The organism is Desulfomarina sp. (genome assembly GCF_054039375.1).
The window spans coordinates 1-44,453 of record NZ_JBPLBA010000020.1 but is presented as its reverse complement, the minus strand read 5'-3'; the positions used below and the strand labels follow the sequence as shown (position 1 = coordinate 44,453).

Annotated in this window: 37 protein-coding genes, 1 tRNA gene and 1 pseudogene; 25 read left to right on the top strand and 14 right to left on the bottom strand. The window is 45.4% G+C overall.

The annotated features are described in order from the left end of the window. On the top strand, positions 1–190 hold a 190-nt coding region (locus tag ACXLDX_RS01415), incomplete at its 5' end, for a hypothetical protein (protein ID WP_457575403.1). 131 nt (positions 191–321) lie between these two features. Here ACXLDX_RS01415 and ACXLDX_RS01410 read toward each other — a convergent pair. Then, positions 322–1,092 (bottom strand): DeoR/GlpR family DNA-binding transcription regulator, encoded by a 771-nt coding sequence (locus ACXLDX_RS01410; RefSeq protein WP_457575402.1) that lies wholly within the window; start codon positions 1,090–1,092, stop codon positions 322–324. A gap of 167 nt (positions 1,093–1,259) precedes the next feature. Between ACXLDX_RS01410 and ACXLDX_RS01405 the strand changes: the two genes are divergently transcribed. Next, positions 1,260–2,063 (top strand): phosphodiesterase, encoded by an 804-nt coding sequence (locus ACXLDX_RS01405; protein ID WP_457575401.1) that lies wholly within the window; start codon positions 1,260–1,262, stop codon positions 2,061–2,063. A gap of 249 nt (positions 2,064–2,312) precedes the next feature. Here ACXLDX_RS01405 and ACXLDX_RS01400 read toward each other — a convergent pair whose 3' ends face one another. The 4 genes from ACXLDX_RS01400 to ACXLDX_RS01385 form a co-directional block, all read right to left on the bottom strand. After that, a complete protein-coding gene (locus ACXLDX_RS01400; RefSeq protein ID WP_457575400.1) occupies positions 2,313–3,635 on the bottom strand; it encodes a TRAP transporter large permease in 1,323 nt (440 codons plus the stop codon). Positions 3,636–3,817: 182 nt separating this feature from the next. Next, positions 3,818–4,357 (bottom strand): TRAP transporter small permease subunit, encoded by a 540-nt coding sequence (locus ACXLDX_RS01395; protein WP_457575399.1) that lies wholly within the window; start codon positions 4,355–4,357, stop codon positions 3,818–3,820. A gap of 99 nt (positions 4,358–4,456) precedes the next feature. After that, positions 4,457–5,542: a TRAP transporter substrate-binding protein DctP gene (gene dctP / locus ACXLDX_RS01390; protein ID WP_457575398.1), complete on the bottom strand. Its 1,086-nt coding sequence runs from the start codon at positions 5,540–5,542 to the stop codon at positions 4,457–4,459. 51 nt (positions 5,543–5,593) lie between these two features. After that, positions 5,594–7,084: an FGGY family carbohydrate kinase gene (locus ACXLDX_RS01385; protein WP_457575397.1), complete on the bottom strand. Its 1,491-nt coding sequence runs from the start codon at positions 7,082–7,084 to the stop codon at positions 5,594–5,596. A 480-nt stretch (positions 7,085–7,564) separates the two neighbouring features. Between ACXLDX_RS01385 and ACXLDX_RS01380 the strand changes: the two are divergent. Next, positions 7,565–7,666 (top strand): annotated as a pseudogene (locus ACXLDX_RS01380) (IS200/IS605 family transposase); the annotation flags it as partial. Between the two features lie 799 nt (positions 7,667–8,465). Continuing rightward, complete coding sequence (gene tnpA, locus ACXLDX_RS01375) at positions 8,466–8,693, top strand: IS200/IS605 family transposase (protein ID WP_457575404.1); 228 nt, start codon at positions 8,466–8,468, stop codon at positions 8,691–8,693. A gap of 415 nt (positions 8,694–9,108) precedes the next feature. On the opposite strand, the gene ACXLDX_RS01370 is transcribed toward tnpA, so the two are convergent. Both ACXLDX_RS01370 and ACXLDX_RS01365 read right to left on the bottom strand, forming a co-directional pair. Next, positions 9,109–10,083, bottom strand: coding sequence for an NAD(P)/FAD-dependent oxidoreductase (locus tag ACXLDX_RS01370; RefSeq protein WP_457575396.1), 975 nt, complete (start codon positions 10,081–10,083; stop codon positions 9,109–9,111). After that, positions 10,076–11,488 carry an NAD(P)/FAD-dependent oxidoreductase gene (locus tag ACXLDX_RS01365; RefSeq protein ID WP_457575395.1) on the bottom strand — a complete coding sequence of 471 codons (1,413 nt, stop codon included), beginning with the start codon at positions 11,486–11,488 and terminating at the stop codon, positions 10,076–10,078. Before ACXLDX_RS01365 ends, ACXLDX_RS01370 begins: the two co-directional genes overlap by 8 nt. Before the next feature lie 408 nt (positions 11,489–11,896). On the opposite strand from ACXLDX_RS01365, the gene ACXLDX_RS01360 reads away from it, so the two are divergent. The 6 genes from ACXLDX_RS01360 to ACXLDX_RS01335 all read left to right on the top strand — a co-directional run bounded on the left by ACXLDX_RS01360 (position 11,897) and on the right by ACXLDX_RS01335 (position 17,668). Continuing rightward, on the top strand, positions 11,897–12,958 hold the full coding sequence (locus ACXLDX_RS01360; protein ID WP_457575394.1) for an extracellular solute-binding protein: 1,062 nt from the start codon (positions 11,897–11,899) through the stop codon (positions 12,956–12,958). A gap of 318 nt (positions 12,959–13,276) precedes the next feature. Beyond that, positions 13,277–14,335 (top strand): ABC transporter ATP-binding protein, encoded by a 1,059-nt coding sequence (locus tag ACXLDX_RS01355; RefSeq protein ID WP_457575393.1) that lies wholly within the window; start codon positions 13,277–13,279, stop codon positions 14,333–14,335. A gap of 4 nt (positions 14,336–14,339) precedes the next feature. Beyond that, a complete protein-coding gene (locus tag ACXLDX_RS01350; RefSeq protein WP_457575392.1) occupies positions 14,340–15,194 on the top strand; it encodes an ABC transporter permease in 855 nt (284 codons plus the stop codon). After that, on the top strand, positions 15,191–16,045 hold the full coding sequence (locus ACXLDX_RS01345) for an ABC transporter permease (RefSeq protein WP_457575391.1): 855 nt from the start codon (positions 15,191–15,193) through the stop codon (positions 16,043–16,045). The genes ACXLDX_RS01350 and ACXLDX_RS01345 overlap by 4 nt, the downstream gene beginning before the upstream one ends. 196 nt (positions 16,046–16,241) lie before the next feature. Beyond that, positions 16,242–17,018, top strand: a complete 777-nt coding sequence (gene trpC / locus ACXLDX_RS01340; RefSeq protein WP_457575389.1) for an indole-3-glycerol phosphate synthase TrpC — start codon at positions 16,242–16,244, stop codon at positions 17,016–17,018. Beyond that, positions 17,015–17,668 carry a phosphoribosylanthranilate isomerase gene (locus ACXLDX_RS01335; RefSeq protein ID WP_457575388.1) on the top strand — a complete coding sequence of 218 codons (654 nt, stop codon included), beginning with the start codon at positions 17,015–17,017 and terminating at the stop codon, positions 17,666–17,668. The genes trpC and ACXLDX_RS01335 overlap by 4 nt, the downstream gene beginning before the upstream one ends. Positions 17,669–17,755: 87 nt before the next feature. Here ACXLDX_RS01335 and ACXLDX_RS01330 read toward each other — a convergent pair whose 3' ends face one another. Continuing rightward, positions 17,756–18,487 carry a septal ring lytic transglycosylase RlpA family protein gene (locus tag ACXLDX_RS01330; protein WP_457575387.1) on the bottom strand — a complete coding sequence of 244 codons (732 nt, stop codon included), beginning with the start codon at positions 18,485–18,487 and terminating at the stop codon, positions 17,756–17,758. Next, a complete protein-coding gene (locus ACXLDX_RS01325; protein WP_457575386.1) occupies positions 18,468–19,997 on the bottom strand; it encodes a cytochrome c3 family protein in 1,530 nt (509 codons plus the stop codon). Before ACXLDX_RS01325 ends, ACXLDX_RS01330 begins: the two co-directional genes overlap by 20 nt. A 221-nt stretch (positions 19,998–20,218) precedes the next feature. Here ACXLDX_RS01325 and ACXLDX_RS01320 point away from each other — a divergent pair. Next, a tRNA-Thr gene (locus tag ACXLDX_RS01320) sits at positions 20,219–20,294 on the top strand. Between the two features lie 118 nt (positions 20,295–20,412). Here ACXLDX_RS01320 and ACXLDX_RS01315 read toward each other — a convergent pair. Both ACXLDX_RS01315 and ACXLDX_RS01310 read right to left on the bottom strand, forming a co-directional pair. Next, positions 20,413–20,613 (bottom strand): cold-shock protein, encoded by a 201-nt coding sequence (locus ACXLDX_RS01315; RefSeq protein WP_457575385.1) that lies wholly within the window; start codon positions 20,611–20,613, stop codon positions 20,413–20,415. A gap of 365 nt (positions 20,614–20,978) precedes the next feature. After that, the gene (locus ACXLDX_RS01310; RefSeq protein ID WP_457575384.1) at positions 20,979–21,242 is read right to left on the bottom strand and encodes an RNA recognition motif domain-containing protein; all 264 of its coding nucleotides are present in this window, start codon (positions 21,240–21,242) and stop codon (positions 20,979–20,981) included. A gap of 427 nt (positions 21,243–21,669) precedes the next feature. Here ACXLDX_RS01310 and ACXLDX_RS01305 point away from each other — a divergent pair, with 427 nt between their 5' ends. The 10 genes from ACXLDX_RS01305 (at position 21,670) to ACXLDX_RS01260 (ending at position 33,506) form a co-directional block, all read left to right on the top strand. Next, complete coding sequence (locus tag ACXLDX_RS01305; RefSeq protein WP_457575383.1) at positions 21,670–23,301, top strand: YeiH family protein; 1,632 nt, start codon at positions 21,670–21,672, stop codon at positions 23,299–23,301. A gap of 14 nt (positions 23,302–23,315) precedes the next feature. After that, a complete protein-coding gene (locus ACXLDX_RS01300) occupies positions 23,316–23,468 on the top strand; it encodes a hypothetical protein (protein WP_457575382.1) in 153 nt (50 codons plus the stop codon). Between the two features lie 29 nt (positions 23,469–23,497). After that, positions 23,498–24,043, top strand: a complete 546-nt coding sequence (locus ACXLDX_RS01295; protein WP_457575381.1) for a universal stress protein — start codon at positions 23,498–23,500, stop codon at positions 24,041–24,043. A gap of 42 nt (positions 24,044–24,085) precedes the next feature. Further along, positions 24,086–24,628, top strand: coding sequence for a hypothetical protein (locus ACXLDX_RS01290; protein ID WP_457575380.1), 543 nt, complete (start codon positions 24,086–24,088; stop codon positions 24,626–24,628). A 33-nt stretch (positions 24,629–24,661) separates the two neighbouring features. Next, positions 24,662–26,650 carry a c-type heme family protein gene (locus ACXLDX_RS01285; protein WP_457575379.1) on the top strand — a complete coding sequence of 663 codons (1,989 nt, stop codon included), beginning with the start codon at positions 24,662–24,664 and terminating at the stop codon, positions 26,648–26,650. Positions 26,651–26,670: 20 nt separating this feature from the next. Then, entirely contained in the window at positions 26,671–28,110 is a 1,440-nt protein-coding gene (locus tag ACXLDX_RS01280; protein ID WP_457575378.1) for a sigma-54-dependent transcriptional regulator, read from the top strand. Positions 28,111–28,492: 382 nt separating this feature from the next. Further along, entirely contained in the window at positions 28,493–29,722 is a 1,230-nt protein-coding gene (locus ACXLDX_RS01275) for a hypothetical protein (protein ID WP_457575377.1), read from the top strand. Between the two features lie 407 nt (positions 29,723–30,129). Continuing rightward, on the top strand, positions 30,130–32,301 hold the full coding sequence (locus ACXLDX_RS01270) for an adenosylcobalamin-dependent ribonucleoside-diphosphate reductase (RefSeq protein ID WP_457575376.1): 2,172 nt from the start codon (positions 30,130–30,132) through the stop codon (positions 32,299–32,301). 219 nt (positions 32,302–32,520) lie between these two features. Then, positions 32,521–33,036: an SEC-C metal-binding domain-containing protein gene (locus ACXLDX_RS01265; RefSeq protein ID WP_457575375.1), complete on the top strand. Its 516-nt coding sequence runs from the start codon at positions 32,521–32,523 to the stop codon at positions 33,034–33,036. Positions 33,037–33,122: 86 nt separating this feature from the next. After that, a complete protein-coding gene (locus ACXLDX_RS01260) occupies positions 33,123–33,506 on the top strand; it encodes a VanZ family protein (RefSeq protein WP_457575374.1) in 384 nt (127 codons plus the stop codon). 116 nt (positions 33,507–33,622) lie between these two features. Here the strand turns inward: ACXLDX_RS01260 and hemB are convergent, their stop codons facing one another. After that, a complete protein-coding gene (gene hemB, locus ACXLDX_RS01255; RefSeq protein WP_457575373.1) occupies positions 33,623–34,597 on the bottom strand; it encodes a porphobilinogen synthase in 975 nt (324 codons plus the stop codon). A gap of 491 nt (positions 34,598–35,088) precedes the next feature. Between hemB and ACXLDX_RS01250 the strand changes: the two genes are divergently transcribed. From ACXLDX_RS01250 to ACXLDX_RS01235, 4 genes are all read left to right on the top strand, one after another. Beyond that, a complete protein-coding gene (locus tag ACXLDX_RS01250; RefSeq protein WP_457575372.1) occupies positions 35,089–35,706 on the top strand; it encodes a nucleotide exchange factor GrpE in 618 nt (205 codons plus the stop codon). 158 nt (positions 35,707–35,864) lie between these two features. Then, on the top strand, positions 35,865–37,787 hold the full coding sequence (dnaK, locus tag ACXLDX_RS01245; RefSeq protein ID WP_457575371.1) for a molecular chaperone DnaK: 1,923 nt from the start codon (positions 35,865–35,867) through the stop codon (positions 37,785–37,787). A gap of 302 nt (positions 37,788–38,089) precedes the next feature. Beyond that, entirely contained in the window at positions 38,090–39,055 is a 966-nt protein-coding gene (trpS, locus tag ACXLDX_RS01240; RefSeq protein ID WP_457575370.1) for a tryptophan--tRNA ligase, read from the top strand. Positions 39,056–39,069: 14 nt separating this feature from the next. Beyond that, positions 39,070–39,636, top strand: coding sequence for an HDIG domain-containing metalloprotein (locus tag ACXLDX_RS01235; RefSeq protein WP_457575369.1), 567 nt, complete (start codon positions 39,070–39,072; stop codon positions 39,634–39,636). A 1-nt stretch (position 39,637) separates the two neighbouring features. Here the strand turns inward: ACXLDX_RS01235 and ACXLDX_RS01230 are convergent, their stop codons facing one another. Both ACXLDX_RS01230 and ACXLDX_RS01225 read right to left on the bottom strand, forming a co-directional pair. Beyond that, positions 39,638–40,606, bottom strand: a complete 969-nt coding sequence (locus ACXLDX_RS01230; RefSeq protein ID WP_457575368.1) for a peptidylprolyl isomerase — start codon at positions 40,604–40,606, stop codon at positions 39,638–39,640. Between the two features lie 479 nt (positions 40,607–41,085). Beyond that, complete coding sequence (locus ACXLDX_RS01225) at positions 41,086–44,160, bottom strand: ChaN family lipoprotein (RefSeq protein ID WP_457575367.1); 3,075 nt, start codon at positions 44,158–44,160, stop codon at positions 41,086–41,088. Positions 44,161–44,453 lie beyond the last annotated feature (293 nt).

Below are 44,453 nucleotides of genomic sequence, written 5' to 3'. Positions count from 1 at the left end.
GTTCCAAAGAGGCTACAGAACTTTTTACAGCGATATCCATACCGAGCTGCCTTGCAGTTTCACGGATGCGTCGTGTGCAAACCGGGCCGGTAAGGATGCGACCAAATTCCCGGAAGCCGGAGGACGTTCGCAGAGGTGGGGAACACTTCCGGCTTCATTTGATTGGGTTGGTGTTTTTCAGTATCCATGACTGTCTGTTGATAAATAGCTGCCGATCAGTCAAGGTGAAGGCGCTGAAAAGGGAAAATTCGATTGAAAAGGTGGGGTTTCCAGTTTCCAACGGGATATCATTCGAAATGACGAATGTGGAGGACCAGAATTTTACAGGGGTGGGACCGGAATGACGTTAACCCCCGCCTTATTGAGGGCAGTTTTGATCTTTCCTTCCGGAGGGCAGTCGCAGATGAGATTGGTGACTTGATTGAAACTGCACACTTCAAAAGAAGCTATGCGGCCAAACTTGGAGCTGTCTGCAAGAATTGTCACAGACTCGGACTGTTCGATCATGGCCCTGGCTATCTGGGCCTCGTTGATACAGAAATCCATGACACCGGTTTTATGGTCAAGGGCGCCGACGGTCAGGATGGCATGATGTGCCCGGAAGGAGCGGATATGTGCGATAGTCATGCTGCCCACGGTCTGTCGGTTGTCTCCATTGAATTCGCCGCCGAGAAGAAAGGTTTTGATTTGTGATCCTGAAAGACTCATGGTCCTGGCAATTTCAGCCGAATTGGTTACAACGGTCAGATTGCCGATATTTGCAAGTTGTTCGGCAAAATAAAGCGTGGTGGAGCCGGTATCAATAAAGAGCGTGTCCCTTGCTGAAACCAGTTTGACTGCGTGGGAAGCTATGGCTACCTTGGCTGCCACGTTTTCGCTCATTCTGTCACGGAAGGGACCTTCACCGCTGATGGTCGGAATTGACGCACCTCCATGGAATTTCTGTACCTTGCCGGTACGGGCCAGTTCAGTCAAATCACGTCTGATTGTTTCCCTTGAGATATGCAGGGCATGGGCCAGTTCTTCAACGGTAACCTGTTTCTGGCGGCGAATGATGTTGACAATTTCGGATCTTCTTTTATCTGGATTCATAGGTGATTTGGCAGACAACCATGGAGAAAAGATTTAAAATCTGCAAGAAAAATGTACAATTACCTCTTTTTATTCCGGTTGTCAAGATTATGGAGAAAGCTTATAATTATGCTTGTTTGGTCAAGTTAAATGTGGTAATGGTCAATAAAAAGAAAAAGGATTGTAAAATGCTGATTGCGCAAATAAGTGACAGTCATATCGCCGGGTATGGCGACAAAGCATACACGATTGCACCTACTGCTGAGAATCTGGCCCGTTGTGTCGATCATATCAACCAGATTGAACCAGGGGTGGATTTCGTTCTAGTAACAGGGGATATCACTTACAGTGGCAGGGAGGAAGAAGCTGAGCGTGCAGCTCTGCTGCTTGATCGCCTGGATTATCCATTTTATATCGTTCCCGGCAATCATGATTTTCGCAAAACTCTCTGGTCAGTTTTTGGTGGAAGGGCGTGCCCTGAAATGAACAATGGTTTCATTAATTATGTCATCGAAGGCAGGGAACTCCGCCTGATTGCTGTTGATTCAACAGTTCCCGGTGAGCCGGGTGGCGAGATATGTTCCCAGCGGGCAAAATGGCTTGATGAAAGACTGGCTGAAAATCGTGAGCAGCCGACACTTCTTTTTATGCATCATCCGCCGATGAAATTCGGTGTGCTGGAAACAGATGAGGATGGATTTTCCGGAAGCGACCTGCTGGGAGATGTTGTTGAAAAATATCCAAATATTCTTCGTATTCTCTGTGGTCATATACACCTCTCTTCCCATGGGGGATGGCGGGGGAAATTGATCACCACAGCACCAAGCATGGGACTTCAACTTGGACTTGACCTCACTTTGACCCGGCCTTCGGAATTTTACCTGGAATCGCCGGGGTATCTTCTCCACTATTATACACCTGAGAGCAATCTTATCACTCATCTGGTGAATGTCAGAGATATGGACGGCCCATATCTGTTTGAGGATAATTGATCAGTAGCACCTCGTCTTTTTTTGCTTTGAATGGGACATTTGCAAACGATGATCATAACAGGGGTGAGTAGTTACAAATAAATTTTGTTATTTGATTTAATAAAGATCGGCAAAACCTATGATGGAATTGTTTTTGTCGATCAAGAAAAATTTCATAAACAAGGCATGGAACGAAACCTGAAAAAACAAGCTAATTCATTGGGATTCCAATTCGTTCCGTGCCAGTAAAAGACTTTTGTTATTTAGAAGTTAGAATTTTCCAAAATGAGCATCAGGTAACCATAGAACAATCTCAGGAAAGATGATCAGTATGGCTATAGTTCCACACATAATCAGAACAAAAGGCACAATCGATTTATATATATCTCCAATTGTAATTTCTTTGGGAGCCATGGCCTTCATAAGAAATAAATTATATCCAAAAGGAGGTGTTAAATAAGCAATTTGGCATGTAATTGTATAAAGTACACCATACCAGACAGGGTTGAATCCTAAGCTGACTACCAGGGGAATATAAAGGGGTGCCACTATTATTAACATGGCTGTATCATCCAGGAAAGTTCCCAGCAATAAAAAAGAAAGCTGCATGGAAATAATAGTTCCTACCGGTCCAAACCCGTGACTTAAAAACAAATCTTTAATTGCATGAACAGCTCCGAGCCCATCAAAAATTGCAGCAAAAGCCATAGCAGACATTACAACCCACATAAACATTGCACTTACACTTAATGTCTGATCCAATACCCTGTTTAAAATTCTCCAATTTAATCTTCCCTTTATTGCAGCTGCAATAATAGTAGCCACTGCTCCGGTAGCTGCACTTTCAACAAGACTTGTTATACCGAGGAAAAATAGTCCTGACATTGTGAAAACAATAAAAAGAGGCAAGATACCTCCCCTCAGAGCTTTGATTTTATCTCCAAGGGGTATATCAATCTCTTCCTTTGATAAGGCTGGCCCCATCTCTGGTTGTATTTTGCATCTGACAATTATATAAAGAATAAACAATAAAGCCATTAAAAGACCTGGAATTACTCCAGCCAACCAAAGTCGCCCCACCGGTTGCCTTGCTATCATCCCATAAAGTACCAAAACTACACTTGGAGGTATTAATATTCCTAGGGAACTTCCAGCTTGAATGACTCCCGTCACCATTTTTTTATCATATTTTTTCTTAAGCATTTCCGGTAATGCAACACTACTTCCAACGGCCATTCCAGCTACACTCAAACCATTAATTGCCGAAATAATTGCCATTAGAATTATTGTACCGACTGCCAGCCCTCCTTTGACAGAACCCATAACAACATATATAAGCTCATATAAATCTTCAGATATTTTAGATTCTGAGAAAAGATATCCTATAAATACAAAAATAGGTAATGTTACCAAGGGATACCAGTTAATAAGAGTAAAGGCAGAATGAAAGGCCATATCAATACCACCAGCCCCCCAGAGAATAAATGCAAATATAGAAGCTACACCTCCAAGAACCGCGTAAATATGCCGTCCTGTAAGAAGAACGACAAACATTGTAAGAAACATTAACAGGGCTATAAAAGAATGACTCATCACCATCTCCCAAAATATTGTTCCATGATGTAAATTAAAGAAAAAAACGACACATGAATCAACTCAAATATTAACTGGAAAAAACGTTAAGAAGAACAGATTAAGAGTGAAACAGGATCACAGACTACTGCCTAAAATTCAACCTATCGGGAACAATTATAGGACACCAAATAAATTGGATATTATTCTCTATCTTTCAATCTATTGATCCATGAAGTATCCTCACCTGAAGCTATTGCAATGTCCTTTATCAATTCTGAAATCACCTGCAACAACATCAACGAGATACCAATTGTAGCGATAATTTTCATTGGTGCTAAAGGAGGTCCCCAGGCAGAATAGTTTTTTTGCCCATATTTCAAAGCAAATAAAGTGCTATTGATTCCTCCGATAAGCAATCCAGTAAGATATCCAAAGCTGAACACAAAAGTTATGATATCAAAAATAACTTTTTTCTTTTGTGACCACCTTTCGTAGAAAACATCCATTCGAACATGACCACCAATCAAAAGGACAAATCCCCCACCTAGGAGATAATATGCGCCATTTATAAACTCTGTGATTTCCAAAGCCCATTTGTCAGGGTGATTGAAAACAGTTCTCGAAATAGCTTCATACGCTAATATACCGATAATTACGAGAATTAGGAATTTTACTATCTGAGCTATTACCGTGTTTAATGAATCTACAGATTGTACATAAATCTTTAATGGCTTAATCATAAAATCTATCTCTCCTCTGCAAATCAATAACAATTTCTGCCATATCATTTTTCAAACGAAATATGATATGGCAGAAGAACGGAAGAAAATACCAAATGATTATTCTCCGCAAGTATACGGCGAACCTGCTTTTTTTCTGACTTCAGAATATTTTTTAAATGCATCAATAACTTTTGCAGCCCTGGGGCTCTTTTTTGAGAGAGTATCCCAATACTTTGCTGCTTGTTGCTCAACCCCTACCCATTCATTTTCAGGAATAGAGGTAAGCTCCAACTTGGTTCCTTCTACCCGGTATTTTGCTTCTCCCCACCAATACCAGTTGAGCCTATAATAATTTGAGCTTTGAATCATCATTCTAACCAGTCTCTGAAGATGGTCTGGAAGAGCTTCCCATGATTTCGTGTTTACAAAAAAGCCACCTGACCAGGCGCCAGAAATAGGGTTTGTCAACAGATACTTACAGACATCAGCGATTCCTGTTGTATAGAGCTCCGTGGCTCCGGACCAAGAAACACCATCCAACATACCGGTCTGAAGTGCCATTTGTACGTCTTCCACAGGCATCACTACTGGAACTATTCCATACTGTTCTTCAAGGAACTTACCATTAAAAAGAGAAGTAAAAATTCTTAATCCCTTGAGATCCTTTATATGTCTGATAGGTTTGTTGCTGGCAATGAGACATGGGTCCCAACTCCCCTGCGCTAACCAGGTAACGCCATCGATTTCATCATATGCTTCTTTCCATATCTCATTTAAACCATAACGATTCCATAAAACGTCAATATCAAGGCCGATCTTTCCCGCTGCCGGAAAGTATGCAGAAAAGATCGCTACATCAGCGGGCGACCCCATGGATTGATCATCACTGACAACCATGTCCAAAGTCCCTTTTTGTAGTGCATTAAACAGTTCTCCCTGGGGGACCAGTTGGTCAGCAGCGTACAATTCAATTACCATTTCACCATTGGCAATTTTATTAAATTCCTTAATTTTATTGCCAATAATTTCGTCATTCATTGAAGGTCCAGCATAAGTCTGCAATCGCCACTTTATTGTTTTTTTCTTTGCAGTACCACTAAACGCCTCTTTTGGCCCTAAGCCGAAAAAGACGAATGAAGCAGCCAACAGCAAAACAGTAAAGCAATGAATGAATGATTTTTGCTCTGAGAAACGTTCTTTCATTTTCCCCTCCTTGGTGAAGTATTATTGTGACAGACTCATATTTGAATCTGCTTATGCCATATCAATAACTTTGTCGAATAGACGCCTCCACTGGATGAACCGCGCCGAAACGGTTTTATTTAATGGTTCGTTATAAACGATGGAATCAATCTTAACGTCCCTTATATCTTTGAAATTCTCGAAGACTCCAAGCTTTGACCCCGCAAGAAAGAGACACCCTAGAGATGTTAAATCTTCATTCTTGGATTGAATGATTTTCATGCCAGTTAATCCAGCAATGGTTTTCAGAATGGAATCGAATTGATTGACTCTTCCATCTACAGAGAGACTTTTGATGGTGATATCTGTTTCTTTTTGAATGAGCTCAATACTTTGCACTACGCTGAAAGCTATCGCTTCCATGACTGATCCTACCAAATCCAACCTAGTTGTCTGGAGTCCCATACCAATAAATGCTGCAAGGGGTCCACCTCTCCAGTAGGGAGCAGAAACACCGGATAATGCAGGAATAAAATACGGAGATGAGATCAACGGTGAGGTGTTGATCTGTTTGAGTTCAGAATAATCTTTCAGGATTTCATTTCTCCTGAGCCATTCTATCGCTGATCCCACAGAATAAATCTGCCCTTCATACAAGTACGATGTTTTATCGAAAATTTCGGGGAGTATGGATTTGATAATAAGCCTACTCCTGTTCTCAGGATCTTTACCGCTATTAACCTGCAAAAAACCACCGGTACCAAGGGTCAGCTTTGCCTGTCCTTCCCTAAAACAACGATGACCAACCAGCGCCGCTTGTTGATCAACAACTGAGACCAGTATTGGGGCAGTAACACCATGACATTTCGATGGATCTGTTATTCCATAGTCACTTATGGAAGAAGCTAAAGTGGGCATACAGTCCATATTGAGTTGAAAAAAAGACAGAATTTTGTCATCCCACTTCAATCCTTGAAGATCAAAGAGCATGGTTCTTGAGGCTGTGGTAAAATCTGTTTTGAATTTTTTACTCTGAATCAGTTTGTTTATCAGCCATACTTCAGACGTGGCCATCATAAGATTGTTGTCTTCCATTTCCTCCCGTATTTCTCTCACATTCTTTACAAGCCATTCCATTTTAGCTGCCGAGAAATACGAACTGGCTAACAACCCCGTTTTGTTCTCAATGTATCTGTTAAGAGGTTTGTCCTTTTTTAACTGTTTGATTTTCTCTTCACCACGGTTATCCTGCCAACTTATTGCATTATATAATGGTGTAAGGTCATTTTTTCTGAAAGGGATGATGGTTTCACCCTGATTGTCGATGGCAACTGCAGAAATTTCTTTTGGTTCTATACCGGAATAGTCAATGATATCTTTAATTGCGTCCTGGATGCTCTGAAGAATATCGAACGGTTTTTGTTCTATGAAATTATCCTCATGCTCTACGAATTGTATAAAACGAGTCGATTCTGCTTTTGTTTTGCCTTCAAAATCATATAGGATAACTTTAGTAGAGCTCGTACCTTGATCTATCGTCAATACGTAGTCATGCTGTATCATTTAATTCCCTTCCTTTTTTCCTTAAAGAACAAATGCCGTTCAAAATATTACATGTTTTCTCGTATGGTACCCCATTATCATTTAAAGCTATTTAACTAGTGTCCCGTCAACACTGCTCTGACGTATCTTGCTTGTCATTTTTCGCGCCATCCCGCCTGCGGCTTATGTTACATAGCTCACTATGCGCTCAAAGCCGCAGACAGAATGGCACAAAAAATTACAGCGCAATATTACGTCATTTCATCGTTGACGTGACACTAGTCTCAGTTAAGGTTTAAGCCCCCGCCTTGAGGCGGGAAGATTTATCACTTCAAATAGATGTTGTATAGTATAGCGTTTCGTTAAAATCTTTACATGAAAATAGAAGATTAACAATATATAAATAGAAAATTAACAATACATATTTAGTAATTAAATGTACTCCTATATGTAACAAATTATTAAAACGGAGTAATAGTACCTCCAAACGTGGAGGGTTTTATGGAATACAGATATGCAAGTCATACAGTTTTTAATATTGAATACCATTTAGTATGAGTAACAAAGTACCGTTATATGGTTCTTGTCGGTGATGCAGCCTTGTGAGCACGAGAACTTGTCCGGCAAACTTGTGAATCGTTTGAAATCACTACTGTCCGGTTAAATATTTTTTAGTATAACGTAACTATCTGTATACACATATCATAAACGACAATATGACCGTAATCGACTTGAAATCACATCCCTTTCAGAGGAAGATCTTCGGCAAAACCCTGTGGGGGGGTACACAGATGTTTGCTGGACGATTGATTTTCAAGCAGATGGGGTCACAAACAACCGATGAGATGATAAAGACTTATACTGAGCATCATTTTGAACCTAAAAGGGACGACAATAATTTCAAGGCTGAATAAAACGGATCTTTTTTAACCCGTATCCTGACTTTCAGTCGTTAATCCAACCCACCGGTTTTAACCGGTGGGTGTTGAGTTACTGCTTGATCACCTAATGGCAAATATTTACCCAGGAATTTACCCAGGAAATTGATTTTTACATTTACGTCAGCAGTCGAATGCTGCATAACGTCATGAAATTGGCACAAAGAGGGTATTTGAAAGAAACAACTGTGTTATTTGTTCAGCTTCGATTCCTAATCGGAATGACTAATTGTTAACATAGCACGCCCGAATAGTCAACAGAAATATTGATATTCGTTTTTGTTTGATGTCCCTTTCGGGGAATGTGAAAAAATCCCACGCTTTCAAACGAAGATTTTAGTAAGTTTGCGGTATTATAAACATTATCGCAATAGGTCCCTTTCCTTTTATGATCTGAAGATCCATGTTGTGTGGATTACCAAGTACCGCAAACCGGTTCTCTTTAGAGACGTGGCCGTGTCCGGATTCGTGATCTGATCCGAGAGATTTGCAAAGCTCTTGATGTGGAAATTTTGGAAATGAATGTTCAAGAGAATCATGTCCATTTGGTGCTGTCGATTTCCCCCAAATTATCAGTGTCCAGTGTGGTAGGATTTTTGGAAGGAAAGTGTGCGATCAAAATATTCGATAAGCATCTTGATCTTAAGAGGCTTTATTGGGCAGACATTTCTGGGCCAAAGATTATTGCGTGAGTACCGTTGGGCTCGACGAAGAGAAGATTCGCCAATATGTCCGATGGCAACAGGTCAAAAATCAGCGGATGGAACAACAGATGAAACTTTGGAATAACTTACCTTTTCAGGGTCACCTTTTACTTCACCTTTTTAGGGGTAGTTGTTAAATGCAATACGCTATTGCATCGTTTGACTCCTATCCGGGAATTGCTGATTCTTCATGGATCTCTCATAAGCAATAGTTGTTGTTTCTGGTCAGCAGGTTATGAGCAAACACCAGTTCAGCACCCTGCTGCCGACTTTACAGCCACTGTGAGCAATTATGATTTTGAGATTTTAAAACCATAGAGTTGTTATCCCTGAGAGGAATTTCGACGAAAGGAGCTGGATCGCAGTCCAGGAAGGTAAAAATGAATAAACGAAGAGTGGTCGGTCATATCAGTTGTCCGGCCAGGTCCCTGTATATATTCATAGCAACAGTCTTTCCGGCTTGCCAGCATTTACCTGCTACTTCCGCCTTGTGGTGGGCGATATTTCCGGCTGCATAGTAGGACCGGTCGGAACATCTGCCGTATTTATCAGTTACGGGAATTCCTGTGGCAGGTTCAATGTTGAGATGACCCATGCGTGCCAGACTGGATTCAGGAACAAATTTGCCGGTAAAAAGAATGCCGTCACAGGAAATTTCTTCTGCGGAACCCTTCATATCTTCAATACGGACCGCGGAGACTCTGTCATGGCCTATGATTCTGGTGACTTTTGTATTGAGATGCAGGGGGACATTAAAAAACCGGGCAGCGAGGGGTATCGGCCATTTAACTGTTGGCCTGACATTCTCCTCCACCATGGCAACAGGTCGAATACCTGATTTTTTACAGGTGAACAATGCGGAAAAACTGACTATTTCTGTTCCGATAATGATCGGTTTTCTGAAGGGGATCGTGTTTTTCAGGTAGACCATGGACTGCAGGGCACCAGTATTGTAAATACCCAGTGGCCGGCCACCTGATACGAACCTGGCGGATCGTGGTGTTTCTCGGGCCCCCGTGGCTATCAGGACACGTCTGGCCTTGAGCTCGACCGCACCTTCCGGACATACAATTGAAAGGAGTCCTTCGGGTCCGATCGAAATCACAGTTGTTCGCAGTGCAATTTCAATTCCTTTTGCCAGGCTGTCATCAACTATCTTTTCAGCATAGGCAGGACCGGTGAGTATCCGCTTATATTCACGAATACCAAAAGGTGGATGCCCGCAATGGCGCGGAATGCCCCCGGCCATACTTTCTCTTTCGAGAATAATAATCCGGTCAAGGCCTGATTTCTTCAGTGTAATTGCGGCAGAAATCCCGGCCGGTCCGCCACCTATTATGGCCACATCACAGTGGCCGGTTTGAAGTATTTTATTCATGGGCTTCTCCAACTCCTAGGGGATGATCGAATTTATCTTTTGTGAGTTCAGCAAGCCGTGCTGAGCAATAAAAGCCCTGGCATCGGCCCATTGTAGCCCTGGTGCGTCTCTTCAGTCCGGCAAGACTCCCGGCCGGGAGTTTGCCGGTAAGGGCAGCTTCTATTTCTCTCTGGGTAACCATTTCACAATGACAGACAATTTCACCGTACCCCGGTTCATTGCAGTCCCGGGGAAGATGCTCCGCAAGATTTGGAACTGTCGGGATAACAATATTTTTTCTTTTTATGAACGACGCACCCATTGAACGGAGAAGATCGTTGACATGATGGCCAAGTCCCAGGGCCGACGTAAGGCCGGTTGAACGTATTCCGCCAAGGGTGATCCAGTTTCGCTCAGTATCCTGGATGATCCGGTATTCATTTTTCTCTGTTGCTGATCGAATACCGGCGTACGTGGCTGTAACCGGAATACCTGCCAGAGCCGGCAGCATCGTGACGGCTTTTTCAACCAGCATGTTCAGGACATCTTCGGTGACGGATGCATCATCACGGGAATCCTGATCTTCGGCTGTAGGTCCAACCATCATGTTGCCGAATATGGTGGGAAAAAGGACAATTCCCTTTGTCCGTTCTGAAGGAACAGGCAAAATGACGGAATTGATCAGTTTTGAAGCGGCCATATCAAAAACCACAAACTGACCCTTTCTTGGCTTGATCGTGAATTCACTGTTACCCAGAACAGCATGGTCGACTATATCGCCGTAAAGACCTGCACAGTTGATCACATATTGTGCCCGGACAGTTCCACGCCCGGTTTTCAACAACCAGTGACTGCCATCAAATTCTCCACCGGTGACTTCGGCATTAAAAAGTGCCTTGCCTCCGTTTTCTACTGCCTGCAGCAGGTAGGCGAGCGGGGCAGACCAGGGATCAATTACATATTCTCTCGGTACACTGATTGCGGCACGTACATTGCTGTCCAGGTTGGGTTCAATTTTGCGGATTTCTGCTCTGCCGAGAAGTTTCAGGTCCTCGACCCCGTTCTCAAGTCCTTTTTTCAGGACGCCGGCAAGTCTTTCCTCTTCCTCATGGTTCCAGGCTGTGACAAGGGCTCCGGTTTTTCGGATCGGCAGGTTCATGGCTTTGCAGATAGAAAGATATTCCGCATGTCCTTCCTGTACACATTTTAATTCCAGGGATCCTGGAGGTGCATCAAAACCGGTATGGAGGATTGCACTGTTCCCCTTACTGGCACCATCGAGAATATCAGACGCTTTTTCCAGGAGAATCACAGAAGCTCCTTCGAGAGCCATTCGTCGGGCAACTGCACATCCCACAACTCCACCACCGATTATGGCAATATCACCATCTGCCAGGAGTGCGCTGCTGCTGTTGTTACTCTTCATTTTTTCTTCCTGTAAGTTGTTTGTTGAAGTTAGTAGCCGTATGTTAAATAATAATGACCGAACAGTCAATGAAAAAGTGATTCACTTTTTTGCTGAACCCTGCATAAAAAGGTGAAGCAGGAAAAAATGATTGCACTGGGGTGAGACTGTTACAGGGCGCCAGGGAGTGCAAAAATTCTTGTTCGGCCAATAAAATTGTGGTAACAATCAAAGGTGTTTCCTGAAGAAAGTCATAACAGTTTTATAATATAATCATAATACTCGATCATTACAGTGCCCCGGTGTCGAACTTCAGCCGGAGAAAATGAATTGAGTCACATTATCTGAATTTAGGAGTTGTGGAGAGGCGTGTATTGCCGGAAGTGTATACACGTTTTAAAAAAACCTGAATAAAAAGGGGATTAAAAGATGAAAAAACTGGTATTGATCTGTACGGTTGCACTCTTGTTTATTGCCAATGGTGCTGTGGCAAAAAACACCCTGAGGCTTTTGACCTGGAAGGGATATGCACCCGCCAAACTGGTAAAGGATTTTGAAGCGCAGACAGGTATTGATGTCAAGATCACCTATTCCAATAATGAGGAGATGATTGCCAAGCTCAGGGCCACCCGCGGTGGAGGATTTGATCTTGCTCAGCCCAGCCAGGACAGGATCTCTTTTGTTCAGGCAAAATTCCCGGTTTACCAGCCGATCGATTTCAGTCGGGTAAATACTGCTCAGCTGACCGCTTCCATGGTTGAGGCAGTCAAGAAAAACAGTGCATATGACGGGAAGGCTTATGCAGTACCATTCTGTTATGGAACAACCGGTATGATCGTCAACCAGAAAATGGCCCCGGATGCAAAAGACTGGTCGGATCTGTGGAATCCGAAATATGCCGGAAAAATTTCCTACAGGTTGAAAAGACCGCTGCTGATCGCCACGGCCTTCGGTCTCGGGGAAAATCCATTTGCACTGTATAATGATATCAACGCTTATCGAGCCCTGATGAAGAGAGTTGAAAAGACTCTTATTGACGGTAAGAAACTGGTGAAAAATTACTGGACCAGTGGTGATACTCAGGTTGCAATCATTAAGAGTGGCGACGCATGGGTTATTTCCGGTTGGGACGGTAAGGGCTGGAGCCTGCATAAGACCAACCCTGACATAGACTTTATCGCGCCCAAAAGTGGTGCCCTTGGGTGGATAGATACCTTTGCGATTCCTGCAAAATCTAAGAATCTTGATGCGGCATATAAGTGGATTAATTTTATGCTGGAACCTAAAAATGCTGCGTACTTCACAAACAAGGAAGGCTACGGTACGGCTTCCGCCGATGCCATCAAATATCTGAATGAAGATATCAAGGCCAATTTCAGCAGGTCATTTCCCCCAGAGGTGCTAGATAACATCAAATGGCACCCGCCTGTTCCTGAAGGTTTTGAAACAATTGAAGCAAAGGTCCTGGACAGGATCAAGGCTGCCAAATAGCCACAAGGTATTCTGACAGAGGTCTTCTTCCTGAATCCGTGAACTTTGTGTTGCTTTTTCACTGGGCAGCCACGGATTCAGGAGGTGATTTATCCTGTTGCAGGCAGATTTCTTTCCTGTATTGGATAATTCTGGTACTGAAAGTCAAATTACCCCAGTCGGTTTTTTCTTGCCCTGTTGTACCCCAAGGGTAAAAACGACTGAGCTGTTGGGCCAGGCCATGCTGGACTATCCGGAGTAATCCCGATCCATGTTACCGGGGATTGACCCGGGGTTTAAATGGCTTCTATTCAAAAATGATACTTCTCAGGAATAAGCATGAGATATGTTCTGGAAATAAAAAATATCACAAAGAAATTCGGGGATTTTACAGCAGTAGACTCGGTAAGTTTTACTGTGGATGATGGTGGTTTCTTTTCTATTCTCGGTGGTTCCGGTTGTGGAAAAACTACACTGCTGCGGATGATTGCAGGCTTTGAAGAGGAGACAGATGGAGAACTGTTTATCCGCGGAGAGTCCATGAGAGGCATTCCACCTGAAAAACGACCGGTCAATATTGTTTTTCAGAATTTAGCCCTTTTCCCCATGATGAATGTGGAAAAAAATGTTGCCTTTGGTCTGCAGAGACAGAAATTGCCAAAGCAGGAGATCAAACACCGAGTGGCAGAGATGCTTGAGCGGGTCGGTCTTGTTGGATTTGAAACGAAAAAGGTGACCGATCTATCCGGTGGCCAACGTCAACGGGTGGCTATTGCCCGGTCTCTGGTGCTCAGGCCGTCTATTCTTCTTTTGGATGAGCCTCTGGGCGCACTGGATAGAAAACTGCGGGAACATATGAAAATTGAACTCAAAGTCCTTCAGAAAGAGATAGGAACCACTTTTATTTACATTACCCACGATCAATCGGAAGCGCTGGTTATGAGCGATAAAGTTGCCGTGATGAACGAAGGTCGCTTCGAACAGATCGATACGCCGAAAAACCTCTACAAAAACCCTAAAACCTCCTTTGTTGCCGGATTTGTCGGTGAAAGTAATGAGTTTTCGGTTGCCGGCTACAGTGACGGCGTACTTGTTACCGAGAGCGGTTGCAGGTTGAAAAGACCTGGCCTGGATTTTCAACCACGCAAGCTTTTCATGAGACCGGAAGCCTTTATCCTGAACCCGTCCCCCGATCTTGAGGATGTGGAACTCATTGATATGAAGATCAAGGCTATTCTTTTTGACGGTTCCAACACGAAAATATCTGCAAATATCAGCAACGGTAATGATGATGTTCTGATCTCTCTTCCTCAGAATGCACAGTTTGAAGATCTTAAGGAAGGTGATGAACTGCAGGTTGGTATTCATTATGATGATTTAAAATGTTATCGGGACTGAAGATATGAAAAAAAGAAGCGGCACGTTTTATCTCTTGCTGGTACCTGTCCTTTTATGGCTTGTAATGCTGATCGTTGTTCCGCATCTGGATATGTTTTTTCGTTCTTTCCGGTTTGAAACCGATGAAGGGACGATGATTTTTTCCCTGAACAATTATCTTGCTTTTTTTGAGGACCAGATTTACTGGCTCACCTTCGTTGAGACGGCAGTTTATTCCATCGGCGTTACTTTTCTTGCCTTTGTGGTTACCTTTCCGGTGGCATTCTATCTGACCAAGGTTGTGGCAAAAAAATATAGCAGTTTTATGGTGTTGTTGCTTTTGATCCCCATATGGATCGGAGAGCTGGTCACCATTTACGGATGGATGATTCTGCTCAGTGACAGTGGAATTATTAATAATTTTCTGATGCGGATCGGCCTGATAGACACGCCTCTTCCCATGTTGTATAACAGTTTCAGCATGACTATTGGTCTGCTCTATATGTCCATGCTCTTTATGATCGTCCCCATGATGTCCGCTCTTGAAAGTCTCGATGATTCCCTGATTGAGGCTGCAAGCGACCTCGGCGCTTCCAAATGGACAATTTTCTACCGGATTATTATCCCCTATACTACTCCAGGAATTGCTTCCGGGGGAATTATCGTATTTATGCTGGTGATTGGTGACTATGTTGCGCCCAATATTCTGGGTGGAAAAAGTTCTCTCTGGTTTACGGAGCAGATCTACAATAAATTTCTGGCCACCTTCAACTGGAACGAGGGAGCTGCCTTTGGTTTTCTGCTGCTTATGTTGTCATCTACCATTATCTGGATCGCCCTGAAATTGACGGGACAAAAACTTGAGAAGGTTGGATCATGATACGTACATTACCATGCTCACGGCTATATAAGGTTGGGTATTCTTTTTATATTTTACTGTTTTATATCTTTCTTATCATGCCACTGGTTACGATCTGTGTGCTGGCATTTAATGATTCGAATTTCATTGCCCTGCCCTGGAACGGATTTTCCCTGGACTGGTTTTTTGCGGATACGGATGACCGGCTTGGCCTGTTTAAAGATCCCGACCTGATGATGAGTGTCTGGACAAGTGTGGAAACCGGTTTTTTTGTGGCCATGTTTTCTACCATTGTCGGCACCATTGCAGCACTGCTTTTTGAAGAGGAAAAGTTCAGGTTCAAAGGGATGCTCTATTTTCTCGCTCTTGCTCCTCTGGTTATTCCCGGGGTAGTGCTTGGTATTTCGATATTGCTCACTTCAACGTATACCGGGACCTATATGGAGGAGACCTTCGGCTGGAACATGGAATTTCTAAGCCCTGGGTTCTGGCTGGTTGTTATCGGGCAGTTTTCTTTCGGAGCAACCTATGTGATGCTTCTGGTGGGTGCCCGATTGAAGAAATTTGACAAGGTGTTGGAGGAAGCTGCACTCAGCCTGCGGGCAACCCGGCTTGAGGTGATCAGGCTTATAACCATCCCGTTCCTGCGCCCTGCCATTATCGGTGCCTTTGTGGTCACATTTTTGATCAGTTTTTCAAACTTCAATACAACAATTTTTCTTATCGGCTCTGACCCGACCCTGCCGGTTGACCTTTATTCACGCATTAAATTCAGTTCAACGCCTGTTCTGAATGCTGTTTCGTTTATGATTGTCATGTTTATCACCCTTTCCGCGATGATAAGCTTTGTACTTAACCGGAAAAAAATCTGAACCGGTGAAGATTCAAATTACTCAAGTTATCCTGAAATTTATAACAACCCGGGAGAGGTGTGATTCGTTGAAGATTTTTTGAAAAACAGGTAAGGTGCTCTTCCTATGAACCATGCCACATGGTTAAGTCTTGAGGCCACTCTGAAATATTGATGTAACGTTGCCCTTCCGTTAAAAAACAAAAAATCTGCTGACGATGATCCTGGACACCATTGTAGAAACTAAGAAAAAAGAAGTTGCTTCCCTGAAAAAAGAGGGCATTCAATTGCCCCCTTCTTTCAGGAAAAATGAGGTAGAATCCCCTCGTGGATTTCGAAATGCGTTAGTTTCCTCTCCTGCCGTTTCCATTATTGCCGAGGTAAAAAAAGCCTCCCCGTCCAAGGGTGTTATCAGTGAGAATTTTGAGCCCGTCCGTGTTGCTGAAAATTATGAAAAAAATGGTGCGGCCGCCGTTTCAGTGCTCACTGACGTCGATTATTTCCAGGGTTCACTGCTCTATCTCATGCAGGTGCGGCAAAGTGTGAAGCTGCCGGTGTTGAGAAAAGATTTTATGATCGATGAGGTGCAGATCAGGGAGGCTGCTTTACATGGTGCTGATGCTGTTCTGCTGATAGCAGCAATCCTTGACAGATCCAGGTTGCAGGAGTTTCGACTGTGTGCCACGGAATATGGCATGGATTCCCTGGTGGAGGTGCATAATGAAAAAGAAACAGAGCTGGCCATTGAATCCGGAGCTGATCTGATCGGGATAAATAACAGGAACCTGAAAGATTTCTCTATGGATCTGGAAACAACTTTTCGTCTGAAAAAAATGATTCCGGTTGAAATTCCTGTTGTCAGTGAGTCCGGACTTCGAACTGCAGAGGATATTGTCCGTCTCAGGGAAGCCGGGGTAAGTGCTGCCCTGATCGGTGAGACCCTGATGCGGGCGGGGAGTGATTCCGGATTGCTGAGGGAGCTGAGGAGAGGGTGAATTCTGTTGCCAGAACAAGGGTAAAGATGTGTGGTACGACCAGATTGGAAGATGCTGCTGTCGCCGTGAACTATGGTGTTGATGCCCTTGGATTTATTCTATATAAACCCAGTCCCCGGTATATTTCCGCCGAAAAAGCAAAGAAGATCTGTGACAGCCTGTCTCCTTTTGTTGATCGGGTCGGGGTTGTGGTGAATGAAGAACCTGACCGGCTTATATCTCTGGTTGGAACAATCGGATTTTCCCATCTGCAGCTCCATGGCGATGAATCTGTGCCCTATTGTAAGAATCTCAGGGAGAATCTTCCCCATGTGAAACTTCTAAAGGCTTTCCGGGTAAGCGAGCTATCTGTTACGGAAGATTTTACTCCCTATGAAGATTGTGTCGATGGTTTTCTTTTGGATACCTGGGTGAAGGGGGAGAAGGGAGGAACGGGAAAAGCATTTGACTGGTCTATAATCAGAAGACTGGTTTTACGTCTTCCTGTCGTGCTTGCCGGAGGATTGAATGGACAAAATATCGGTGCCGCAATAGCTTCGGTGAATCCCTATGCGGTGGATATCAACTCCGGTGTGGAGAGTGCGCCTGGGATAAAAAATCATAGGCTATTAAAAGAGGTTATGGGGAAAATTTATTGCCAAAACATATAGTTAATCCCTGTCCATGAATGGTTTTCAGGCCCGGTATCTGCGTTGCCCGGTCAGGGGTGCATATGAGCAATAACGTCACATGGATAGTCATCGGGCTATAATAAAAGCTCCTTTGTAACCATAATCATGCAGGGCCTTTTCGGCTCTTCTTGCATTTTTCAGGGTTGTTCCCACATAGACCTGGACCCTGTAGAGTATCGACAGGGGGCCATAGTATTTTTGGATTACTGTTGTATGTCCCGCGTCGGTAAACCGTTTCTGCAGTTTCAACGCGTTGATCTTCCGGGCAAAGGCACCAATCTGTACATAGAATTCTCCGGAATTGAAATCCGGATATGATGATCTTTTTTCAGCCAGAGCCACAATTTTGACCCTGGCAACCCCTTCACTTACCAGGCCTATTTTTTTGGCGGCCCTGTAGCTCAGGTCAATAATTCTTCCCCGGATGAATGGTCCCCGGTCATTGACCCGCACTACGGTTTCCCGACCGTTGTGCAGGTTTTTTACCAGCAGCATGGTATTCATCGGCAGGGTTTTGTGAGCAGCGGTCATGGAATACATATTGTATATTTCACCGTTGGAAGTCCTGCGGCCATGAAAATCACGACCATACCATGATGCAAGGCCCGTCTGGATAAATCCGGAGGCGGAAGGAATGGGATAATACCGTTTTGCATTGATTACATAGGGTTTCTGCGTATGATGGCGTCGGGTGGCGGACTCAACCCGGTCTGTCAGCCAGAGAGAACAGAAGATGATCAGGAGAAATGTAATTCTGAAAGTATGCTGTCTGTTGAAATTATTGCTGCCTGGTTTCATTTTTTAGAAAAGTACTGATACGATTTTTATAGAAGAGTCCGGCTGCACCGGTAGTGTGGGGCGTATAGGGGCGTAGTCCGTTATGTTTTGAGTTGGCTTTTTGAGAGTCAATGCGGACTTTCTCTTCTTCATCAATCCAAGATAAAAAGTAATCAAGTGCAGGTCTTACAGTTGTGAGTGTACCATTTTTATCTCGGTCAAGCAAAACCGGCTGCCAGCGGCGCATACCATATCCTTTGTACCAGAGTCCGATTTTTTTCCTGCCGTTAATCTTGTCTGCCATTTCAGGGGGGAGTTCTTCCCTGTCATAATCTGTATTATTGGTCAGTATATCTTCTATCTCCGAGCTTCCCTGTCTGGTCAGAAAGATCCATGGATCAAAATCGTCGGTATCTGACCTGAGGAAATGTCTGCCGAAATCATTGAAACTCCACCGGGCATGACAGACCTGGCAGGATATTTTTTTTATTAAAGGCCGTTTTGTCGAATTAGGATTGTCATGTGGCTGTGGTGGTCCGTCTATTTGGTTCGGTTCCTCCGTTTTATTCTGAAAATGTGCTTTGTTTTCCAGGAGAGGGATGCGATGGACCTTGCCGGTAGCGGATAACAGGAAATAACCGCTGTCCTTTCTGGTTATTCTGGGCGGCAGTATTTCGTCAAGCTGTGTTTTCCAATGACAGTCTGCACAGGTCGTGATTTTCCGCCCTTCGCCTACGTTCATCAGTGATGAGCCGGAATGGCAGTCAATACAGAGCAGACCGCGCTTCTGGTGAATATCAGGCTGAAGCTGGTGGAATTCGAGACCATAGGGGCGGGGTTGTGGATCATCTGTTCTGTACGGGGTTCGATATTCGTTGTTGAAATCATGTTCAAACCGGCCGTAATAATCGGCACCGACCCTGTTGCCGTAATGACAGGACAGACAGTTTTTATCCCCGGGACTGCTGAAGACATGGGAGAACCTGCCGTCTTCCCGTTTGAGGTGGCAGGCTGCGCATCCTGTTCCCCGGTGGGTGGCTGGATAATTATCACCGGCGGAATAGGGATGACATCTGAAACATCTTCGTCGCAGGAGATCGTCGGCAAGATCAAGGGTTGTTTTTATTTTGTCGTGTTGTGGTGTTTCAAGAAATGAATCAAGTTGAATTTCGGCGCCAAAGGCCTGTCTGAACAGGTTTGTGCTATTTTTCAGGGTGAAATGGAGGGAGTGGCGCACGTCTTTTACAGCGTCTTCATGACATCCGCCACAACGTTTCTCCATATTGTCCGGATGGGAAGGATGGCGAACCATATTGAAATGGGCCACATCTTTTTTCCTGCTCCGGCTGTTACCATCGTGACAGGTTGTACAGCCTGTCTGGTGATCTCTGTCGAGTTTCATGGTGTGGCAACTCCTGCAACTGTTTTCCCTGTTTTGAACCTGTTCCTGACAGGAGGAAAGACAGAACAGGAAAACCGGAAGGGTGAGTGTCAGCAGGATATGGCTATATGGCGGGAATCCGCATTTCATTATTTTCAATTTTCGATATTTGTTTTTGATCCCTATGATGGAGCAGATACATTTCTAAATAAACGGAGGTTTATAGCAGGTTCATTAAAAAAACATATTCTGTAAAGAATATCCACATCTTCGCTGTTGGTTCGGGGGAAAATCAAGGTAACAGTTGAACTTTTTCCGATTACCTGATATATAGGCGTACTGATTTTATCCAGGTTTGGAAAAGGAAAATTGCCAGCATAGCTCAGTTGGTAGAGCGGCGCTCTCGTAAAGCGCAGGCCAGCGGTTCGATCCCGCTTGCTGGCTCCAAATATAAAAAAAAGGATTTACAGCCGATGCTGTAAATCCTTTTTTTCTGAATTCGTGAGCGGCTGCCCGAAAATTCAAAATCAGTCCTGATTGCTCATAAAAATATGAGCAGTTCGGGTTAGAGCTTTATAACGTTTTGTGCGGCGGGGCCTTTCTGTCCGTCGACAACATCAAAACTGACGCGCTCGCCTTCGTCGAGGGATTTAAAACCGTCTGCCTGGATGGCGGAATGATGAACGAAAACATCCTGACCTCCATCCTGCTCGATAAAGCCAAAACCTTTTGCGTCATTAAACCATTTTACTGTTCCATCTGCCATTGCTGATACTCCTGTGTATTTGGGATTCTTTCCCGTTTTGTGAATTGCTGATAACCGACTGAGGTTTATCGGCTTCAACCGTATTGCCGGCTGAGTGTGCTGCCACATCTCTTCATGGTGAAGAGATGTGGCTGAAATATATTTATTTGGTAATTGCTCACAGGTACCCCAGCTTTTCACGGTCTCTTTTGTCCGCATAGGTAGGCTCTAGCAAACAAAAGAGCCTGCAAAAATCTGTGGCACCTGTGAGCAATTACAGTTCAGAGGTAATAAAATCATATAATTGCTACCCCTGTGAGTAGTTACTTTATTTGTAACTATTTATTATCTAATAAGGAAGGGGGGCAGCCTTCTGTATTCGGCGTTTATCTGCGGCGTTTACCTTTTTTCTGAGGCTTGGCCTCATTGCAGACAAGCTGTCTATGTCTGTATTCTTTCTTGTTGAGTGTTTCCATCGCCCGATGACCTTCAGACCTTGTAGCCATTTCCACAAAGGCAAAACCTTTCGAGCGACCTGAGAAGTGATCTGTCACCAGGCTTGCATTAACTACCTCACCATAGGTGCTGAAGAGTTCCAGAACTTCGGGTTCTGTGATGTCATAAGGTAAATTGCCGATAAAAAGTTTCACTCAGCTTCTCCAGAGGTTGTGATCGGCCAGAGTCTTTATCGGCATCAGGACTGCAGGAAAACTGCAGAAGGGGTGACGAGTAATACTTTGTTTGATCTGATTTTCAATGATTAAACAAAGCATAATAATGTATGTCGGCGTGGAAAGCAAGCTTTTATTTTTTTATTCCCCCTGGCGGCAGGGACTTTTCCGATATCAGTGGTTACTCTGGGCGGCAGTGTCTACATTGTGATCCTTTTATATTCCATTTTCACTGTTCCCGGGAAAATGGAATACTACTATTTACCCGAAATAAAACGATAAAAAATTATAATGTCAATTTTTTCTTCTGGCACATGGTTTGCTCTTGTAAGAGAAATGCACGTAATATCCGGAAAAAGCAATGTGCTGTCTAGTCCGGACTAATTCTTACAAAAGGAGGAAATGAATGGCATCCCGTATTAAAGACAATATGCCGCTTTTTGTGATGAGCGGTATCCTGCTGATTTATGGTCTGATAGCAATGACCGGGGCATTACTGCCTACTATGAAATATCTGCATACCCATAAGACCATGGATTTTCAGGTGACGATGTGTTTTATCGTTGCTGCCTTCGGCTTTCTGGGAGCGTTGATAAACACATTTCGTGAGCCTGGAAATACCCTGTTTGACAGGTTCTTTCTTCAGATCGTCGGTGGTATTATTCTTATGCTGGTACTGGCCATGGTTATTCGCTGGTATCTTGAACCGATGGTAAAGATCTGGACCAAGGCGCTGGCGCCGGTGATTGGTTTTAATGCCTATAAAATTCTCAACCTGAATTATGTTGTTCTCGGGTTGCTGGTTGGTGTTTTCGTCACCAATACCATTGGTATCCCGAAATTTGCTGCTCCGGGAGTTAAGTGTGCGAGGTTTGTCCTGAAAATGGGTGTCATTATGCTGGGCGCGCGGTACAGTTTTGCTGAACTTGCGAAACTGGGGATCTACAGTATCTGGTTGATCGGTATTTTTGTCCTTGGCACGGTTTTTCTTGTTCTCTGGCTTGGGAAGATTTTCAATCAACCTAAAACAATGACCGGAGTACTCTCTGCCGGCATGGGTGTCTGCGGTGTTTCGGCCACTGTTGCTGTTGCCCCCGTGGTCAAGGCAAAGAGTGAGGAGATGGCCTATACCATCGGAACCATACTTTCCTTTGGCATTCTCTGCATGTTTATATTTCCCACTGTGGGCAAAATGGTTGGTATGAATCCCGTTCAGTTTGGAGCCTGGGCCGGTACGGGAATCCTTAATTCTGCTCAGGTGGCTGCAGCTGCTCTTGCTTTCGATGCTGTTGATATCAAAACCCTGAAAGTTGCAGAGATATTCAATATTACACGGGTTCTCTTTCTGCCCATCATTGTACTGGTTTTAGCCACATGGTTTGGGAAAGAGAGTGGCCAGAAGCTGAGTTTCAAGACAGTTGTCATTGACAAGTTTCCCATTTTTATTCTTGGTTTTCTCCTGCTCTTTTTCATGTCATCCATGGGGCTTTTTTCTCCACCACAGCATTATAAAGGCAAATTCATTGATGTCAGCTATAACGACAGGAGCCAGATTACGGAGGATGAATGGAATGTTCTTGACAAGGCTCTGGCATCCGGAACTGTTACCGGACTGTCAGCCTCCCAGATGGAAGCGGTTGAAAATCTGCATAAACAGCGTCAGATCGCCGGAAATTTTGATGATCGTGGTGATAAAAAGGTTTTTGACAAGACCGGTCAGGCAAGAATGGTACAGCTGGAATCCATTCTGGCAGCCGCCAAGGCAAAAAAACTGTCTCTGGATAAAAATGTGACCAGTGTTATAAAACATGCTGTCAAGCAGGTTCATAAAAAATCAAAAACAGTTTCAACCCTCACGGACTGCATGATCTGGTTTTTCGCCTTTGGCCTGATAGGACTCGGCATGCAGATTACGAAGAAGGCTATTTTTCAGGCCGGTGGCTGGCCGCTGGTGATTGGCGGTATATCAGGAATCATGAAGGCGACGCTGTCGTTTTTTGTTGTTCTCTGGCTCGTAAAAGATGTTGTTCTGCATTGATGAGGAGATGAAAAATGAGTGAAAAAATAAAAGATGATGAAAATGTTGAGGAGCTGGAGGAGCGGGCACTTTCCGTATTCAACAGTGAGCGGGCGGAAGATTTAACTGCTCTCATATTCTGCCTTATAACCACCTTTGTGGTTTTGGTTTTCACAAAATGGATGTGAGCCGGAAAGGGTACAGGTAGTCATTCCCAATGAAAATGGCGGTGGTTTCCATGGAGGAACCATCGCTTTCTTATCACAGGGCCATGGAGAAGAAAATGTTCAAAAAAATACTGCTCTGCACACACGGCAGTCCCGGAGCAAGGAAAGCTGAGAACCTGGTTTTTGAAAAAATGGTTGATTATTTAAGCCTGGAAAGAATCGTGGTGCTGACCGTGATTGACAGTGACTGGAGTAAAATGTCATCCGATGACTGGCTGAATACCTCGACCACCAGAACGCGTTTCAAGGATTATGTCCAGGAACAGCTCAGTCGTGAAATTGAAGAGGACTGGAACCGTTTGAAAAAAGAACATCCCCTGGCGGAAAAAGTCAGGTTTATGAAAATTGTCGGTCCCATTGAAGAAACAATCTGTGAAGTTGCCGAAAAAACGGGTTGTGATATTATTGTAATGGGTCCGTTCCGTAAAAAGCCCCGGCGGCTGACTTCTCTTGTGATGGAAAAAGGGCTTGCCGATACCATTTCCAACAGGAAGCTCCATCCTCTTCTTCCCTGTCCTGTTTTAATTGCACCATGAGGGCGCCAATTTCCGCTGCTATGTCTGTTGATTGACGATTATATGAAAAAAGAATATGACTTATATCTGCCGTTCAATGGCAGGTCCGGGGCTGAACTTCTGCAAAAGGTTTCTGCGGAACAATTCTTCAGATTGAATCCCCACTGGAATATCAAACAGTTCTCTTTGAAACAAAGGGCATTCTCTCTGGAGGGCGAGGATCATGGAAGCGGCACTCCTTTTGTGTTTTCAGGAACATTTGTTTCGGACAATACAATTGTAATCGAGATCACCGACCATTACTGGCACAGGATTATTATTTCAGGGAAGGGTTCTACAGTTTCGGCTCAGGTTTTTTATTCCCGTGAGCCATCTGAGGATGAGGAGAGACATGTCGTTCTCTGGTTGCGAAGTATAAAGGAGTATTTGCGGCTGTACCTGAAAACCAATCCGGTTACGCTCCTTTTCCGGACTATTATGGATCGGATTATTTTGAAGATGAATCCTTCCCAGCGAAAAATTTCCCTGATGATCATTCGTATTACAATTGTTGAGCTGTTTGTTATTCTCCTCATTATTGTCGGCTATGTCTTTTTTATGAAGTAATCCTCTGCATTTTTTTCTTTCATTTGGTGTATTATGAACGCCATGGAAAACAGACGACAGAAAAGGCAATCCGGTATCCAGACGAAATTCCTGCTGGGTCTTGGGGCCATTCTTGTGTTTTTTTCCGGTCTTGCCTCCATTACGATTTATTTTCAGCAAAAGGAAATACTGGAAGATGAGGCTTACCAGAAGGCTGCTCTGATCATGACTGCCATGGATGCCAGTCGCAGTTATGTCCGGGAAGTTCTGCGCCCCAGGATGTACAGTGTGATCGGGGCCGATGAGTTTATTCTCGAGGCCATGTCTTCCTCCTATATCAGTCGGGCCATTATGGAAAGAGTCAATATGGAGGTGGATGATTTTACCTACCGGCGGGTATCCATCAATGCCAGAAATCCCGACTATGAGGCCAATCCGATTGAGAGGGAAATGATCACCTATTTTGCAGAAAACCCCCATGTTGATGAATGGCAGAAGATTATTGAGAATGAATCGGGGCAAAGGGTATTTATGCGGTTCCAGCCTGTTGTTTTCAAGAAAACCTGCCTCCATTGCCATGGCAAGCCTGAGGACGCCCCCGAAAAATTACTCAGGATTTATGGCGGCAACGGCGGGTTTCACAGAAAGGAGGGGGAGGTCGCCGGAGTGATCAGTGTGGGGTTGCCTGTGGATATTAACCTTCTGAAGATTAAGGAGATTGCCTTTATCGTTTTTTCCGGGGTTATTCCCTCTATTATTTTTCTCTATGCCATCATCAGTCTTTTTTTCAACCGCCTGATTGCCCAGAATCTCCGCCTGTTGCTTAATGTTTTCCGGACAAGTCTCAGGGATGAGAAGGGACTGGCATTGTTGGAAAAATCCCAGACCCTTGACGAGATTGAGGAATTGACAGAGACAGCTCAAACTATTGTGGATCACCTTGAAAAGAGCAGGCAGACAGTGGAACAGTATGCCGCACAGATTCTGAGGTCCAAAGAGCTGCTGCAATCCGTATTCGATGGTATAACCGATCCTGTGGTTCTCCTGAGCCGGAAATCGGGCAGGATCAAGATAGTCAACCGGGCTTTCCTGCAACGATATGGCCTTGAAATGGATGCTGTGCTGGGACGTAATATCTCTGATCTGGCTCTACAGGCTGTCTGTCCCCTGGCCCGATGCACTGAACTGCTGCATGGACTTGCCGATAAGCCAGTCAGCCGGGAGGTACAGATTGAGAGTGGAGAGATATTTCTAATTTATTTTTATCCGGTAACCGATGAATCAAGAGCCGTAAAAAGTATAGTCTGTTATGTCAAGGATATTACGGAGCAGAAAAAACTCGAGTTGAAAATACAACAGACGGAAAAACTGGTTTCCATGGGCCAGCTGGCGGCAGGTGTCGCCCATGAAATTAATAATCCTCTTGGGGTTATTCTTTGTCATATTGACTTGTTAAAGGATGATGAACTTTCTCCTGAATCCCGTGCGGATCTTGAAATTATAGAAAAACATGCCGGGAATTGCAGAAATATTATCTCCGATCTGCTCCGGTTTGCCCGCCATACCAAACCGGCCCTCGCCCTTGCCTCAATCAATGAGCTCGTTCTGGAAGTGGTGTCAATGTCACTGAACCAGCTTGAACTGCAGTCCATCCGTGTGGAAACGGATCTTGATGACGGGGTTCCGGCAATGGAACTCGATATTGACAGGTTCAAGCAGGTTATTCTCAATCTGCTGCTGAACAGTGCCCAGGCTATTGAAAAAGAGGGTAGAATCATCATTTCAACAGGATATGATGAGCAGACTGGAGAAGTAGTGATTATTGTGGCTGATAACGGCTGCGGGATTCCCCCGGAGCTGTACGATAAAATTTTCGATCCGTTTTTTACCACTAAGGCCCCGGGTAAGGGAACCGGCCTCGGGCTTTCTGTGAGTTATGGGATCATTCATGATCACGGGGGGGAAATTCGGGTTGAGAGTAGTGGTGAAATGACCAGGTTTATTATTACCCTGCCTGTACCTGGGATGTCCCTGAATCGGTGAGTGCTACCGGGAGAGTCTGGATGAGTGATGTAAAGATCCTCATTGTGGATGATGAATATGATATGCGGACCGGTCTGCAGCGGGTTCTGGCTCGCAAAATGCCGGAAATTGAAACGGTGATATGCGGGAATGCTGAAGAGGCACTGCACGTGGTTCGGGATATCACCTTTGACCTGGCACTGCTGGATATCAAGATGGAGGGCAAGAGCGGCCTTGAACTGCTGGTTGAGTTGCAGGAGTGCGACCCGTGGATGACCGTAATTATGATGACCGGATACGGGTCCATTGAAATGGCAGTTGAAGCCATTAAGGCGGGGGCTTATGATTTCATTTCAAAACCTTTTGAAAATCAGTTGCTCTGCCGTGTGGTTCAGAAAGGACTTGAGCGGAACTGGCTCATCAGGGAAAATTATGCTCTCAGGCAGAAAGTTAAGCAGGTGTCGGCAGACAATGGTTTTGTCGGTTCTTCTCCGGTGATGCGGGATTTTCTCTATAAGCTTGAGATAATAGCAAAATCAAATTATACGACCCTTGTTCGGGGTGAATCCGGTACCGGCAAAGAGCTCACTGCAAGGGCCATACATACGATCAGTGAAAGGTGTGAAGGACCTCTTGTGATGGTGAACTGTCCCGCGATTCCTGAAAATCTTCTTGAAAGCGAATTGTTCGGTCACACAAAGGGTGCCTTTACCGACGCCCATCAGTCCAAAAAAGGGCTGTTTGCCGAAGCAGACGGGGGAACTATCTGCCTGGACGAGGTGGGAGATCTGCCCCTGTCCATCCAGTCAAAACTGTTGAGGGTTCTTCAGGAGCAGGAGATCAGACCTCTTGGGGATTCCATGGAACAGAAAATAGATGTGCGTATTCTGGCTCTGACTAACCTGGATCTGGAGGAGATGATAGCGGAAAAACGTTTCAGGGAGGACCTGTTTTACCGCTTGAACGTGGTTACACTCAATACTCCGTCCCTGAGAAACATGAGGGAGGATATTCCGGAACTCATCCATCATTTTACGGCCAGGGTCTGTGACGAACTGCAGATTACGCCAAAGACGTTCTGCCAGCGGGCCGTGTCGGCTCTGGTTGGTCGGGACTGGCCCGGCAATGTCCGGGAGCTGCAGAATGTTGTAAGGCGTATTGTCATGTTCTGTCCCGGCCAGGTTATTCAACTGGAAGACCTCAATTTCGTTGAAAACCCCCCCCAGCCTTTTCGTGACAGTACGGATTTGTCGCCATTTGCCTACGCAATAGAGGATATGACCTATAAGCAGGCTAAACAGGGATTGGTCGATTCCTTCACTACCCGCTATATTGCGTCTATTCTTAAAAAAACCGGAGGAAACGTCACGAAGAGTGCTGAAATTTCCGGGCTGTCCCGGGGGGCACTTCAGAAAATCATGAAAAGACTGGACATTAAAGCCTCCGGTTATCGTGCTGAAGACCTCGAACGAAAAATCTGATTTTTCAAAATACCCTGACAAATTAAATAGATATTTACCGAATGTTTACTGGTATATTTATTAATAATAATTTATACTGCAACCGGTGTGGTGATCTTCTCTGAGACCTGTTTTTAAGGTGCCTTCCGGAGACGCGAGGTTCAATGGCGCTAACGTATAATATGCTTCTCATATCATTGATTGTGAAGCGGGTAAGCGAGCCTGCGAGAGCCTGGATTTTCTGAAATGCTGGATTCAGGTTTTGTTTTCTTCCGTATATTCAATCTGATAAGGTTCTCTTTCTTCAGTCGAATCTGAATTAAAACGTAATCGTGTTTTATTTGTCAATGCTGATATATAACTATCGGTAATTATAAAAGAATAATTTGTAATGGAGGTTGTTGTGAAACTGAAACTGTTTATAATCATATCTGTCATGCTGTTCTTGCTGCCGGCCGGTGGTTCTCAAGCTGCCATGACTTTAAAAGTAATCGGCAGAAGCCCTTTTTATCAGCCGCCGCTGACATCGGTGGAAGAATTGAGATCAATGGTTCAAACCAGGGCTGCTGATGTTAGGGACGGCTTTAACCTGACTTCACAGGGGAGCCTCTATTCCGCCTTTATGGAGCAGATTATGACTGTTCCCATAAAAAAGGCGGAATTTTCCCGGGGGACAAAACTTGACTGGATGCTTTTCAAAAAGAAGGGCAAAGGCCGGGTTCGTGTAGTCAGGGATGTGACCTGGGGTGGCGAAAAACCGTTTCCGGGCTATACTTTTTTCATAGATAACAAAGGCAGACGTTATACCTTTGTGGTTCCGGCCGGATGTGGGAATATAGCCCTCGCCGGGACTGCTCTTCTGCCGAAAACTGCTGCCGTTGTATCTGAACCACCGGAGCGGAAAGTAGAGCCGCCGGTTAATCAGGCTCCCCGTTGTACCATGACGGTTGCACCGGTCAAAGCCTTCTGTGGACAGCGTATCAGAATTGATGCCACCGATTCAGAGGACAAGGATGGAACAATTGAGAGAATGGAGATTACGTTTACAGATGAGCAGGGGACTGTTGTGAGCAGGCAGACCCTCAATGGCCTCCAGGGGGATGCGCTTGTTCCCTGTGGCGTGAATACTCTCCATGCAACACTCTTCGATGACAAAACCAGCCAATCAGCAACCGATCAGTGTAATGTCACCGTAACCGGAATCAGCAGGTTTGGTTTTCTGGCTGACGCTGGGTATTTCAGACAATATGATCCTGCCAATCATCTCTTTGCGCGGGTGGGATTGGAATACAGGATCACTGAAGATTTTTCTCTGCTTGGTATGGTCGGTGGTGCACCCCATATCCACGGCCTTGACGGAAAAAGTGCTGTTTTAGTTGATGGTCTTGGTGAATATCACTGGTCGAATTATTTCGTTAATCTCGGTGTGGGGGGCTGGCTCACGGATGGTGACAGTGATAACGATGCGGAGAACAGCCAGCTGGATCTTATTGCCTCAGCCGGAGCCAGAGTATATGGTGAGCCTGACGCATTCAATGCATCTCTTTTTATAGAGGTCCGGTCCGGTGTTGATGAGATTGGAGATTTGATAGACTATGGTCGTTTTGGTTTCGGAGTCAGGTTCCGGTTTTAAAAGAGGTTAAAAACCGAAAAATATTTTTTGGCTGTCCGGCGGATACAGCTTTTCCTTTAAGAAAAGCTGTATCCGTTTTTTTTTGATAATTTTTTAAAAAAAGAGAGGTTGGATACAAAAAAATATTGAAAAATTAAATTCATTCTGCAGGCCCTGGAAAATCAGGGTATCCAGGGAATAGACACTATATGTTGTAGAATGAACTTGAGCACTGTATAAATGTAGTGTATATACGTTTGGGAATGATTCATGATTTTGGTGTATTTCCACCTGATGGTATTAAATTTAACGTAATTACTATAAGGCACCCTGACATTGATTCTTCAAGGCCCTGAATCGGATTGGTCCTCATGATTTCCGGGTTGATATACGTCATACTGTGCCGGTTATAATGTAAGAGGATTTTTATGACACCTGATATGAAGAAACAAGTTTTAACAAGTACCGCGGAAACTGTGCTGGCAAGACGGTATTATTTAAAAGATTCCAGCGGGAAATGTGTTGAGACATGGGAGACTCTTGCCCGTCGGGTGGCCGACAGTGTAGCCGCAGTTGATAAGGATGCCGAATACCATGAGCAGTTGAGGGAGAATTTCTTTGATATGATATATCATATGGATTTTCTGCCTAATTCTCCCTGTCTGATGAATGCCGGAACCGATATCGGTCAGCTTTCCGCCTGTTTTGTCTTGCCGATTGAGGATTCCATGGATGGAATATTCACCGCAATTCGCAATGGTGCGCTGGTGCATAAAACCGGTGGGGGAACAGGCTACTCCTTTTCCCGGCTGCGGTCCAAAAATGCTTCTGTCCAATCCACTCAGGGTGTAGCTTCGGGTCCTCTTTCCTTTGCCGCTGTTTTTGATGCAGCAACGGAAACAATTAAACAGGGAGGTAAGAGGCGTGGGGCCAATATGGGGGTACTGCGTATTGATCATCCGGATATTATGGATTTTATTTCCGCCAAGGAAGATCAGAGCAAATTCAATAACTTCAACTTCAGTGTTGCTGTAACTGATATTTTTATGCAGGCTCTGGAGGATGATGACGAGTATGACCTCATTGAACCATCCAGCGGGAAAGTGGTTCGACAACTCAATGCGCGAGTTGTTTTTGATAAAATTATTGATCTTGCCTACCATAATGGTGAACCTGGTGTTCTTTTTATCGACACGGCAAACAGGGACAACAGTACACCACAGCTTGGAGATTTTGAGGCGACCAACCCATGCGGGGAACAGTGGCTGCTTCCATATGAGAGCTGTAATCTCGGGTCCGTGAATCTGGCAGGATTTGTCAGGGATGGCGGGATTGATTTTGATCGGTTAAGAAAAGTGGTAGAAAATGCAACTGTTTTCCTCGACAATGTCATTGATTGCAATCGCTTTCCCATTCCTGAAATAAAAGAAATGACCATGCAGACCAGGAAGATCGGGCTGGGTATCATGGGTCTTCATGACCTGCTGATTCAACTTGCGATTCCGTATGGCAGTGAAGAGGGTCGACGGGTTTCCGGGGAGTTGATGCGGTTTATCCGCGATGTGGCGGAAGAGCGTTCCATTCGACTGGCTGAAGAGAAAGGGCCTTTTCCTGCTTATGACGGTTCGGTGAATGCTTACCCACCCAGGCGTAACGCTGCATTGACATCGATTCAGCCTACGGGTACGGTTTCCATGATTGCCGACTGTGCATCGGGGTGTGAACCTTATTTCTCAATTGTTATGGTCAAACATGTGATGGATGATGATCGCCTGATCATGGTCAATAAGCATTTTGAGGAAGTTGCGAGAAAAGAGGGTTTTTACTCGGAAGAACTGATGAGTAAGGTCGCCGATTCCGGCACAGTCATGGGTCACGATGAGATACCCGAAAAATGGCAGGCTGTGTTCTGTACAGCTCAGGATATAGCCCCTGAAGATCATATTAGGATGCAGAGTGTTTTACAGAAAAGCGGTGTTGATTCTTCGATTTCCAAAACAATTAATCTGCCGTCTGATGCCACAAGGGATGATGTCGAGTTTGCCTATCTGACCGGATATCGGCTTGGCTGCAAAGGACTGACTGTATACAGGGACGGTTCACGGGATTCCCAGGTCCTCAATACCAAGGCGTCTTCGGAAGAGGAAAACATGGCCATGGTATCCGAACACGGTCCCACCAAACGGATTCTGCCGGATACTCTGGATGCCAAACGGTACCGGGTAAAGGATCAGCACCAGAAATCGGTTTATATCATTGTCTGTTTTGATGAAAATGAGAAACCCATGGAGGTTTTTGCAAAATTCCCCTTTGATAACCGTGTTGATCTGAAAGATAAATCCACCATGTGGACGACCACCTGCCGGCTGGTCTCTCTGGCCCTGCGTTTTAATGTTCCCATGGATGAGATTATCAAACAGCTGGACCGTTCCAGTGGACATATGCTTGATCTTCCCGCCCAGTTGAGTAAACTGTTCAAATCGTTTATGGCCGGGACACAGAAAGGGTTTGCTTCCACCTGTCCGGAATGCACCGGGACTCTTCGTTTTGAGGAGGGATGCGAGACATGCCATGACTGTGGCTACAGTAAATGCTCATAATTTGTGAATGCAGGATTTACGGCAGTTAAAAAAGATTGATGGAATAAAAAAATAATTGCTCACAGGCACCCCAGCTTTTCTCGGTCTCTTTTATCCGCATAGGTAGGCTATGCTATAGCAAAGAAAAGAGGTTGTAAAAATCTGTGGAACCTGCGAGCAATTACAACTCAGAGGTAATAAATTCATAGAGTTGCTACCCCGGTGAGGAATTACATAAAAATGGCAAAAATCGGCAGGAATGAAAAGTGTCCATGTCGCAGCGGAAAAAAATATAAACATTGCTGCGCCCGGAAAGAGAGAATTGCGCAACCCCAGACATCTTCTGAGAAACAGTTAAAAGTTACTCTGATGGACGGAGTAAAAGAGATCCAGCTACAGGCCGTGCTCAAACATAAGACGGAAAGGGAGCTGGGAGTTTTTTTCTTCTATTCAACGGTACAAGGTGATGCCTGGCTCCTGGAAATGACCGATTGTGACTGTGTTCAGGTAGCAGCCGCTGGAAAAGCTCTGGAGCCGCCTATAGATGAAAACTCGGAAACAATCGAAATTAACTGGAGTCATACGTTTTCTTTTCGTGACAGGCAGCTTGAACTGACAGCTTACAGGGACAGGAGTGTGCAGATTCTGGCGGATGCCCCCAGCCACGGGATACGGGCTGCGATTCGCAGGATACGGAAAAAATTCTCCAGGGAGCAACTCAGCAAAGTCCATCTGCCGACTCCTCAATCCAGTTGAAATTATAAAGTTCAGAGGTAATAAGATCACATAATTGCTACCCCTGTGAGAAGTTACTTGAAATATTTATCAGCTGAGCAGTTACGATGAAGGTAAGTGGCGCAGACACAGTTCGCATGGTTCCCGCGTTGATCGTCATGGGAACCATTTTTTTTCTTTCGCATCAACCGGGTGATACCTTGTATATGCCGCCCCTTCCCTGGTTTGACAAAATCGCCCATCTTGCCATATATGCGCTGTTGGCAATTTCCGTTCTCTATGGTTTTTTCCCTTTGTTGAAAGAGAAAAAGTTCCCGGCAGTAACACTTTCGGTCGTGATTTTCTGTGTGTTCTATGGAATCAGTGATGAGTTTCACCAGTCTTTCATTCCGGGACGTTTTGTCAGTATCGGTGATGTCGCGGCTGATGGGGCGGGGGCGTTACTGGCCTGCTGCGGCTGGTTTTTATGGCAGACTTTTCTTCGACGGTAGGGGCAAGTACTGCCACCTGAAGCCGTAATGTAACTGTTTCAGGGGAATAAAATCATAGAGTTGCTACCCCTGTGAAGTTACGCTTCAGGTGGTTCAAGGTGATTTGCCGGTAAGGGTTACTGCTTCAGCATTTTTGCCATATCTTTGGCAAAATAAGTGATAATAATATCCGCTCCGGCCCTCCTGATGGACAGCAGTGTTTCCGCCATGACCCGGTCACCGTCAATCCATCCTTTTTCGGCAGCGGCCTTGATCATGGCGTATTCCCCGCTGACATGATAGGCCGCAACGGGCAGGTCAAATTCTTCTTTCAGTTTTGCAATAATATCCAGATAGGCCACGGCCGGTTTAACCATGAGAATATCAGCCCCTTCATCCACATCAAGGGTTGCTTCCCGCAGGGCCTCTCTGCTGTTTGCGGGATCCATCTGGTAACTGCGGCGGTCTCCGAACTGGGGAGTGCAGTCTGCCGCTTCCCGAAACGGTCCATAAAACGCGGAGGCATATTTAACCGCGTAGGACATGATGGGAACCGATTCAAAATTATTTTCATCCAGTGCGCCCCTGATTTCGGCAATACGTCCATCCATCATATCCGAGGGTGCAACCATGTCAGCTCCGGCCCGAACATGGGAGAGGGCTGTTTTGGCGAGTATTTCCAGGGTGGCGTCATTGTCAACATCCTGATTGATGATACAGCCGCAATGCCCATGATCAGTATATTCGCAGAGACAGACATCAGTAATGACAAGAATCTCAGGCACCTTATTCTTCAGTTCCCTGATGGCACTCTGGATAATACCGTCTTTCTGGTGTGCTCCACTCCCCATGGCGTCTTTTTTTTCGGGCAGGCCGAAGAGGATTACGCTGTTGATCCCCAGGGCCAGGCATTCTTCGGCCTCATTTTTCAACTGGTCAATCGTGACCCTGTATACCCCCGGCATGGAGACAATCTCTTCTTTTCTGTTTTTACCAGGCATAATAAAGAGAGGATAAACAAGTTGTGCCGCAGATAATCTTGTCTCCCTGATAAGGGCACGGAAACTGCTGTTTTTTCGGAGTCGTCTCGGTCTGTATTCTGGAAAAAGCATATTGATTCCTTGTGGGTTTAATAAGTTTTTGTCTGGCTTCTGTGACCAATTTACATCGAGCCGGTTGGTTATTACATACTCACTGATTCAGGTGAATGGGTGAAAAAGAGGTTCACCACCATTAGATAGTGCCTGTCCATAGTTGGTCTTTTTGTCCGATATCTGCGTTGCCCGAAAAATTTTATCCTCGGAGGTAAGCGTAAACTCCGGTATCAATTATATGCCTGCGGTAAAATTTTCCGTGCGCCTTGATCTCGAACAAAAATCCTCATTTCTGGACAGACATTAGATAATATACTGATTTCAGTAATTATTTCCTCTCGTTTTATTGTGTTCTTTCGATACATTTCTTTTTGATTTTCCATCTCTTGACAAGAAAAATACCTCTACTTATTGTTGGCACAGGTTATATACGGGAATAAACCGGAAAATGCTGTCAACAGTGGTATTTCCGGGATTGGAGACAAGTTTTGTTCAGAGAGGAGGAAGCAGTGAGTAAAGATAAAAACGATACACTCCAGGGAAGGGTTGAGGTCACGGATGAGGATCTGTCGCCACCTGCAAAGGAACAGGAGGCGGGAGAAAATGAGACTCATCCGGAAGAGGAGAATGGTCGGGATCTGGAAAAAGAACTCGCTGATGCCCTCAGGGAGATTGAAGAGCTTCGGGACAGGATGTTGCGTGCTGCCGCTGAAAATGAGAATTTCAAGAAACGGATGGAGCGGGAGCGCGTTTCCAGCCTGAAGTATGCCGGAGAACAGATTTTCAGGGAGATGCTGCCGGTGGTCGATAATCTGGAGAGGGCCGTTGAACAGAGCAGTATCGAAGGAAACAGTCCTGAACAGCGGTTGGAATCTCTTGTGGAGGGAGTGAAACTTACGCTCAAGAGTCTGGTGGCGACCCTGGAAAAATTTGAAGTGAAACCAATAGAAAGTGTTGGCGAACCTTTTGATCCGAAACATCAGGATGCCCTGACCATGGAGGCCAGTGATACGGTTCCTGCCAACCATGTGGTCAGTGAATTTGAAAAGGGATACTATTATAAGGATCGACTGTTACGGGCGGCAAAGGTGATAGTTTCTTCCGGAGAAAAGAAAGCCGATTCATAGGGTGTATCATCTCGAAAAAGAATATCCAATCCCTTGACAAATAAGGGAAGATGAACACTTTAGAAGAGGTTGCCACTATCACGGATAGAGCAATTAATAATTTTTGAGGAGTCAAGGGCGGACAGGAAACCGTCCGGAATGATTTAAGGAGAGAAAAGATGGGTAAAATTATCGGAATTGACCTGGGAACCACAAATTCCTGCGTTGCAATTATGGAAGGTGGAGACCCGAAGGTGATCGCCAATGTGGAAGGCAACAGAACAACACCATCGGTTGTTGCATTCGCCGATAATGACGAACGCCTGGTGGGACAGGTTGCCAAGCGTCAGGCTGTAACCAATCCACTGCGTACGTTATATGCAATCAAACGGTTGATTGGGCGGAAGTTCACTGATGCAGAGGTGAAAAAGTCCATAGAGGTCAGCCCGTTCAAGATAGTTGAAGGAACTAATGGCAGTGTGTCCGTTGAGGTAGAAGGAAAGATCTATCGGCCAGCGGAAATTTCAGCCATGATCCTCGCAAAAATGAAGCAGACTGCCGAGGAATATCTCGGTGAAGAGGTGACCGATGCGGTGGTTACCGTGCCGGCCTATTTTAATGATTCACAGCGTCAGGCCACAAAAGATGCCGGTAAGATTGCAGGCTTGAATGTCCAGAGGATTATCAACGAGCCCACGGCAGCCTCACTGGCCTACGGTCTTGACAAGAAGGGTGAGGAAAAGATCGCTGTTTTTGATCTCGGTGGGGGGACTTTTGATGTCTCCATTCTTGAAATCGGTGACGGTGTATTTGAGGTGAAGTCCACCAATGGAGATACTTTTCTTGGTGGTGAAGATTTTGACATGAGGATTGTCAACTGGCTGGCCGATGAATTCAAGCGTGAACAGGGGATTGATCTCAAGGCTGATAAAATGGCCCTTCAGCGCCTGAAGGAAGAGGCGGAAAAGGCCAAGATGGAGCTGTCCACCACCAAGGAAACCGACATTAATCTGCCCTTTATTACAGCCGATGCCTCAGGTCCCAAGCATCTTAATCTGAAGCTCAGCCGGGCAAAACTGGAAAGTCTGGTGGAAGATCTCATTGAACGGACCAAGGGCCCATGCATGACCGCGTTGAAGGATGCCGGTCTCTCCGCGTCCGATATTGATGAAGTTATCCTTGTCGGAGGAATGACCCGTATGCCGAAAGTTCAGGAGATGGTCAAGGAAATCTTCGGCAAAGAGCCCCATAAGGGTGTGAATCCGGATGAGGTTGTGGCCATTGGTGCGGCCATTCAGGGCGGAGTTCTTCAGGGCGATGTGAAAGATGTACTGTTGCTCGATGTTACACCTCTTTCACTGGGTATTGAGACCCTGGGCGGGGTGACTACAAAGCTGATTGAGAAGAACACGACTGTGCCGACCAAGAAGAGTCAGATTTTTTCAACCGCGGCAGACAATCAGCCGGCAGTGTCCATCCATGTTCTCCAGGGAGAGCGGGAGATGGCCCAGGATAACAAGACCATAGGTCGTTTTGAGTTGACTGATATTCCGCCTGCTCCGAGAGGAGTGCCTCAGATCGAGGTGACTTTTGATCTTGATGCGAATGGTATTCTCAGTGTGTCTGCCAAGGATATGGGCACAGGCAAGGAGCAGTCCATCAAGATCACCGCTTCTTCAGGTCTGACAGATGAAGAGATCGAAAAAATGACACGGGACGCAGAGCTCCACGCGGAAGAAGATAAGAAGCGGAAGGAGTTGGTTGAGGCTCGAAATTCAGCCGATGCCCTGGTTCATGCCACTGAAAAGAGCCTGAAGGATCTTGGTGACAAGGTGGATGAGGAAACCAGGAAAAACGTGGAGAAGGAAATCGAAAATGTGAAGTCGGTTATGCAGGGTGATGATACTGCAGCGATTAAAGCGGCAATAGAAGCTCTGACCACTGCTTCCCATAAACTGGCGGAACTCATGTATGCCCAGGCATCCCAGGAGACTCCCGATGGTGCTGCCGGCGCGGCTGGTGCTGCCGGTGCCGGGGCTGGCCCGAAAAAGGATGATGGTGATGATGATGTGGTTGATGCCGACTATGAAGAAGTAAAATAAAGGTAATTTCTCACAGGGGTCACAGATTGTTGCAGGCTCTTCTTCGTGTTTACTTGCCGTCTATGCGGACAAAAAACACCGCTAAACGCTGGGGTGTCTGTGAGCAATTACAAATATAGGCGTTTTTCAGCCAACGTAATCGGCACGGTTCTACCGGGGAGTGGAGAAAATTTTTTCTCCACTCCCCTTTTTTTTGTTTTTGCAGTATGCTGTTTTTCGCTTTCAGAGGTGCCATGTAACTGACCACAAGGTTTTTAACGTCGTGGTTTTATAAATTAAAAAAATTATCCAGTTCTATTGTTATGAAAATCCTATCCGGAATACAGCCTTCGGGCCAGCTTCATATCGGTAATTATTTTGGCATGATGGAGACCATGATTTCCCGTATGGAGGAATCTGAGCTCTATGTCTTTCTCGTTGACCTGCACGCCCTGACCTCAGTCCATGACCGCGAGCGCCTGGCCAGGGGGACACTGGAGGCGGCTGCGGATTTTCTGGCCCTGGGGCTTGATCCCGATAAATGTATTTTCTGGGTCCAGTCCGATGTGCCGGAGGTGTGTGAATTGACGTGGGTCCTTTCAACCCTTGCCCCCATGGGCCTGATTGAGCGGTGTCATTCCTATAAGGATAAGGTGGCGAAAGGGATTGTGCCCAGTCACGGCCTGTTTTCTTATCCCGTACTGATGGCGGCTGATATTCTGCTTTACCAGGCCGAGCAGGTTCCCGTGGGTAAGGATCAGAAGCAGCATCTCGAAGTGGCAAGGGACCTTGCCCAGAAATTTAATAATGAATTTGGTGAAACCTTTGTTATTCCCGAGCCCGCTATCAGTGAGCAGACTGCAACGGTTCCAGGGCTTGACGGTCAGAAGATGTCCAAATCCTATGGCAATACTATCCCCATTTTCCTGGAAGGTAAACAATTGAAAAAAAGGGTCATGTCCATTGAAACCGACGCAACGCCGGTGGATGACCCCAAAGATCCTGATAACTGCAATCTTTATAAGATTATGGAGTTGTTTGCCTCTCCTGAAAGAATGAAGGAGATCCATGATCTGTACGTTAATGGCGGGGCTGCATACGGTTATCTGAAACTTGAACTGCTTGACCTGTTGAATGATAAATTCGGTGAGGCACGCAGGAAAAAGGCCGAATTTCTGAATGATCCCGAAACGCTGCGTTCCATTCTTGCAAAAGGTGCTGAGAAGGCGCGGGAAAAAGCGGCGGTGACCCTTGACCTGGTGCGTGACAGGATCGGCTTGAACTATTGAGAGGAAGGTGAAAAATGGCATATGGTATCAGCAGGGAAGAGGCCCTGGAGCTTGTTTGCAGCCGGATCAGCAACCGGAACATGATCAATCATTGCCTGGCGTCGGAGGCGGTTTTGCGGGCCATGGCGGAACGGCTCGGAGAAGACAGGGAAAAATGGGGACTGGCCGGACTGCTCCATGATCTTGACGCGGAAAGTCAGCCGGATCTTGCAACCCATACAACAGAAACAGTTGAGATTTTGAAAAAAAGAGGTGTTGATGGGGAGATAGTTGAGGCAATACGACTGCATAACCTGGAAGCACATCCGGGAGAAGAGAGAACAACTGTTTTCCAGCATGCTCTTGCGGCAGGAGAGACTATCACGGGTCTGGTGGTAGCCACGGCCCTGGTCTATCCGGATAAAAAACTTGCCTCTGTTAAACCGAAATCGGTAAAAAAACGAATAAAAGAAAAAGCGTTTGCCCGCGGGGCCAATCGCGAGATTATCGCGGAGTGTGAAGAAGCTGGAATTCCATTGCCTGAATTCTGTGAACTGAGCTTGAAAGCTCTCCAGCGGATAGCCGGAGAGCTCGGGTTGTAGATTACTGGAAGTTCACCAGCTCAACATCGAATACCATGGTGGCGTTTGGGGGGATCGGTCCACGGCCGCTTGCACCGTAGCCAAGTTCGGCAGGAATGATAAGCACGCGTTTCTCACCCTTTTTCATGGTGAGAAGCGCTTCTTCCCAACCCTTGATGACCTGACCTTTTCCAACGGGAAAATCAATGGGCTGCCCACGGTCATAGGAGCTGTCAAATTTCTTGCCGTTCAGCAGTTTACCTGTATAGTGGACGGTCACTACCTGGCCGGGTTTCGGTGTTGCGTCACCTTCGCCCTCTTTTACAACGACATATTTGAGTCCCGAAGATGTAGTAACAGCGTCTGGCCACTGTTCATCAATCTGTCGGGCTGCTTCTTCCATTGCCGCCAGCTCTTTTTCACGGCTTCTCTCTTCAATTCCTGCCAGGAGGGAGTCAAAGGCCTTCTGGTCACTTTGAAAACCTTTCGCTTCTTTCCCGATCCGGATGATTTCCACGGAATTGATAATATCACCACCCTCAATTTTATTGACCACATCCTGTCCGGCAACCACGTGACCGAATACCGTGTGCTTTCCGTCAAGCCAGGGGGTTGCCACATGGGTGATGAAAAACTGACTGCCATTCGTGCCCGGTCCGGAATTGGCCATGGAGAGAATGCCGGGACCGGAGTGTTTCAGGCTCGGATCTATTTCGTCGGGAAAAGTATAACCCGGTCCGCCGGTTCCTGTTCCCAGGGGACAGCCGCCCTGGATCATAAAATTGGGGATGACCCTGTGAAAGGTGAGTCCATCATAAAACCTGTCACCCTTGGCTTTGGCTCCTCCGCCAAGATCCTTGGTTCCTTCGGCAAGACCCACGAAGTTTGCAACAGTCAGGGGAGTTTTCTTGAATTCAAGTGCGCAGATGATTTCACCTTTGCTGGTATCAAACTTGGCGTACAGGCCGTCTTTCAGTTTTGATTTAGCCATTCCTGGTTCTCCAGATAGAGTTAAGAGTAAAAAAGTAAGTACAAGTGTCAACGAAGCGGTAATTCTATACATCACGTCTCCTTTGGAAAAAGAGTTTTTTCATTTGCTGGAAAAGCGGTGATCTTACCCCCGAACAGCGATCTTTTCAATGGTAATTGATCACACAGGCACCCCAGCTTTTTACGGTCTCTTTTGTCCGCAGAGGCAGGCTATAGCGAGTGCCTGCCCATAAATGGTCTTTTTTTCCCATATCTGTGTTGCCTGAAAAATTTTATCCTCGGAGGTAAGCGTAGACTCCGATATCAATTATATGCCTGCGGTAAAATTTTCCGTGCGCCTTCATTTCGAACAAAAGAGCCTGCAAAACAATCTGTGGCACCTGTGAATAATTATACTTCAGAGGTCATAAAATCATAGAGTTACTATCCCTGTGGCCAATTATTCTCAATGGAGTAACCGGGTTTTCTGCAATATTTGTTTCATGGGTGATTTGCCATTGTTTCGGCTGGAAGTGTGAGTTCAACCTTAAAAAGCAGCTCCTGTTTCTTTCCGTTAACATCTCTGGATATTTTTACAGGGATAGTATCCCCGTTTTCAGTATTAATCATTGCAATACGTACATCACTCATTTCCGAGACTGGGAAATGATTGATTTCAAGGATCACATCATTTGCCTGGAGTCCGGCTTTTCCAGCATTTCCGTGGGGGCTTATTCCGGTGATTTTCATAAACGATTGTCCTTCTTCTTTAACTGTCTCCAGGATAATGCCGATCCTTGGATTTTCAGGCAGTTCCGGGGCCGTGGAAAGAAAGAAATAGTCAGCAATTGTCCTAAGGTTGCTGGAAGGAGCGGAACTGTAGATATTCAGCAGTGATGCCTGGGAAACATTAATTCGTCTCTTGACTCTGGGGGGGATTCCTGAGTCTTTTCTGGTATGTTGTGTTCCGGCCAGAACCACCAGTTTTTTCCCGGGATTTTTATGCAGCCAGTTCGAAATGTTTTCAGCCATGGTTTCGTCCCACAGTCCCTGTGCCTGGATAAAACCGCTGATACTCCCCCGACTGCCGGTCTGGTCATGGAGAGTGTGCACCCTGTTCAGGCGGGTATAATATCCTTCCATATCGAGGTCTCTGTTTTCGGGCAGTTTTTCCATAACTTTCTGATCCAGACCGTCTGTGTTGCCAGACCTGAAGACCTTCGTGACAATATCTCTTTTCAGGTTCAAACCAAGTACAGGAAGCTTGTTTTTTCTTGCAAACTCGATAATATCTCTGAAAAATCGGTAATCGTAACGCCAGACCTTGAAATATTCTGATTGCTTGAGGAAGGTACGCTCGTCGTCGTGGACCCTGTTGACGATATAGTCATCCAGTGGTTGTTGATTGTCTGCCGGGAACATTTCCATACCAATGGCAAGATTCGGATCTCTGGCAAAAAGCGCTTCGATAACACGGAGCTGGAGGAGATGGTCACTGTTGGCGGTATGGGTTTCCCCTATATAGATAACTCTTACGCTGTCCAGTTGTTCAATAATCCTTTCAAAGGGTGTAAGAGCTGTTGTTTCGCCGCCTTCAGGCAGAGATTCCATTACGGTTTTTATACCCATTTGACCGTAATTGATATGTTTTTCCACTATTTTACCACGGTGGAAACGGAGAAAGGAGTATTTGCCGTAATGGTTCAGGCGTCCTGCCACTTTTTCAGTTGTTTCCCGTGAAGGGGAGGAAAGCAGCATTGCGGCAAAGTGTTGATCCAGGGGATTGAATCTGGCATCGAGGGTAAAATCATCTGTAAAATGGCCGGGAGAGCCGAAAAGTGAACGTGCGGCTTTCTGGTCTGTGCCGAGGAAAAGAAGGTCATTTTTAGCCAGTTCCCTGTTGGTAACCTCCGAGGACAGCTTTACCTTACTGTCCCGGAAAGCTGCAAACGACAGGAGCGGGGCGTAGATGGATCTTTCTCGTTCCGAACCCAGGATCACCAGTTTTTTTTCGCTCCCGAGAAACCTGGACCAGGTGCTGTACTTTTCCTCCGGGACAAGTTCCCGCATAAAGGAGTATTCCGGGTCGATTGTAAATTCCAGGGGACGATAGTTGAGGGGGATTTCAATCCGGTTTTCTTTCTGGCTGATAAAAAAACTCGATACATCTGTTCCCGCAGTACCCCTGACATGGACAGGCACCAGGAGCGAAAATGGTTTTTCGCTGTGTTGAACAAGGGAAAAGACCAGGGTCGGAGCACCGTTCTTATAAATGATTCGACTGTTTTTAACGGAGAGGGAGGGAATCTCAGGTCTTTTTAGCCGTTCCCGGAAAAATGTCTCGAGCCTGATACCGGATATGGTCTCAAAGGCATCCTGCAGGTCAGACCAGGATGCTTTCCGCCATCTGTTTTTTTTGTAAAATATTTGAATTGCATGAAAAAAAATATCGTCCCCTGTTTTTTCCCGCAGTTCATGGAACAGCATGGCCGCACGGCCATACCCTACAGCCCGCAAGGCTTTTTCACTGCTTTCGCCATGGTTTGCGGAAATGAACCGGTCAAGAGAGATTGCATTTTTATTATTGACATAGCTGAGATAGTTGGTGATCATTTCCTTTCTGTCTTGTGTTCCCTCACCATTTTCTTCCCTGAACGCATGGTCGGACAGGTAGGCGGTAAGCCCTTCACACCAGTTTCCTTCCATGTAGTTTACTTCCACGCTGTTGCCAAACCAGGAGTGGAGAATTTCATGGCCTAGAGAGGTGTTTTTTATAAAGGGAAGTCGGAGAACTGCCTGGCCTATAAGGGTGAATCCAGGGAAACCGAAACCGGAGGGAAACCGGTTGGCAACGATGACATACTGGTTGTAAGGAAAAGGGCCGATTTCTTTTTCGTATCGTTTCAGGTAGGCCGCACCCTTTTTCAGGTAACTGTCGGCCAGTTGTCTGTCTTCCGGGAAAAAGAGTGTATGGATGAAGAAACCTTTTTTCACTTCATACTGTTTATGTACGTAAGGTCCGGCAGTAAAATGGAGAGAGGACAGGGGGTGTGAAAAACTTGTACGGACTGTTTTTTTATTCATCACCAGGGGGAAGGAGTCTGATTCGCAGATGGAGGTGAATCCGGGAGGGAGCGATGCGTTCAGGGAAAACAGCACAGGTCTGCCCAGGGTTGGATGCCAGTTTCTCAGAAGTGTTATTCCATCGGGGCCAATCCTGTTTTCCCGGCTGTTGCTGACAGTTTTCGTATATGAAATATACAGGGTACGTTTTCTGCTGGTTGCCGGGATAGGTACTGTTTTTCCACGAAAAACAAGTGTCTGTTCATGACCCTGGTCATCCTTGAGAAGGCTGCCGGTGATTTTTATGCCCTCCAGGTAAAGGGTGTGGGGTTCGTCTGGCGCAAGGATAATTTTTGCCGTTCCCGACACTTCATGTTTTTCCAGATCAAAAGAGAGTGACAGAGTGTAATCCGGGATCACTGTTTCCTGTTGCGCTGCCATTATGGAGGAGGGCAGGGAGAGTAGAAAGATCGGCAGCAGGCTGTAAAGAGTGGTTGCGAAGAGTGTTTTCATCTGAATTATTCCTTTTAACATACAAGACTCAACTGTTTTTCACGATGGAGTTTGCATATTTGATTCTTGATTGCCCATGAAACTCAGCCGACTTGTGGATGTGCCTGTTTTATCAGGCTGAGTTTTGTACGTAATCAGCGTTCTACCTGGGCATTGCCGGGTCAAATTAAAAATAACTTTTGTTATTTAGAAGAATTTGATTTGTAATTGATCAAATATTCCTGATATTGTAGTACCTGAATCGGTAATGGTAAAGTAATTGCCCGCAAATACCCCAGTTTTTCACGGTCTCT

Coding starts and splice junctions, on each gene's coding strand:
- ACXLDX_RS01395 (WP_457575399.1), bottom strand. CDS start 4,357: ATGATTAAGCCATTAAAGATTTATGTACAATCTGTAGATTCATTAAAC.
- dctP (WP_457575398.1), bottom strand. CDS start 5,542: ATGAAAGAACGTTTCTCAGAGCAAAAATCATTCATTCATTGCTTTACT.
- ACXLDX_RS01235 (WP_457575369.1), top strand. CDS start 39,070: ATGGCATATGGTATCAGCAGGGAAGAGGCCCTGGAGCTTGTTTGCAGC.
- ACXLDX_RS01400 (WP_457575400.1), bottom strand. CDS start 3,635: ATGAGTCATTCTTTTATAGCCCTGTTAATGTTTCTTACAATGTTTGTC.
- ACXLDX_RS01260 (WP_457575374.1), top strand. CDS start 33,123: ATGAAGGTAAGTGGCGCAGACACAGTTCGCATGGTTCCCGCGTTGATC.
- ACXLDX_RS01405 (WP_457575401.1), top strand. CDS start 1,260: ATGCTGATTGCGCAAATAAGTGACAGTCATATCGCCGGGTATGGCGAC.
- ACXLDX_RS01295 (WP_457575381.1), top strand. CDS start 23,498: ATGAAAATGGCGGTGGTTTCCATGGAGGAACCATCGCTTTCTTATCAC.
- ACXLDX_RS01230 (WP_457575368.1), bottom strand. CDS start 40,606: ATGGCTAAATCAAAACTGAAAGACGGCCTGTACGCCAAGTTTGATACC.
- trpS (WP_457575370.1), top strand. CDS start 38,090: ATGAAAATCCTATCCGGAATACAGCCTTCGGGCCAGCTTCATATCGGT.
- ACXLDX_RS01370 (WP_457575396.1), bottom strand. CDS start 10,083: ATGAATAAAATACTTCAAACCGGCCACTGTGATGTGGCCATAATAGGT.
- hemB (WP_457575373.1), bottom strand. CDS start 34,597: ATGCTTTTTCCAGAATACAGACCGAGACGACTCCGAAAAAACAGCAGT.
- ACXLDX_RS01345 (WP_457575391.1), top strand. CDS start 15,191: ATGATACGTACATTACCATGCTCACGGCTATATAAGGTTGGGTATTCT.
- ACXLDX_RS01350 (WP_457575392.1), top strand. CDS start 14,340: ATGAAAAAAAGAAGCGGCACGTTTTATCTCTTGCTGGTACCTGTCCTT.
- trpC (WP_457575389.1), top strand. CDS start 16,242: ATGATCCTGGACACCATTGTAGAAACTAAGAAAAAAGAAGTTGCTTCC.
- ACXLDX_RS01365 (WP_457575395.1), bottom strand. CDS start 11,488: ATGAAGAGTAACAACAGCAGCAGCGCACTCCTGGCAGATGGTGATATT.
- dnaK (WP_457575371.1), top strand. CDS start 35,865: ATGGGTAAAATTATCGGAATTGACCTGGGAACCACAAATTCCTGCGTT.
- ACXLDX_RS01225 (WP_457575367.1), bottom strand. CDS start 44,160: ATGAAAACACTCTTCGCAACCACTCTTTACAGCCTGCTGCCGATCTTT.
- ACXLDX_RS01265 (WP_457575375.1), top strand. CDS start 32,521: ATGGCAAAAATCGGCAGGAATGAAAAGTGTCCATGTCGCAGCGGAAAA.
- ACXLDX_RS01290 (WP_457575380.1), top strand. CDS start 24,086: ATGAAAAAAGAATATGACTTATATCTGCCGTTCAATGGCAGGTCCGGG.
- ACXLDX_RS01315 (WP_457575385.1), bottom strand. CDS start 20,613: ATGGCAGATGGAACAGTAAAATGGTTTAATGACGCAAAAGGTTTTGGC.
- ACXLDX_RS01270 (WP_457575376.1), top strand. CDS start 30,130: ATGACACCTGATATGAAGAAACAAGTTTTAACAAGTACCGCGGAAACT.
- ACXLDX_RS01355 (WP_457575393.1), top strand. CDS start 13,277: ATGAGATATGTTCTGGAAATAAAAAATATCACAAAGAAATTCGGGGAT.
- ACXLDX_RS01300 (WP_457575382.1), top strand. CDS start 23,316: ATGAGTGAAAAAATAAAAGATGATGAAAATGTTGAGGAGCTGGAGGAG.
- ACXLDX_RS01305 (WP_457575383.1), top strand. CDS start 21,670: ATGGCATCCCGTATTAAAGACAATATGCCGCTTTTTGTGATGAGCGGT.
- ACXLDX_RS01325 (WP_457575386.1), bottom strand. CDS start 19,997: ATGAAATGCGGATTCCCGCCATATAGCCATATCCTGCTGACACTCACC.
- ACXLDX_RS01330 (WP_457575387.1), bottom strand. CDS start 18,487: ATGAAACCAGGCAGCAATAATTTCAACAGACAGCATACTTTCAGAATT.
- ACXLDX_RS01280 (WP_457575378.1), top strand. CDS start 26,671: ATGAGTGATGTAAAGATCCTCATTGTGGATGATGAATATGATATGCGG.
- ACXLDX_RS01285 (WP_457575379.1), top strand. CDS start 24,662: ATGAACGCCATGGAAAACAGACGACAGAAAAGGCAATCCGGTATCCAG.
- ACXLDX_RS01410 (WP_457575402.1), bottom strand. CDS start 1,092: ATGAATCCAGATAAAAGAAGATCCGAAATTGTCAACATCATTCGCCGC.
- ACXLDX_RS01385 (WP_457575397.1), bottom strand. CDS start 7,084: ATGATACAGCATGACTACGTATTGACGATAGATCAAGGTACGAGCTCT.
- ACXLDX_RS01360 (WP_457575394.1), top strand. CDS start 11,897: ATGAAAAAACTGGTATTGATCTGTACGGTTGCACTCTTGTTTATTGCC.